A 57,059-nucleotide genomic window follows, 5' to 3' on the forward strand; every position below is an offset into this window, starting at 1 on the left:
CGTCCGCCCGCAGGCCATGTCGCCCCTCCGCCAGCTCGCCCTCCCCCTCGGCCCGCCGACGACCCGTCAGATCGTCTCCCCCCTCTGCCGCCCGCAGGCCATGTCGCCCCTCCGCCAGCTCGCCCTCCCCCTCGGCCCGCCGACGACCCGTCAGATCGTCTCCCCCCTCTGCCGCCCGCAGGGCATGTCGCCCCTCCGCCAGCTCGCCTTCCTCCTCGCCGAGTTGGTGGTCGTCGAGGCACCAGCGGGCGATCTCCAGTGCTCGGGCGGCGGCGTCGCGGGCTACGGCGAGGGCGTGGTCGGCGGTGGCTTGGAGGAGCGCGGCGGCAGCCGTCTCGCGTAGGCCGGCGAGGCCGAGTTCGCGGCCGGTACGGCGGTCGCCGGGGGCGAGGCGTTCGCGGTGGAGGTCGGCGAGCAGGCCGCTGACGGTGGCGAGGATCTCGGTGGGGGCGCCGTGCCGCAGTCGTTCCCGGACGGCCGTCGCGGAGCCGATCGCCTCGGCGCCGTCAGCCCGCCGGTGGGCGTGCCGGTAGCGGGCCCGCAGCAGCGCGGATCGCATCAGCGCGGCGCGGATCCCCTCCATGCTGTCGCGGTCGGCGTCGGCCAGGAACTCGTCGAGGTAGTCGAGGGCGGCCTGGGCGCGGTGCTCGGAGAAGGTGGGCTGCACGGCGAGCATGGAGAGCGCGCCGGCCGCCCGCATGGTGAGCAGCGGCTTGTAGAGGGTGCCGGGCGGTGTGCGGTCGGCGGCCTGCACCATGATGCCGATCGCCCGGACGGCGGGCTCGCCGCGTCCGGTGCTCATGGCGTGGATCAGCATGGCGGCGCCGAAGTCGCCGAGGGCGAGCTCACGGAGCGGGTCGTCGGCCGCCAACTCCTCGGTGAGGGTTTCGAGTTCGGAGACGGCGCGGCCCATCGCCGCGGTGTCCTTCGCGGTCAGCGCCAGTTGGAATCCCAGCATCAGCCGGTAGCGGCGGATCGCGGGCAGTTCGGCCCGCAGCAGTTGGGCGGTGCCCTCGGCGGGCTGCGCGGCGGCGTGTGCGAGTACTTCGTCGTAGTAGCGCAGCGCGGCGTCCAGGTCCTGCTTGTCGCCGCCGACCTGGTAGCGCTGGTGCAGGCTGGTGGCGAGGTTCTGCAGGTAGACGGCGCGGTTGAGGTCGTCGGGGGCGGTGGCGCGGAACGCCTCGGTCTGGTGGCGGATGGCCGCGTCGAGGTCCTGGGGCGAGTTGCTCAGCGTGAAGCGCTGTCCGAAGGCGGTGCCGAGCGACGCGTGCACGTGCTGGCTGAACCCGGCGGTCTCGGTGGGGCTGTGCCGGAGTTCGTGCAGCAGCTCGATGGTGCGGGTCACCTGGGACTGGTCGGTGCCGTACTGGCCCGCGACCAGGGTGGCGTGGGCGAGCTGGTTGGCGATGTCGGCGCGGCGGATGCCGTGGTCGACCTCGGCCATGGTCCCCACTGCGGTCTCCAGGTGGTGGACGCCGTCCTCGATCGGGTAGCCGGCCGGGTCGCGCTGGTTGAGGACGGTGAGCAGCGAGCCGAGCACGGCGTGGCAGGGCGGGCGCAGCGGGTCGTCGGCGGGCAGCGCGGCGAGGTTCTCGCGCAGCGCCGCCTCGGCCTCGACGACCAGCGCCCTGATGGTCGCCCCCTCCAGCCCGGCGCGCGGCGTCAGGAGGTTGGCGAGCAGCCAGCGGGCGGACGCGCCGTACGGGTCCTCGGCGGGCAGCAGGCGACGCAGGTCGCGCAGCCGGTCGATCTGGCGGTCGGTGTCGGCGGGGCGGGCGCGTCCGTCGGCGGCGCGCTCGCGGTAGAGGTCGGCCAGCCGCAGGGCCGCGCGCAGCCGCAGCGGGTCGTCGGGTGCGCTGTCGGCGGCGACGTGTTCGAGCTGCTCGACGGCCCGGTCGTGCTGCTCCGGGGAGTCGGGGTCGGCGAGCAGCAGGACGGCGAGGCGTTCGCGCACCTCCAGCGTGAGCTCGCCCCGCGGGTCCGTCAGGAGGTCCAGCGCGTAATCGAGTTGGGCGCTCGCGGCGCGCAGTTCGGCGGCGCCGGGGGTGCGGTCGTAGCGGTCGGCGAGGGCGCAGCCGAGGGTGGCGACCAGCAGGACGTGCGTGTCGGGGTCGAGGTGGTCGGGTTCGGCCTGGTGGGCGGGGCGGTGGCCGAGTGCGGTGTACAGCGCGCTGATCGCCCGGTCGAGGTCGTCGGGCCGGGCGGCGGGGTCGGCGCGGTCCGCCCGGGCGTCCTCGTGCCGGGCGTGCAGCAGCAGGCCGAGGTGGGCGGCGGCGGTGTCGCGGTCCGCGGCGCCGGGTTCGAGCAGCGCGACGGCCGGGCCCAACAGGTCGGTCGCCTCGGCCCGTTCGGCCAGCGCGGCGGCCTGGACGGCGGGGTCGGCCGGGTACTCGGGGTGCTCGCGCACCTGCCAGTGCCGCGCCGCGCGGGCGAACCCGAGCAGCGCCCGCGCCTCCGCGAGCTCCGCCGGAGAGGCGGGCCCGCCGACGGCGGCCAGCCGCACGGTGGCGTCCGTCAGCACCCGGAGCGCGGCGTCGAGTTCAGCTGGTTCGCCGTCGTACTCGTGCGCTTCGAGGTGCGCGCGCCCCTGGTCGAGCAGCATCCGCACGGTGGCGTCGGCCATCACCTGCCTCCCCCGTCGCCGGACCGGCCCCCCGCCGCCGTCATGCGCAGGTCCGGCGCAGGGCGAAGCGGCCCGCGTAGCAGGCGAAGGGCAGGGCGAGCAGGAGGGCCGCCCAGAAGGTCTGGTGGCCCCAGTTGGCGGCGAGGGCGCGGAACCAGGGGGCGAGGACGGGGATGCGGACGGCTTCCAGCGGGCCCAGAGGCGGCGGCCACGCGCCGAGCAGCAGGGTGCCGGCGGCGAGCCAGCCGAAGGCGCGGCGGGCGGCGGGAGCCCCGGCGAGGGCGGCCAGGGCGCAGCAGGCGGCGAGCAGCAGCAGGAATCCGGCCTGGTAGGAGGCGCCGTCCAACGGGGTGCCGGGCGCGGGGTGGTGGACGGCGAGGCGGATCTCGACCGCGGCCCACAGCAGGGCGGTCAGGGCGAGCGTGGCGGCCAGCGCGAACGCGACCTGGTCGCGGCGGCCGTGGCGCCAGCGGGCGGGGGCGCCGGCGGTGGGGACGGCGCGGCCGCCGTTCGCGGTGCGGTGGGCGTGGGCGAGTTGCCGGATGACGACCCGTCGGTTGAGCGAGACGGTGGCCGGGACGGCGGCGACCGCCACCCACCCCGACCAGTGGCCGGCGCCGGTGCCGAGGACGTGGACCCGCTCGGCGAGCCAGGCCGGGCTGCGCAGCACGGTCATCGGCGGGCCCCAGCCGCCGGCCCCGACGACGGCCGCGCCGGCGTGGGCGAGCAGCAGGGAGCGCCGGCCGACCTGGCCGGGGAACAGGGCCACGGCGAGTGCGGCGACGAGGGCGGCGCCCAGCACCAGCGGGAGTTGACGGGACGCCAACTCCGCTGCGGTGGCCATCCGTTCGCCGACCAGCTTGCCGTCGGAGGTGGTGGCCAGCAGGTCCTTGGCGATCCGCAGCAGCGCGCCGTTCCACAGCCACAGCGCCAGGGTGAAGGTGAGCACGGCGGCGGTCGGCAGGCGGCGGGGCAGGGCCCGCAGGACGCCGTTCACCCCGGTTTCGGCGCCGCCCGGCCAGGCGTCGCGCAGGATGTCCCGCCAGGCGCCATTGGCACGGCCCCGGCCGGCGCCGCGTCGGCGGGCGGCGTGGACGCCCAGCAGGTCGGCGGCGACCAGGGCGGCGCGGCCCTCGACGGTGGCGGGGTCGGCGGTGAGGGCGGCGCGGCGCAGGGCGGGCCAGCGGCGGCGGAAGGTGTCGCGGTCGGCGCGGCGGGCCAGGTCGGCGAGCGGGCGGGCGGTGTCGGCGACGGTGGCCGCGGCGAGGTGGGCGGCGCGGGGCAGCGGGGCGAGGGCGGCGGGCAGCGGGGTGATCCGGCGGATCGTCGCGGTCCGGGCCTCGGGCCGGGCGGTGAGCAGGACGGCGAGCCGCAGCGCGCGCTCCCGGTCGGCGGCGGTGAACGGCCGTCCGGCCTGGGCGGCCAGCCGGCTCGCCTCGTCGAGGACCGCGGGCAGCGAGTCGAAGGCCAGCAGCCGGGCGCAGCGGTCCTCGGGGCAGCGGCGGTGGTCGCAGTGGTAGCGGGCGGCGAGGTTGGGCACGGCGTGGTCGATCAGCTCGCGGACCGTCACCGGCGCGTCGTCCTCGGCGGCGAGCCCGGCCAGCCCGTCGGCGTCGACCGGGCGGCCCCGGAACTGCGGGCGGACGTGCGGGGCGAAGGCCGCGCCGAGGGCGAGCAGCGCGATCGAGGCGGTGCGGTTCCGGTCGACGGGGCGGGCGTCGGCCACCGCCTGCAGGTGGTGCAGGTCGATGGCGTTGTCGCCGACCTCGCCCAGCCAGCGCGCCAGGCGGGCGGCGGCGCCGCCGGCCAGCCAGTCGGCGGCTTCCGCGGAGCGGGCGAGCAGGGCTTCGGCGAGTTCCGCGGGCGTGCGGTAGTCCTCGCCGCGGAAGTTGATCGGCCGGTGCGAGGGGGTCGCCGGGCCGGCCGCGGGCCGCACCACCCGGGGGCTGTCGCCGGCCAGCCACGCGCGCACCTGCGCGGCCCGCCAGCGGTCGGCGGGCTCCTTGGTGAGCAGTCCGGACAGCAGCAGGACCTGCCGGGGGGCGGTGATGCCGGGCAGTTCCACCTCGGTGTCCAGCACCAGGCGTTCGCGCTGCGCGTTCTCGCTGACCCGGCCGCCGTCGGAGCGCTGGTAGCGGGTCCGGCCGGAGTACATCTCGTACAGGATGGTGCCGAGCGCCCACCACGGGCCGGCCTCGTCGTTGCGGCCGGCGACCTGTTCGGGCGCCATGTAGGCGGGGGTGACCTGGAGTTCGGTGGGGAAGGTCTGACTGGCCGTCTGCTTGCGGACGCCGCCGAAGTCGGCGACCACGAACTCGGGGCGGCCGGCCCGGGTGCGGACCAGGATGTTGGCGGGCTTGAAGTCGACGGGGGTGCGCTCGATGGTGTGCTGCCAGAAGTCCAGCAGGTCGGTGAGGCCCTCGACCACCCGCCGGGCCTGCCGCTCGGGGACGTTCCCGCCCTCGGGGCGCAGCGCCGCGAGGTGGGCGGCGAGGGTGGTCGGCAGGTACTCCATCACCAGGTAGGCGCGTACGTCGCCGCGGTGCACCACCTCGCCGTGCTCGACGATCTCCGGGACGTAGCGGCGGTACTCCGCGGCGCTCAGGTGTTCCAGCAGTTCCTGGTCGGCGGGGGCGCCGGCCCAGCCGACCTTGACCGCGACGTCGCCGCCGCCGTCGGTGCGCTCGGCCCGCCAGACGGTGCCCTCGCTGCCGGATCCGGCCTGGGCGCGCGGCAGGTAACGGTCGGTCAGCTCGGCGGGGAAGTCCGACTCGCGCGGGCCGGGGACTCCCCCGGCGCGCTGCACCCTGGTGGCGTCGCCGCCGCTCTGCTGCTTGCGGGTGGGCGGGCTGCCGGGTCGGCCGCCGCCCTGCTTGCGGGTCGGCGGACTGCCCTGGGCGCCGCCCTGCTTGCGGGTGGGCGGGCCGGACGGCTCGGGTGTGGCGGCCATCGCGCGGTGTGGTCCTTTTCGCAGGGCCCCGCTCAGCGCGGGGAGCCGAATTCGTCGATCTCGATCAGCTGGACGTCGAGGTCCAGGGCGAACCGCAGCCGGCAGCCGGGTCCGACCGGAGTGGGGCCCTCGACGGGGCGGCCGTCCAGGAAGGTGCCGTTGGTGGAGGCGAGGTCCTCGACGTGCAGCACGCCGTCGATCCAGCGCAGCCGGGCGTGGTGCCGGGAGAGCTGGTCGAGGCCGGCCAGGCCGGGGACGGCGGCGCAGTCCGGGTCGTCGCGGCCCACGGCGAGGCTGCGCCCGGGGTGCAGGGGCAGCATCGCGCCGGCGAACACCAGGGCGAGCCGGGGCGGCGCGGCGGGCTGCTGCACCACCTTGCGGGTCGGCTGACTGTCCGTCGGCCCGGCGGGGTCGGCGGCGGCCGGGGCGGTACGCGGCTGGTACGCCTCCAGCCGCTCGAACGGGTGCTCGGGGCAGTAGCCGGGCTCGTCGCCGACCGGACAGTCGTCCTCGCCGACCGGGCAGCGGTACCTCAGGGCCGCCATGTGGTCTCCCGTACCGTCACGCCGCGCTCGCGCAGCTCTCGTTCGATCCGCCCGAGGTCGCCGGGGCGGGGCACGCCGATGATCCGCAGTTCGCCGTCGGTGACCCGGACCTGCAGGTCGGGCCGGTCGGTGCGCCGGTCCAGGTGCGGGGCGTAGCGGCGTTCGCCGAGCGCGGTGAGCGGGACGATCCGCTGGTTGGCGGAGCCGCGCCAGACCAGGTCGGTGGGCTGCCCGGCCAGGTAGCGGCCGGTGATCACGGCGTCGGCCCGGGCCAGCGCGGCGGCGCAGGCGGGGTCGGCGCGGACGTCGGCGAGTTCCCGGCCGGTGTACACCAGCAGGTCGGCCTCGGCGCCGGCGGACTGCCGTTCGCGGTCGGCGGCGGCGAGCAGGTCGGCGAGCGCGGCGGGCTGTTCCAGCGGTTCGCCGCCGCTGACGGTCAGTCCGTCGACGCCGTCGGCGAGGGCGTCCCGCCACAGCGTCGTGAACTGCTCGACCGTCAGTTCCCGTCCGGCGCCGTGCTCCCAGGTGTGCCGGGACATGCAGCCGGGGCAGGCCAGGGTGCAGCCCTGGAACCACACGCCGAGCCGCCGGCCCGGGCCGAGCGCGGTGACCGGGGCGGAGACCTGGCTCACCCTTGCCAACGGGACACCTCGACCGTGTAGCCGTCGGCGTCGCCGTCGCCCTCGACGGCGGTCACCTCGATCCGCTCGCCGCGCCGCGGCGGGTTCCGGAACACCTCCCTGGACAGCGGGTTGACCAGGGCGGACTCCACTGCGGTGAGGACGCCGCGCCCGCCGTGGTCGAGGCGGCCGCCGGCCTCCATCCGCAGCACCTCCCAGGCGTCCTCGCCGATGGTCAGCTCGGCGCCGTGCACCTCGCGGATCCGGCCGGCCACCGCGGCGATCGCCTTGTCGAGGATCTGCGGCACCCACTTCTCCTGCATGAAGTCCATCGGGATGAAGTTGTCGCCGAAGCGGTTGCGCAGCTCGGGCCGCTTGATGTGGTCGTTGAAGAACAGGTCGAAGGCGTCCCGCAGGGCGAGGCGCACCGCGGTCGGGTCGTCGTGCCGGCTGAGCCGGCGGCGCGGGCCGGTGCGGTTGTCCGGCGGCTCGGCGCCGTCCGCCGACGGTTCGTCGGCCGGGCCGGGGGCGCCGTCCGGGCGCTGCACGGAGGCGGCGACGCCGAGGTTGGAGGTGAAGATCAGCACGCACTCGGTGAAGTAGACGGTGGCGCCGCGGCCGTCGGTGAGCCGGCCGTCCTCGAGGATCTGCAGGAACAGGTCGAACAGCCGCGGGTTGGCCTTGTCGATCTCGTCGAAGAGCAGCACGCTCATCGGGCTGGCGCGCACCGCGTTGGTGAGTTCGCCGCCCGCGTCGTGGCCGACGTAGCCGGGCGGGGCGCCGATCAGCCGGTCGCGGGCGTGCTCCTCGGCGAACTCGCTCATGTCGAAGCGGATCGGCCTGGCGTCCTTGCCGAGGATCATCTCGGCGATGCCCTTGGCGAGTTCGGTCTTGCCGACGCCGGTCGGGCCGGACAGGAACAGCGTGCCGCGCGGCCGGTTCGGCGAGCTGGAGGACTGCGCGCCGCTCAGGCCGGACGCGGAGCGCATGAAGATCTCCAGGGTGCGGCGCACCGCGTGCGGCTGGCCGATCACCCGGGCGTTGAGGAACTCCTCGCCGTCCCGGATGCGTTCGCGCAGCGCGTCGGTGGCCCACGGGTTGTCGGTGACGCCGACCCGGTACAGCCGGGCGGCCTCCTCCAGGCGGTGCGCCGGCAGGCCGCGGTCGACGGCCATCCGGCCGATCGCCATCACCTCGGAACTGCCCATGCCGTGCGAGGAGTCGGCGAGCGCCCGGGCCGCGGTCTCGCGTTCGGCGGCGTCCGGCCGCTGCTCGGCGCTCTGCCGGGAGGCCACCACCTCGACCACGTGCCGGGCGGCGGCCAGCCGCTGGTCGTGCGGCGGCGCGGGGACGCTGATCACCCGGACGGCGCGGCTGCCGACCGGGAACTCCATCGGCAGTTCCTCCTGCCGCTCGACCACCCAGAACACCGTGTTGTACACGCCGAGGGCGCCGCCGCGGCGCACCGGCCGGGCGGTGTGGCCGAGTTCTTCGACCGCGGCGAACAGCCGGGCCACCTCCCCGGCCGCCGGGGCGCGGGCCGAGCCGAGCCGAGCGGCGTACGGCACCAGCAGGCCGACCGGCGGGCCGGGGTGGCGGACGGCGGCCACCATGACGTCGCGCAGCCGGTCGGTCAGCGCGGGCTCCTCGTCCTCCTCGCCGGCCTCCCGGGCGCGCGCGGCGCGGGCGTCGTCGGCCACCAACTCGCGGATCACCGGCGGCATCTCGTCCGGGGCGGCGGACAGCAGGCGGACCGCGATGTGGTCGGTGACCTGGTCGACGGCGGCCAGCGCGCCGTAGCCACGGGCCCGGCAGACCGCGTCGACCACCTCGGCCAGGTCGAACGGCGCCAGCCGCGGGCTGCGGCAGTGCGGCAGGTCGGCGGGCAGCAGGTACTGGTCGCGGACGTTGCCGGTGAACAGGATCTGCGGGTGGACGGCGAGGGCGAGTTCGAGCTCGCGGATCCAGCTCGGCAGGGCGGCGCGGCGCTGCTCGGCCTCCTCCGCCCCGGCCGCGTCGGCGGGGTCAGCGCTCACGGCTGCGCTCCTGCGGATACGGGGTCACGGTGTCGGCGGCGGGCTTGTGGGGGCGCTTGACGGGCTTGGGCCTGGCGCGCGGCCAGGACTCCGCGGGCAGCCGGGGCGCGGCCATCAGCCCGGGCAGCATCGCCGAGGTGCGCTCCAGTTGCACGCCGTGCTCGCGGGCGCTGTCCTCGATGGCGGGCAACTGCGCGTCGCAGAACCAGCGCTGCACCTCCTCGTCGCGCTCGCCAGCCGGCGCGCCGCCCGGTCCGCGCACCACGGCGGTGCTCAGCGCGGCCCGGTCCCGGGAGAGCACCACCCGCAGGCCGTAGCCCTCGGCCGGGCCGCCACCGTCGCCGGGCGCGTCGAACGGCACCACGGCCTCGCCACTGTCGGCGAGCAGGTCCGCGAAGTCCTCGCCGACCTGGTAGTCCTGCTCGCGCAGCGCCGCCGCCAGCGCCTCGGCGACCTGCGCCCGGTCGCGCCGGGCGTCGGCCGCGGCCACCGCCCGGGCGACCTGGGCGCGCAGCGGCTCGGGGTCCTCGGTCTCGGTCAGCGCGGCGACCAGCCGGTCGCGTTCCGCGGGCTCCGCGTCCTGCACCAACTGGACGAGCCCGGCGCGCAGTTCGGCGCGTTGGTCGGCGAGGCGGCGGCGTTCCACCGACTCCTGCACCCGGGCCATCAGGTCGGTGTGCGCGGCGCGCACCGACTGGGCGCTCGGCGCGGTGTCCAACTCGCGGCGCAGCAGGGCGAGTTCCGGCAGGTCGGCGGGGTCGCAGCGGGCCGCCTCGCGAGCCAGCAGTGCCTCCGCCTCGGCCACCGCCCGGGCCCGGACGTCCGCCTGGTGCTGCTCGGCGGCGGCGCGCGCCGCGGCGGCCTGTTCGGCGGGCGTCTCGCCGCGGCGGCGGGGTGCGGCCGGGCGGGCGGGCGCGGTGGCGGCGTCGGCCAGCAGCGCCGTCCACGCCCGGTCGACGGCCTGCGCCAACTCCCGTTCGGCGCGGGCGTTCTGCTCGGTGGCGCGCTGCACGGCCCGGGCCAGCTCGGCGGAGTCCGCGCCGGCCGCCACCGTCACCGTGGCGACCTGCACCGCGGCGACCCGGTGGGTGCGCCGCAGGTGACCGGCCTCGCCACGCAACTCGGCGGCCCGCTCGGTCAGTTCGTCCAGCCGGGCGCGCATCTGCGCCCGCCGCAGGTTCTCCGCCCGCTGCGCCTGCTCGGCCAGCTGGGCGCGCAACCGGCGCTGCCGCTCGGCCTCCAGATCCCGGTACGTCCACCCGTATGCCGCGGAACTGCTCACCGTCCCCCTCCCGGACCCGTGGCACCGGCGGCGCGAGGTGACCTGGCGTCACCTCGGGTGCCCTGCCGGGTCGTTCGCTCCCCCTCTGTCACGGAGCACGCTACACCGGGGCGGCCCGCACGATACATTGTCGGAGAACGGAGCCGGGGCGGACGGAGGTGCGGGGGTGCTGACCGAGCTGCTCCGCGCGCTGCACGCAGGCTGGGCCGGGGTGTGGGCGCTGCTGGACGACGCGTCGCGCCGGAAGCTGGTCGAGCTGCTGGCGGATCCGGGCGACGACCCGGTGCGCACCGCGCGCAGCGTCCAGCGGCTGCTCAAGCGCGCGCTGCCGTCCGGACACCCGCTGTGGGAGCCCGCCGCCGACAGCGACTCGGCGCGGTTCGTGGACGGCGCCGAGGACACCCCGGAGGCTCTGCGCGCGGCCCTGCTCCGCCTGGTCGGGTCGCTGCCGATCACGACGGGCGAGCTGTCCGAGCGGGCTCCGGAGAGCGCCGACGAGTGGCTGCTGCGGGCGAGTTGGACGGAGGCGCAGTGCCGTTCGGCGGGCGCCGACCCGTCCGGTCCCGACCTGATCCGACTGACCGACCGTCAGGGTGCCGTGGTGTTGCCGAGGTTCCAGTTCGACCGGGTCTCCGGCGCAGCGCTGTCCGCGGTGCTGGCGGTGAACCGGCTGCTGGACGCGGACGAGGACCCGTGGGGCGTCGCCGACTGGTGGCTGGGCGGGAACGCGTGGCTGGCCGGGGTGCCGGCCGAACTGCTGGGCACCGAACGGGAGTCCAGTCTGCTGTCCGCCGCCCGCGCCGAACTCGCGGACTGGTGACCGGATGCCCGACGTGATGGTCCCCGGCCCGGCGGTACGCGCCACGCCGCACCGCGAACTGCTGCCCGCCGGCACGGCGCTGTGGCGGGTCCACCCGGCCGCGTACCCGGCGGCGTCCTTCAAGGCCCGCCCGGCGGACATGCACTGGGGTGGCGGCCGGTTCTGCTCGTACACCGGTGACGGTGCCGAACTGCCCTACCTGTACGCCGGGTTCACCGAGCGCACCGCGGTGCTGGAGACGCTGGTGCGGGGCCTGGAGTTCGACGACTCGGGCTGGCGGCGGATCGTCCGCAAGGCGGTGGCGGGCCGCTTGCTGTCCCGGCTGGAGACCACCTGCGACATCCCGCTGGTCGGCCTGCGCACGCCCGAGCAGCTGGCGGCCGTCCACCAGGACGAGTGGCTGGTGCACGCCCCGGCCTCGGACTACGGCCACACCCGCCGCTGGGCGGCCTGGATCCGCGGCCAGGCGCCGTGGGCGCAGGGCCTGGCGTGGATGTCCAAGCGCGACCTCACCGCCGCCGCGTGCGTCCTCTACGAGCGCCCCGGGTCGGCGGCGCTGGTGAAGCCGTCCGGTGAGGATCCGGTGGAGTTGGACGGGGCGGACGGCGCGGAACTGCTGAACCGGCTGCTGGCGCCCTGCCGGGTCAGGATCGAGCCGCCGCGCCGCCGCCGGTCCGGGACCTGACCCCCGGACCGGCGGCGGCCCGGTCGTACCCGCGCAGCTAGGTCGCCGATGTGGGCGGTTCGGCCAGTGAGGCGATGCACCTGGTGAGCAGGCGCCGCATCTGATCCTGTTCGTCGGCGTCCAGGTTGGCCAGCATGCCCTGCTCCACGCGGCGAACCGCGGCGCTGGCCGCTTCCAGTTGGCGGCGCCCGCCGGCGGTCAGCTCGGTGGGCAGGGCCCTGCCCACGGGTGCCTTTGCCGGGCGGATGACGAGTCCCTGGCGTTCGAGGGCCTGCAGGAGCACGTTCATCGACTGGCGGGTGACGAAGGCGCCGCGGGCGAGCTCGGAGTTCGACAGGCCCGGCCGCTGGGCGAGCAGCTCCAGGCAGGAGTAGTGGGTGATCGTCATGCCGAGCGGACTCAGCACGGCCTCCAGGGCGGAGTGCAGGGCACTGGTGGTCGCCTTCAGCAGGTACCCCAGCGATGTGTCCAGCTCGATTCCGGGCTCACCTTGACTCATGTCAGTAGTCTGACATACCGTCCTGCATGTCAGAAGACTGACATACATCTGAGAGGCAGGAACCATGGCCGCTACCGGACCCGACTTCATTTCCCTGCAGGTGCGCGACCTGGAGCGCTCTGCCGTCTTCTACGAGCAGTACCTCGGACTGAAGCGCTCCGACGCAGGACCGCCGCACGCCGTCGTGTTCGACACCAAGCCGATCGCGTTCGCCGTCCGCGACGTCGTCGCGGGCGTCGACCTGGACGCGATCGCGCAGCCGGGCCAGGGGATGGCGCTGTGGCTGCACGCCCCCGACGCGCAGGACATCCACGACGCCCTCGCCGCCGCGGGCACGACGATCGTCTCCGCGCCCGTCGACGGGCCGTTCGGCCGCACGTTCACGTTCGCGGACCCCGACGGCTACCACGTGACCCTCCACGACCGCGGCTGAGCTGCTCAGGCGGCGTCAGGTTCGGCCAGCCGCTCCATCAGGACCGAGACGTGGCTGTGCGCGGGCTCCTTCACCGCGGTGAGCAGCACCAGCTCGCCCGCGGCCGCCAGCGCGCGCAGCTCGGCCAGCTCCGGCTCGGCCTCGGGCGCGTCCAGCTCGGCCCGGTAGCGTCGGGCGAACTCCCCGAACTCGCCCTGCGGCCCGTGGAACCAGCGCCGCAGCTCGTTCGAGGGCGCCACCCGTTTCGCCCACCGGTCCAGCCGCGCGTCCTCCTTGCTCAGGCCGCGCGGCCACAGCCGGTCCACCAGCACCCGCACCCCGCCGTCCGGCGGCTCGTACACCCGCTGCGCCCGCATGCCCATGCGCCCACGCTAACCGCCGCCGCCCCGCGAACCCCGCAGCGGCCGGACCGCCCCGTGTCGGTCCGACCGCTGTGGAGCCCAGGGGCGTCAGCCGGTGGGCAGGCCGGCCTGGTAGACCACCATGGACCACTCCACCCGCGGCTCGATCGCCGCCGAGAACGCCCAGACCACCTCGGCGGGGTTGGAGTTGGTCTGCGGCGGGCCCTGCCGGACGCTGGAGTCCTTGCTGATCACCCCGCGGTCCACCAGCTCCGAGTAGTCGTCACCGGGCCGAGGCAGCCAGACGGTGCGCCGGACCGCCGCCTGCGCGGCCGCCGTGTCCAGCAGCGCCAGGCTCCGCTTCAGCAGCCCGTCCCAGTGGCTGCCCGCCACCGGCGGCACCACCCACAGCCCGTCCTCGCGTTCCTCCACGGGCACCACCGACCGCAGGAACTGATCCACCGGCAGCAGCCACTGCAGGGTCTCCCGGCGCGGCTTGCGCAGCGCCCCCAGCAGCTTGCTCCGGTACCAGTCGCGGTTGGCGTCCAGGCGTTGCAGCCGCGGCCGCAGCTGCGGGTTGACGACGCCCAGGCCCTCGCCGTACTCCGCCAGGTGCAGCATCGCCGCCACCGGTCCCAGTAGCTCGGGCGCCCAGGCGAGCAGCTCCAGCAACTCGGAGCCCGGATCGGCGGCCTCCCCTTCGGCGAGCAGCTCCGCGTGGCTCGGCGGGGGCGGCCCGGGCTCCGTGACACCGCCCGGATCGGCCTCGGTGCCCCGCGGCTCCCCCGTGTCCACCTGTTCGGCGTTCTGGTCCTCGTTCTCGTTCTCGTTCTCGACCGCAACCTCGACCTCGACCTCGGCCTCGGCCTCGACCTCGACGGGCGGGTCGGCCAGCCATCGCACCTGGTCGTCCACCGTCCGCAGCCGCTCCAGCAGCTCCGCCAGCAGGGCGCGGTGACGGTCAGTCAGATGCCGGTCGGCGGGGACGGACGAGGTGAGGTCGTAGACGGCGCGGCGCAGGGCGTTCCACGGCGCGGTGAGGTGCGGGGCGGTGGCCGGGTCGGCGAGCAGCCGGGCCAGTGGGTGGAGGTCGTGGTCGGTCATCAGTGGTCTCCGCAGTACGGGTCCCAGGCGTCCAGCCAGCCGGTGCCGCCCGGGTCCATGGCGGCGCGGTGGACGTAGCCGGGGGCGGCGAGCATGCCGTCGAGGCCGGTGGCCACGTACGCCGGGTAGGAGTGGTGGACCCGGAGCCGGCCGTGGCCGTCGAGCAGTGCCCAGGCGGGGACGGCGGCCGGGTCGACGGCGGTCGTGCCGGCGGTGTCGGCGCGCTCCACGGGGAGTTCGCCGAGCGGGATCGGGCCGCCGGGGGTGTCGGCGAAGAACTCGTAGGCCTCGGGCACCTGGTGGTCGCTGCCGACGGTGGGCAGCGCCCGTGGCGAGACGGTGCCGGCGGTGGTCCTGCGGATGTCGGCGTCGTCGGCGAAGTCCACGTCGAGGCGGCCGTCGACCGGGCCGGGGCCGAACACCTCGACCGGGTCGCCGGTGGAGCCGAGCGGGCGGGCGGTGATCCGGGGGATCTGCACCAGCCGGCCCGCACCGTCCAGTGCGCCGGGGACCTTCGTGAGCCTCAGCGGCTCGGACTCCAGGTGGCCGGACTGCACGCTGAGCTGGTGCTTGCTGTTGGCGGTGCTCTGCCGGTGCGAGGGGTGCAGCAGCGGGCGGACCCCGGCGGGGGTGCCGCGGCAGAGCAGGATGGTCGGGGTGAGCTCCTGGTCGAGCTCGATCTGGTACCAGACGTCGTCGGGCACCTCCGCGAAGCCCTCGGGGGCGGTGCGGCCCAGGTAGCGGAAGCCGCCCCAGCGCATGGTCTGGTCGTCGGACAGGAAGCGGTGCAGGTCGATGCTGGGCACCAGGCGGGCCCAGCGGCTGCGCAGGAAGTACCAGCCGAAGCGGTCGCACTGCTCCATCGGGGTGCCGGCCCGGAGCAGCACGGTCGGCAGTTCCTGGTTGGTGGCCAGGCCGAAGGCGGCGGGCAGGGTGAGCAGCAGGTTCTCGGTGTGGACGTCCAGCAGGTCCAGGCCGAGCGCCTGGTAGTCGCGGTTCTGCGCGTGGTAGTCGTGCAGCGAGTTGGCCCAGGCGGCGCCGAGCGCGGCGGCCTGTTTGGCGTGGGCGCCGGCGTCGGTGAGGTGGGCGGGATTCCACGCCAGGGGACGGAAGCTGCCGTCGGCGAGGCCCAGTTCGCCGTCCTCGGCGCGCAGTTCGGCGTCCAGGCGGTCGCGGAGCTGCCGGCGGACCAGGGCGGTGCCGGTGGTGCGGCCGGACAGCGCGACCAGGTCGATCCGGTCGGGGTAGGGGTCCTGGAGCGCGCCGCGGGCCAGGTCGGCGGCGCGCCGGACGGCGGTGTCGACCACCGGCTGGACCAGCTGCTCGAAGTCGGCGGCGACCAGCACGACCTCCTCGGGGAGCGCGGCCAGGTCGGCGGCGAACGGCAGGTTGGCGCTGAGCCGCTCACTGAGCATCAGGCCGAGCCCGACCTCGGGGTCGCCCTCGAAGAACCGGATCTTCGCGGCCTCGGCGCGCTGCCACAGTTCCTTGAAGTCCGGGCCGGGCTCCAGCTCCGCGCCGTCGGCGGTCGGCACGGTGTGGGTGGGCATCAGCCGCCGCAGCACGGGGCGCAGTTCGAGCGGGACGGGTTCCGGCGAGGTGGCGGCGACCAGTTGCGGCACGAGCGGCGTCCAGTCCGGGTCGGCGGCGGCCGCCGCGATCGCCTGGCTGTACGCCTTGCCCTTGGTGTCGGCCGCGGACGCGCCGCGCTGCCGGGCCTGCTCGACCATCGCGTCGACCAGGGCGGCCTTCAGCCAGTGGAACACCCGCAGGGTGATCAGCTCGCCGCCGAGCTGCGGGTGGCCGGTGGAGCCCAGGACCCTTGGGCGCAGCAGGTAGTGACTGCCCGTCATGGCCGGGTACTGCTCCTCGGCCGGCCGTTCCACCTGCTCGAGGTCGACGGCGAGCAGCGCGATGTCGGTGGTGCCGCCGCCGATGTCGACCACCAGCATGATCCGCCGCCAGGTGGGCGGCTGTCCGGGCCGGTCGGGCAGCCGTTCGGCGCGGGCCCGGAACTCGGCGAGGCCGGCCTGCTGGTCGCCGCCGAAGCCGCGCATCAGGAAGTACAGGGCGGCGGCGGTGGCCTCGTCGTAGCGGAGCTTGATGTCGACCGGGTTGATCGCCAGCGCGTCGTGCAGCAGGGTGCGCAGGGCGGCCCGGGCGGCCGGCGGGGTGACCACCGGGTAGGTGGCGACCAGCTGGTCAACGCCGTGGCCGGCGAGGCCGCGCTCGGCGACGGTGGCCCGGTCGTTGGACTGCGCCCGGTCCACGTAGGACTCGGTCTTGCGGACCAGGTCGTGGAAGGCGAGGCCGACCAGGAGCGGGGAGTCGGCCTGCCAGCCGGCGGGGCGCGCGACGGGCTCCAGTGCGGGCAGGGCGACCGGGCGCAGCAGGCCGCGCTTGACGTTGGGCACCACCAGGATGTGCCCGTCGTCGCTGCCCTCGCCCTGGTCGGTGCGGTGGCTGTCGCCGAGTTCCGAGGCGGTCAGGTCGTCGAGGTGGAGCTCCAGGACGCTGCGCACCTCCAGGCCGAAGTTCCGGCCGATCGCCAGCGGCACCAGTCGCATGCTGAGCAGGGCGTCCTCGCGGAACGCCGCGTCGTGCAGCTCGTGCAGGGAGCGGGCCTGCTCGGGGGACTCCTCCAGGACCTTCTCCAGCGCCTGGGTGACGGCGATCCGGACCCACACCTCACGGGGGATCAGGCCGGTGTCGCCGATCGCGGTGCCCTGCGGGCGGAGCAGGTCGGCGAGTTCGGCGAGGGTGCCGGGGACGGCGGGGAGCCGGCCGAGCTGCTGGCGGGCCTGCAGGAACTGCAGGGCCTCGCCGAGCAGGAAGTCCTCGTCGAGGTCGACGGCGGGGTCCTTGAGCAGGCGCCGCAGACCCTTCGTCAGCACCGCGTCCTGCTGCGGGTCGATCAGCCAGCCGGTGATCGCCTGGTTGGCGAACAGGACGCCGGTGGAGGCGTAGGAGCCGAGGTCCAGGGTGAGCGGCTGGAGCTTGTCCTTCCGCAGCGGCAGGCCGCGCAGCGGGACCCGGCCGGCGGTCGTCTGGGGGGTGGGGTCGGTCATCACTGGTCCTTGTCCTGGGTGCCGTCGGTGGGCCAGTCCGGGTCGTCCAGCAGCTCCTTGAGCGGGGCCGACGGGTCGGGTCCGGGATCGGTGGCGGGCGGGGTGGGGACGCGGGCGATCTCGCCGTACGAGGGCAGCGCCGACTCGATCTCGGCGAGCCGGGCGCGCAGCCCCGCGGCCACCGCGGTGAGCAGGCCGTGCAGCAGCAGGCACGCCTCGTGGTGGGTGCCGCGGACCAGGTCGCGGCGCAGCCGGTAGAGCCGTTCCACGTCGGTGTGGCTGTACAGGAAGCCGCGGGTGACCCCGGCCAGCTTCCGGTCGGGGTGCCAGGCCAGTGCGTGGCCGTACGGCAGCGGGAACGCGGGGTCGCCTTCCGGTTCGAACTGCGGTGCCGGGGCGGGCTGTTCGGCGGGCAGCTGGGCGGCGACCAGGCCGGTGTCGACCAGCTGGTCGAGCCGCTTCAGCCGGTCCTCGGCGGCGGTCAGCGAGTGCGTCGCGGCGAGCCGGGCGAGCAGTGCCTGCCGGTCGGCCGGGTACCGGTCGAGCAGCCGGCCGAGCGGGTGGGCGGGGGCGTACGCGGCGGCGGTCCACTCGGCGAGGGCCCCGACCAGGGCCTTCCTGGTGTGTTCGCGCAGCACCTGACGGGTCTCCAGGTACGGGGCGTGGAAGTCGTCGGTGGCGATGGCGGGGCGGAGTCCGGCGGCGAGCCGGGCGGCGTCCACCCTGATCCAGCCCTTGTCGGCGGCGGTCAGGGTGTCGCGCCAGGCCCGCCAGCCGTGCACCTCCTGGGCGGCCTGGTCGAGCAGCCGGTCCTCCAGGCTGATGCCGTCGGCCAGCGGCTGCTGGGCGAAGGTGGACAGCTGGTCGACCCGGTGCCGCAGGTCGGAGGCGGCCGAGGCGAGGGCGCTGCGCAGCGCGCGCAGCCGGGCCTGGTCCTGAGGGCTGCTGGGGGGCGGCGGCACGGCCGGCTCGGTCAGCATGACGACCCGTCGGAACGCGGTGCGCAGCTTCGCGGCGGCGGCCTTGCGCTCCTGCCGCCAGACGGCCAGGCCGGGTCCGGTGAGGTGGTCGGCGACCATCCGGCGCAGGTGGGCGACGCCGGCGTCGGTGCGCAGCTGGTCGAGGGCGCGGGTGAGCGGGTGCTGCGGGTCGCCGGCGAGCAGCCCGTCGGCGACCGGGTGCCACGCCGTCAGGGCGCGCAGGGCGGCGGCCTGCTGCTCCGGTCCGACCTCGCTGCCCGCGGGGAAGCCGAGCATCCGGGTGGCGGCCAGCGCGGAGGTCAGCGCCGCCCGGTCGAGCCGGCCGCCGGTGACCTTGCCGATGACGTGGTACAGGGTGCGGAAGGTCTTGTGGACGGTGGAGTCGGCCCACTCCTCGATCGTGCCGGGCAGCGGCTGCGGCACCGGCATCAGGTCGAACATGTTGGCGGCGACCAGCACCGAGTCGGCCAGCCCGGCGGAGTGGTGGCGGCCCTGCTCCAGCAGGGTGCGGAAGGCCAGCAGGTGCTCGCTCTTCGGGTGGTCGGCCTCCACGGTGACCAGCACCGAGGTGGCGCGCGGCAGTTCGAGCTCGCTCAGGTAGGCGTCCCGGCAGGTGCCGGTGTCCAGGCCGGGGAAGTCCAGCAGTTCGACCGTGCGCCCGCCCAGGTCCCAGCGGTCGGTGGGGAGTTCGACGTCCACCGTGACCTCGCGGATCAGCGGGAAGGTGGCGTGCAGGGCCGCCGCGTCCAGCTGCCCGCCGCCGATCGGGATGCCGGTCCAGGCCGGCGGCGGCGCGGGCGGCAGCGCCTGCTCCAGGCCGAGCCGCAGCGCGTCCTTGAGCAGCTCGGGCGCGATCACCACCGCCGGGCTCTGCTCGCTGGCCCGCAGCAGGTGCACGCCCTGCGCCAGGGCGTCCCGCAGCTCCAGCAACTCGGCGGCCCAGGACCGCAGTTCGATGTTCCCGCCGGCCCACAGCCGGGCGCACAGCAGTTCGGTGGGCGCCCAGTCCGGGGCGGCTGGGTTCGCCGGGTCGACGGGCTGGTGCCGGGCCAGCTTCGCCAGGTCGGCGTCGTGGCCGGGCTTGGCGACGACCGTGCCGATCCGGTCCAGGATGTGCCGGGCCAGGCCCGCCACGTCCCGCGGCGACAGGTAGCCGACCCGGATCTCCCCCACCCGGGGCGGGGTGCCGGGCGGCGCCGGGTGCACCCGCAGCGCGGTGATGTTGCCGGTGGTCGGCACCTTGGAGACCGCCAGCAGGTCCGGCAGCCCGGTCAGCACGCACAGCAGCAGGCTCTTGCCCGCCGAGTAGCAGCCGGCGAACGCCAGCGACGGGTTGCGCTGGGCCACCGTGTGGAGTTCGATCGCGGCCTGTCGCGCCTCGGCGACGGCCCTGGCCCGCTCCGGGCCGCCCGGCGGGAGCTTGCCGAGGGCGGTGAGGACGCGGTTGGCCAGGGCGCGCAGTGCGGCCTGCTCCCTGGAGTCCTGGTCCATGGTGGTCCTTCCGGTGTGTCGGTTCCGGGTGTGTCCGTGGGTGTCCGCGCGGTCTGCCGGACCTGACGACGGGTCGGCGGTGCCCGGCGGGCCGGTCCTGACGGCGGGTCAGTGCTTGCCGGCCCGCTGGTGCCGGTCGTCCTCGCCGTCGAGGTGGCGGACCCGGGCGTCGCGGTAGTGGCGCTCGCGGGCGGCGGCCAGGTCGGCGGCCAGCCGGATGCCGTTGCGCCGGTGCTCGTCCGCCAGGTCCTGCGCGTAGCGGGCGAGGGCGAGTTCGGCGCGGTCGGCGTAGCGGATCAGCGCGGCCTGTTCGCGCACCCGGCGGTGGTGGACGGTGTTCGGCGAGCCGAGTTTCAGGGTGAGCGGCAGCAGGTCGATCAGCAGCAGCAGCGCCCGGATCAGCCAGGGCAGCCACTGCACCAGCGGGTCGTCGCGGTGGGCGGCCCGGAAGGTGCGCAGCGCGCGTTCCTGGGCGAGCCAGCCGGCCCGGGCGTACGCCACCTCGTGGGCGGTCCGCAGCACGTCGCCGTCGGCGATCGCCCGGTAGCCGGCGCTGCCGGGGGTGCGCAGGTCGGTGATCTCGCGCTGGATCGCGGTGTTGGCGCCGGTGAGCGCCTTGTCGGCGGCGGTCGTCTCGGTGGTGGTGTCGTCGAGGGCCCGCTGGGCGGCGTCGACCTTGGCCTGCTCGGTGGCGGCGAGGCTGCCGAAGCCGGGCCGGTCCGGGTTGTCGACCTCCTGGTAGTAGTGGTTCTGGGCGTCCGTCAGCGCCTGCTTCCGTGCGGCGACCCGGCTGTTGCCGACCTCGATCTGCGTGTTGTTGTCGGCCACGGTCTTCTCGAGCTGGCGGACGCGCTCGTCCACGGCCGCGGTGACGGCGCCGCGGTAGACGCCCTCCGACTCCTGGGCCAGCACCTGCCGGATCTCCGGCTGGAACAGCACCAGGCAGACCGCCTCGCTGACCAGCAGCGCCACCACCAGCGCCAGTCCGACCCGCAGCGGGTAGGCCAGGGCCGGGCCGATCCGGGCCCGGCGGCGCACCGGCGCGATCGGCTGACGGCCCGTCAGGGTCTCGCCCGCCTCGTCGCCCGCCCACTCGGTGGCGCGCTGGTCCCCGTACGACGGCTCGGCGAGGATCGCCCGGTCGACGGCGTACACGATCGCGCCCCACACCAGTGCGGCGGCCACCGTCCACCAGTGCACCGCGCCGTACACGATGGTGATCAGCGCGGCCATCGACCCCGCGGCGGTGCACGCCACCAGCAGCACCAGCGCGCCGACGCCGGCCGCCCTGGTCCGCTCGGTCCTGGACATCAGGTGCCGCGAGTCCACCGCGGCGCTCCACCGCAGGACCCGCACCCACCGGCTGGGCCGGACCTCCTCCGGCTCGGTCCCCTCCACCTGTCCCCACGGCATCGGCTCCGGTGCCACAGCGCCCAACCCCCTTTCCCGCTACCCCCGTTGCCGCCAGTCTGCGAGGCCTGCGGCCGATCCGTGAGTCACCGTTTCGGGGAGCCCGGACGGGCCTGACGGGCGGTCAACTGCTGTCGCCGGCCAGCACGGCGACCCGGGCCAGCAGCACGGCGAGCCTGGGCGCGGCCGGGTCCGCTCCCGGGGTGTACACCAGCCGGGCGACCACCCGTCCGTGCCGCCGCACCGCGGCCACCGACCCGGCGGGGCAGGCGAGTTCGGCGCTGATCCGGCGGGCCGCGACCCGCGCCTGCCGGTCCCGGCGGAACTGCCAGCGCAGGTCGTCGAAGCGGTGCAGCGGCGCGTCGCCGGGCGCGGCCCACACCGCCGCGCCGCTGCGCAGCACCCCGCGCAGCGGGGGGTCGAGGGCGGGCGGCAGGCGGCCGTCCGGCGGGCAGATCCGCGCCACGGGGCCGGGCAGGTCCGTCGCCGTCAGGAACAGCGCCAGGAACGGCCCGTCGTCCGCCGGAGGTTGTCGGGATCGCCGACCCCACCACCCCACCCGCCCCCACCGCCTTCCGGACCCCGCACCCGATGGCCGATGGTCGCGCCCCGCGGCCCCTCCCCGGCAGTCCCCATTCCGGGGATGCCCGCCACCGGGCCGCCGGGCTCAGAAGTGCGTGGCGATCCCGAACTCCTCGCGCAGGAGCGCCATGTCGTGCAGGTCGCGTGCGGTGGGCCGGTACCCCTGGTGGAAGTACGCTTGCTGTTCGGCGGAGAGGCAGGGCACGGCGGCGCCGCCGATGCGGCCGGTGACGAAGCACGCCGCGGGGTAGCGGAACGGGGCCGCCGGGTCGAAGGACGCCTGGGTGGCACTGCCGTGGGACGCGAACTCCAGCGGATGCAGGTCGAGTTCACGCCCGGCCGGATCCGCGGCCACGAACCGGACCGGCCGCTGGTCGAGCGTCCCACGGAAGCCCGCTCCGGCCAGCGCCTCGACGCCCCACCCGCCGCCGACCCACACCTCGACGCCGGCCGAGCTGAGCAGCGCAAGGATCGCCGCCGCCCCCCTTCCGCCCGCGGCGGAGCACCGCGGCGTCCGCCGAGGGCCCAGTCTACGAGCGGCGTCCGTCGAACTCCTCGGCCCAGCGGCGGGAGGCGTCGCGCGGGGGGAGGTCGCGGGGCGCGTGCGGGTGGGCCAGGAGGTACTTGTCGCGGATGTTCTCCAGGTGGGACTTGAGGGTGGCCTCGGTGATGAACAGCCGGCGGGCGGCCTCGGCGGAGCGCAGGCCCTGACGGCCGATCAGTTCGACGATCTGGAACTCGCGGACCGAGGGGGTGATCACCCGGTTCCGGCGGCGCTCCGCGTCGAACACCCGGTCCATCAGCGGGATCGAGCCGCCGTCGGGCAGCTTCGCGGCATGCTCGAACTCGGCCTGGGTGTCGCCTTCGGCGAGCGCGGTGAGCAGGGCCCGTTCGGCCGGGCCGATCTCGTCCTTGGCGAGCGGACGGTTGTCGGCGTCCTCGATCAGGTAGCCGGCCAGCCGGGGCCCGATCCAGTAGCCGCCGCGGGCCACCTCGCCGGCCGCCTCGCAGTAGACGGAGGTCTCCTCGGACTTCATCACGAAGCCCCGCGCCCCGCCCGCGAGGACGTCCAGCTGGGCTTCCCGGCGCGCCAGGTGGGAGAAGCCGATGACCAGGCAGCCGCGGGCCACCAGGTACTCGACGGCCTCCCGGCCGGACCGGCAGCCCTCCGGGAACTCCAGGTCGCAGAGCACCACTTCGGGCCGCAGGTCGCCGAGCTCCTCGGTGGATCCGGCCACCGTGAGGGAGCGGAACCCGGCCGCGGTGAGTCCGGCCAGCAGGCCGGCCCGGAACGGCGGGTGGTCGTCGACCACGCCGAGGCTGATCTCCGCCGGACTGCGGAACGCCCTCATGCCGCCACCCCTCCCTGCTCGGCGACCGCCGAACTCCCGTGCTGCGCACCGGAGGCGTCCGGGGTACCCGGCGCGTCCGCGCCGGCCGGACGCCACTCCCAGCGCACCTTGGTGCCGCGCCCGGGCCGGGAGTCGACCGTCACCCGGCCGCCGTAGTGCTCGATCGAGCGCAGGCTGCGCCGCAGGCCGCCGCCGGACGGCACGCCGTCGCGGTCGAAGCCGACGCCGCGGTCCTGCACGGTGACCACCACGCCGTCCTCGTCGGCCTTGGCGAACAGCACCACCGTCTGCCCGCGCTCCCCGGCGTGCCGGACCACGTTGTTCAGCGCCTCGGTGACCGCGCCCTCCAGGGCGTTGATCACGGCGGGCGGCGGCTCGCGGCGGGTGATCAGCGTCTCGGTGATGATCAGGCCACGGTCGGTGAACACCTCGATGACGCCGGCCAGCGCGGCCCGCAGGCCCTGCGCCCGGACGTAGCGCGGGTCCTCCAGCCAGCGGCGGGCGCTGACGGCGGTGCGCAGCGCCCAGCGCTCCTCGGCGGGTCCGACCGCGCCGCCGGAGGCGACGTGGTGGACCACCGGCAGCATCAGGTCGTGGATGGCGCGGTGCAGTTCGTCGCGGTGTCGGGCCTCGGTCTCGGCCTGCCGCTGCTCGGTGATGGTGCGCAGCCGGTCCTCGCTCTCGGCGTTGATGGCGCTGGTCTGCTCGGCGAGGTCGCGCCAGGTGACGGCGATCCGCCGGCCGACCAGGTACCAGAGCGCGAAGCCGAGCAGGTCGGAGGCGAGTTTCAGCCGTACGTCGGGGAACACGGCGGCGTACCAGGCGCCCATCAGCGCGGCGACGGCGAGCAGGCCCAGCGGACGGTTCACCCGGGAGACGCCGACCACGGCTGCGGAGCCGAGGCTGAAGGGGACCAGCTCGGTCATCACCACGTTGCGCAGTTCGGGGACGGCGGCCTGCGAGCCCGCCAGCATCAGCAGCACGCAGAAGCCGGCGTCGACCAGCACCACCGCGGGCTCCAGCGGGCCCTTCGCGCGGGCCGCCCGCCGGTCGAACCAGACCGCCTCGGCGATCGCCGCGGCGGCGGCGACGGCGGCCAGCCACGGATGCCGCAGCTGGGACCAGCCCAGCAGCGGCAGCAGCATGAACGCCGAGGTCGAGACCCGGATCAGGCGCATCATCCGCTTGATCCGGGTCTCGGTCGCCTCGGCCACCGTGGTTCCGCGCCCGGCGCCGGCCGCGGCCATAGCTGTCCCGTGCAAGCCCGCCCCCAGCGTCCCGGCCTGTTGGAGCATCAGGATGTCATAGGACGGCACTCCGGATGTGGCCGAAATATGTCTCAACTTCGGCACTTCGTAAGCGAGTTGACCTGTCCTCGCCGACCGGGGGCGGGGTGCGGCTCAGACCGTGACGCTGCTGCGCGGCTCGGCGGCGGCCGCCGGCTCGCCGTCGTGCTCCAGGCGCAGCTGCGGCAGCAGCCGGTCCAGCCAGCCCGGCAGCCACCAGTTGAACCGTCCGAGCAGCGTCATGGTGGCGGGCACCAGCACCAGCCGGACCACGGTGGCGTCCACCAGCACCGCGACCGCCATGCCGACGCCGATCATCTTCACCGTCACGTCGGGGTCGATCGCGAAGCCGGTGAAGACCGCCACCATGATCGCCGCGGCGCTGCTGATCACCCGTCCGGTGGCGGACAGGCCGCGCACCACGCTGCCGCGCGGGTCGCCGGTCGCCAGCCAGTCCTCGCGGACCCGGGCGAGCAGGAACACCTCGTAGTCCATGGAGAGCCCGAACAGCACGGTGAACATCAGGATCGGCACCCAGCTGGAGACCGGCACCGCGTGCGGCAGCCCGAGCAGCCGGGCGCCCGCGTCGTGCTGGAAGACCGCGGTCATCACGCCGTACGCGGCGGCCACCGAGAGCAGGTTCATCGCCGCCGCCTTGACGGCGATCACCGGGGCCCGGAACAGCACGGTCAGCAGGATCAGCGACAGCGCCACCACGAACGGCACCACCACCCACAGCCTGGCCGACAGCCGGTCGGAGATGTCCGAGAACGAGGCCACCACGCCGGTGACCTCGGCCCCGGCGGGCAGTTCGGTGTCCCGCATGCGCTGCAGCAGTCGCGGGGTCTCCCGGTCCTGCGGCCCGGTCCTCGGCTGGACGGTGATCACCGCGGCGTCCCCGGCCTGGTTGACCAGCGGCGGCTGCACCGCGACGACGCCCGGGTCCCGGCCCAGGGTCTGCGCCAGGGCGGGCAGTTCGGCCTTGTCGACCCGCTTCAGGTCGACCGCGACCAGCAGCGGCCCGTTGGCGCCCGGCCCGTACGCCTCGGCGATCAGGTCGTACGCCTTGCGGGTGGTGTTGCCGGACGACTGGCTGCCGGCGTCCTGCGGCCAGGTGCGCATGCCCAGCATCGGCGCGGCCAGGCCGAGCAGCACCACCAGCGAGAGCACCGCGGCGGCGACCGGGCGACGGCCGATCAGCTGCGCCCACCGCTCGGTCCTGGTCGGGCCCTTGGCGGAACGTTCCGCCGCGCCCGCGCGCCGCTCGGCGCGCTTCAGCAGCCGGTTCCCGGCCAGCGAGGTCAGTGCGGGCACCAGGGTGAGCGCGGCCAGCATCACCGCGCCGACCACCGCGAAGGTCGCGTAGCCGAACGAGGAGTACACCGAGAGGCCGGAGAGCTTCAGGCCGAACAGCGAGACCAGCACGGTCGAGCCGGCCACCACCACGGACGAGCCGGCGGTGGCGTTGGCCTCGGCGGCGGCCGCCCGCTTGTCCAGGCCCTTGCGCAGGCCCTCCACCTGACGGCTCACCAGCAGCAGTGCGTAGTCGATGCCGACGCCCAGGCCGACCATCGAGGCGACCGTCGGCGCGGTGGGGCTGATGTCGGTGACGGCGGCCATCAGCGTGGTCAGGCCGGTGCCGACGCCGACGCCGGCCAGCGCGACGACCAGCGGCAGGCCGGCCGAGACCACCGTGCCGAGCGCCACCACCAGGATCACCAGGGCGGCGAGCATGCCGATCGCCTCGGCGGTGCCGTCCGGGGCGGAGAAGTTCTCCGGCAGCTGGCCGCCGAACTCCACCTGGTACCCGGCGTCGGTGGTGGGCCGGGCGGCGGCGCGCAGCGCGTCCAGGCCCTCGGAGCCCTTGAACTCGGTCACCTTCACCCGGTAGCTGACCGTCAGCAGCGCGGTGTCGCCGTGCTGCGAGGGCACCGGCGGGGTCACCGACTGGGCCCTGGGCACCGCCGCGAGCCGCTCCCGCAGCTCCGCCAGCGGGGCGGCGGGCAGCGGGTTGCCGCCCCGGTCGTGCACCACGACCCGGGCCGTGGTGCCGGAGGTCTCCGGGAACCGCTCGCTGAGCAGGTCGGCACCGACGGTCGAACGGGTGCCCGGCACCCGGTAGTTGTCGCGCGGCTGGCCGCCGAACGCGGCGGCCAGGCCCAGGACGGCGGCGATCAGCAGCAGCCAGGCCACGATGGTGCGCCACGGCCGGGCCGCCGCCGCACCGCCGAGGCGGCCGAGAAGGGAGGACATGCGAGAGCCTTCCACACGTGGGACGTTGAGCATGCAGGGTCGAACCCCAGTGTGAACGGACCCGCTTGGAGCCCACTTGGCGGCTCCGCCCCGGCTCAGCGCTCCAGGGCCGGACGCTGCCCGATCGCGGTCAGCGCCTGCCGCGCCTCGGCCTCCCAGTGCGGAGCCTCCCAGCGGCGGGCCACCTCCAGCGCCAGCCGGAAGTACCCGGCGGCCTCAGCGGTGCGGCCCAGCTGCGCGGCGAGCTCGCCGAGCGCCAGGGCGACCGGCCGGACCGCGATGGACGTGGAGCCGGCGCCCGCCACCAGGTCGGCCAACGGCCGCAGCTCCTCGATCAGTTCGGCCGCCTCGGCGCGCTCGTCCAGGGCCACCACGGCGGCGGCGCGCAGCACCAGGAAGAGCGAACGGTAGTAGTCGGGCTGCACCCGGTGGCGTTCGCGCCGCGCCTCCCGGGCCTCCGCCGTCCGCCCGGCGGCGGCCAGCGCGAGCGCGGCGACGTCGGCCACCAGGCTGCCGTACTGCGGCTGGTGGCGCTCGATCAGCGGGAGCGTCTCGGCGATCCGGCCCTGCCGGAAGGCGATGACGATCCACACGAGCGCGCCGAACGCGTCGGCGTGCACCGAGCCGCGCGAGGCCAGTCCGGTCAGCGCCTGCTGGTACAGCTCGACGGCGGCCTGCGGGCGGTCGGCGGTCAGCTCCAGCATGCCGAGCTGGCACAGGCCGATGTCGGCGAGTTCGGCCAGGCCGTAGCGGCGGGCGATCTCCAGGCCCTCGGACAGGTGGCGGCGCAGCGCGGGCAGGTCGCCGTGCACGGCCGCGACCGAGGCGGCCAGGTTGGCGGCGTGCCAGCGGTAGGCGGGCAGGTCGTGGGCGGCGGCCAGCTCGGCCAGCTCGGTGGCCAGCGCCAGCCGGTCGTCGGCCTGCAACTCGTAGTCGTGCGCCCGGGCCTGGGAGGCGAGCGCGAGGCAGAGCAGCCGCGGGTCGCCCTCCGCGCGGGCGATCGCGACCGCCTCGGTCGCGGCGTTGACGGCGGCCGCCGAGCCGGTGCAGTCGAGTTCGTAGGTGAGCGCGTCCAGCAGCCGGCAGCGGACCGCCGGGGCGAGGTCGGTACGGCGCAGCAGGCCGGTCAGGGTGTCGATCGCCTCCTGGTCGAAGGTGCCGTACGCGTGCGTGACCCACGGGGTGGGCTCGGTCCAGGCCGTCCACGCCGCGATCAGCAGGTCCTCCCGCCCGCTCTCCCGGGCCGCCCGGACGGCGGCCGCCTTGGTCTCGCCCGCCGCCGTCACCTCGCCGGCCCGCACCTGGGCCCGCAGCAGCGCCCCGAGCAGCTCGATCCGGCGGGCCGCCCGGTCCCCGGCCGACCGGTCCGGCGACCGGTCCAGGTTCTCCACCGCCTGCCGCAGCAGCCCGGCGCAGCTCTCGTGCGCGTACCGCCGCTCCGCCGTCTCGGCGGCCCGCACGCAGTACTCGACCGCGAGTTCGGCGCTCGCCGCGCTGGCCGCCTGGGTGAAGTGGTGCGCCAGCGCGGTGAGCCGGTCCGGACGCAGCTCCCGCAGCGCCTGCCCGATCCGGCCGTGCAGCCGGGCCCGGCGCAGCCCGCCGAGGTCCGCGTACAGCGTCTCCCGGACCAGCACGTGCGCGAACCGCAGTACGCCCGGCCGGGGTTCGGTCAGCAGGCCGCCGGCCACCGCCGCCTCGACCGCCTCCACCGCCGCGTCCTCCGTCAGGTCGCCGGCGCGCAGCAGGAGTTCGGCCTCCACCTCGCGACCGGCGACGGCCGCCAGCCGGAGCAGGTCGACCGCCGGGCCGCTGAGCCGCTCGACCCGCCGCCGCAGCACCTCCCGGACGCCTTGCGGCACCTCCCGCAGCGCCGACGACTCGCCCTCCACGGCGAGCAGTTGGGCGCTCTCGGTGAGGTAGAACGGGTTCCCGCCGGTCCGCTCGGACAGCGCCCGCACCGTCTCCTCACCGACCGCCCGCGCGCACACCGCCTCGATCAGCCGCCCGGCCTCAGCCGGCGGCAGCCCGGCCAGTGCGACCCGGACCGGCGAGCGCCGCGCCACCGGGGCCAGCACCTCCGCCAACTCGCCCTCCCCCGGCCGCAGCGACAGCACCACCAGCAGGCCCGCCACCCCGCCGACCGCCTGATCGGCCGCCAACTCGGCCAGCAGCGACCGGGTTTCGGGATCCGCCGCGTGCAGGTCGTCCAGCAGCACCGCCAGCGGGGCCCGGGCGGCGGCCTCCCGCAGCCGGGCGATCACCGCGCGGTGCAGCCGGAACCGCCCGGACAGCGCGTCCTGACGCACCGTCAGCCCGGACTCGGCCAGCAGCGGGGCGAGTTCACCGGCCACCTGCGGGCTCGGCGCCTGCTCGCCGACCTCCCGCAGCACCTCCGTCCACGCCCACGCCGCCGGGGCGCCCGCGCTCTCCGGGCACCGCCCGGTCGCCACCAGCCAGCCGTCCCCGGCCAGTTCCTCGCGCAGCCGGCCCAGCAACGTCGACTTCCCCGCGCCGGCCTCCCCGCTCACCACCGCGAACCCGACCCGGCCCCGCGACAGCTCCGCGGCCCCCCGCAACGCCGCCAGCTCCGCCTCCCGCCCCACGAACAACGGCCCCCGCGCCCGCCCGTGCGACCACGCCACCCCGGCCCCGCGCACCGCCCCCACGGCCACCGCGACCGGGCTCGCGCCACGCTCCGCCCCGACCCACGCGTCCACCAGCCCCCGCACCGGCGCGACACCGCCCGACTCCCCCGTCGCACCATTCGACACGACCGGGCCCGCGGCACGCTGCGTCCCGGCCGTCGTATCGGCCAGCCCCCGCGACGGCGTTATCGCCCCCACGCGCGCGGCGCCGCCCGGCTCCCCCGGCACGCCTGCGGCAGCAGCCAGCCCCCGCAACGGCGTTATCGCCCCCACGGACACCGAGCCGCCAGGCTCCCCCGGCACGCCGCCCACCGCGACCACCGCCGCAACACGCTGCGCCCCGCCCGTCGCATCAGCCAGCCCCCGCACCGACGCGACACCGCCCGGCTCCCCCGTCGCACCATCCGACACGACCGGGCCCGCGGCACGCTGCGTCCCGGCCGTCAACGGCCCGGTGCCGGTGTCCGCCAGCGTCAGCTCCTCCACCCGCTGGTGCAGGATCGCGGACTCCACCGCGCCGAGCACCGGTCCCGGGTCGAGGCCCAGTTCCTCCGCGAAGTGCGTCCGGGCGCGCCGGACGGCGGCCAACGCGTCGGCCTGCCGGCCGGAGTGCCACAGGCCGAGGGCCAGCAGCCGCCAGCCCTCCTCGCGCAGCGGATGCTCCTCCGTCAGCGCGGCGGCCTCCTGCACGGCCTCCGCGAGCCGTCCCTCGCCCAGCTCCCGCCGGACCGCCAACTCCCGGGCCGCGACCCGGAGATCGGCCAGCCGACCGGCCTCCACCGCGGCCCACGACTGGTCCGCGAACTCGCTGTACGCGGGGCCCCGCCACAGTGCCAGCGCCTGCCGCAGCAGCAGCGAGCCGCCGCTCCCGCCGCCGGCCCGCCGGACCAGCGCCTCGAACTCCGCGGCGTCCGTCCCGACATCCCGCAGCGCGTACCCGCGGGCCTCGCTGACCAGCAGCCGGGCCTCCTGCCGCGGACCGCGCCCGGGCTCCAGCAGCCGCCGCAGGTTCGACACGTACGCCTGCAGGGAGACCGCGGCCTTGGCCGGCGGACGCCCCTCCCACAGGTTCTCGATCAGCCGGTCCGCCGGGACGGCCTCGCCCCGGGCCGCCAACAGCTGTGCGAGCACACCGCGTTGACGCGGGCCGCCCAACCGGGCAGCGACCCCCGCCACCTGCGCCGTGAGCGCCCCGAGCACCGTGATCCGCACCATCGCCGTCGAGCCTATGCGATGCCGGCCAGCCCCCGCCGCGAGCTGCCCTCCAAGTCGTCTCCAAGTCGTACCCGCACCACGCCACACCCCATCCGCCGGGGCCGCCGCCGGGCCACGCACCCCGACAACGCCCGCTGATCCGACGTGATCCGAAAGACCCGCCCTACCGACGTAGTCCGAAAGACCCGCCCCACCCCCGCCCGGCGGGTCAGTGGCGGTTGCCGAGGGCGAAGAGCAGGACCACGAAGCCGGCGAAGAGGTGGGTGCCCGCGATGTAGATCAGGGCGCGGACGAGCATCGCCCTGCGCCTGGTCCGCTCGTCCCGGACGGCGTCGCTCATGACTGCTCCAGCAGGGTCGGGGTGATCGGGTCGGGCTGCGGGGTATCGGCCAACCGGCGCCGCGCGTAGGCGATCGCGGCCGGAGTGGCGGCGAACACCCGGCCCTCCGCGCGGAGCCGGTCCAGCACGCCGAGCGCGTCCAGCGGCCGCCGGTGCTCGGCGCGCAGGCCCGAGACCAGCACCAGGGTGCCGCGCCGCTCCAGTTTCGTGATCGCGTCGCCCAGCACCACCGCGCCGCTGGCGTCGATCGCGCTGACCCGTGACATCCGCAGGATCGCGACCCGCACCTGCGCGGACTCGGTCAGCTCCAGCAGGAACCGGTGCGCGGCGGCGAACAGCAGTGGCCCGTCGATCCGGTAGGCGACGATGTGCTCCGCCAGCAGCGCCTGCTCCTCGGCGTGGTGGTCGGCCGGCGGCAGCTCGTCGTGCAGCGGCACCTGCTCCACCCGGGCGGCCCGCGCCACCTTGGCCAGCGCCTGCACCCCCGACAGCAGCAGGCCCGCCACCACCGCCGTGACCAGGTCGAACGCCAGCGTGGCGGCCGCCGTCAGGACCAGCACCGCCGCCTCGCCGCGCCCGCTGCGCGCCAGCGCCCGCACCGAGCCGACCTCCACCATCCGCACAGCCGTGGCGATCAGCACCCCGGCCAGCGCCGCGAGCGGGATGCCGGACACCAGCGGCGCGGCGGCGAACACGATCACCGCGAGGACCGCCGCGTGCACCAGCGCCGCGAGCCGGGAGGCCGCGCCGGAGCGGACGTTGACGGCGGTCCGGGCGATGGCGCCGGTCGCGGCCACTCCGCCGAACAGCGGAGCCGCCAGGTTGGCCACGCCCTGGCCGAACAACTCCCGGTCGCCGTCGTGCCGTTCGCTCACGCTCAGGGCGTCCGCGGCGGTCGCCGACATCAGCGACTCCAGCGCGGCGAGCGCCGCCACCGCGAGCGCGGACGGCAGCAGCGCGGGCACGGCGGACAGGTCGAGGAAGCCCAGCGAGGGCGCCGGGAGGCCGGCCGGCAGCCGGCCGATGGTCGCCACCGGCAGGCCCAACGCCCTGACCGCCACCGTCGCCGCGACCACCGCGAGCAGCGAGAACGGGACGGCGGGCCGCAGCCGCCCGCCGACCAGCAGCACGGCGGCCACCCCCAGCGCGAGGCCGAGCGCAGCCCAGTGCGGCGCGCCGAGGAACCGGCCGACCGCCTTCGCGGCGACCACCGCCGGGTTGTCGCCCGCGGGCGCGGCCACCCCGAGCGCACCGGGCACCTGCTGCAGGGCGATCACCCCGGCGATCCCGACCGTGAACCCCTCCACCACCGGCACCGGCACGTACGCCATCCAGCGTCCGGCCCGGGCCAGCGCGAGCGCCACCAGCACCACGCCGGCGAGCAGACCGACCGTCAGCACCCCGTCCGCGCCGTACCGGTGGACGATCGGCAGCAGCACCACGGTCATCGCTCCGGTCGGTCCGGAGACCTGGAGGTTCGAGCCGCCGAACACCGCCGCCAGCGCCCCCGCCACCACGGCGGTGGCCAGTCCGGCCGCCGCCCCGGCGCCCGAGGAGATGCCGAAGCCGAGGGCGAGCGGCAGCGCGACGATCGCGACGGTGAGCCCGGCCACCAGGTCCTTGCGCGGCGAGCGGCCCATGGTGGCGAGGATCCGGCGGTTCGGCAGCACGGCCGCCACCCGGCCCAGCACGGCGTTCACGCGCGGGCCTCCCCGTCCGGCAGGCGGACTTCGACCGCCGAGCGGAGTCCGGTGAGCAACCGGAGTCCGACCCACGGCCGGCCCCCGCGGGTGGCGGTCACCAGGGCTCCGCGGCGGACCGCGGGACGTCGATCCCGTGTCGCTCGGCGATCCGCAGCAGCTCGGACACCCGCCCGGCGTACGCCTGTTCGCCGTCCTCGTCGCCGGCCGACCGGGCGTCCCGGAGCGCCTGGCGGGCCCGGGCGAGCTGCTCGCGCAGCTCCTCGTCGAAGATCTCGGTCACCGTCGCCCTCCCTCGGCCGTCCCGGGCCGGACCCGATCGGACACGCCGGATGCCGTTCCCACTAGCAGGCATCATGTATGGACTTGCTTAATTTCGCAAATCACTGTTTCTGCATGTCATCAATTCCAAAGCTTGTGATCTTTCCCGGTCGCTACCGGTCAACGCCGCGAGCCGCTCCGACCGGCTGCCTACGCTCGGCCCGTTCACGAACCCTGACCGGAGGCACCACGGATGACGGACATCGGCACTGTTCTCAAGGGCGCACTGGCGATCGACGGCGCGCTCGGCGCGGCCCTGGTCGACGCCACCAGCGGCATGGCACTGGACACCCGCGGCCCCGACGGCAGCCTGGACCTCGCACTCGCCGCGGCCGCGGCGACCGACATCGTCCGGGCGCAGGTGCAGATGCTCGACCTGCTGGGCCTGTACGGCGAAGCGCTGGAGGACATCCTGCTGACCCTGACCAGCCAGTACCACCTGATCCGGCCGCTCACCTCACGCGACGGGCGCGGCCTCTTCCTGTACCTGGTGCTCGACCGCTCCCGCGCCAACCTCGCCATGGCGCGCCACCGGGCCCGGGCCATCGAGGCCGACCTGGTGGTGTGAGTGCGGGCAGGCGGACCTCAGGCCCGGGTCGAGCCGGTCGGAGCGCGCAGGCTGTCCAGGAGTTCGGCCTGGCCGGTGATCACTCCGCCGAGGATCTCGCGGGCCACCTTGAGGAGTTCGGCGACCTGCGGACTGGTCAGGCTGTAGTGGACGGTGCTGCCCTCCCGGCGGGCGACCACCAGGTTGGCCCGGCGCAGCACCGCGAGCTGCTGGGACAGGTGGGCGGCCTCGACGCCGGTCTCGGGCAGCAGCTCGGCGACGGCGTGCTCGCGCTCGCTGAGCAGCTCCAGCACCCGGATCCGGACGGGGTGGCCGAGCGTCTTGAAGAACTCGGCCTTCACCTGGTACAGCGGCGTGCTGACCACGGGAGACACGCGCGGGGTTTCGGCGCTCACATCGTCACCCCATCTCGGTCGAGTCCTGGACGTTGCCGCCACCCCCGACCTTAGCAACCGGGCGACGGCGTCGAACACGAGCCGAAGCCGCCTCCGGCCCGGGCACACCCGCCCCTCGAACCCCGTCCCCGCCCGCCCTCACCCGCCGGAGGCGAGCCGCACCGCCGCCAGCGGCACGAACCCGCCGCTGCCGCCGCCGGTGTCGCCGTCCCCGAGCCGGCGCAGCATCGCCACGGCCATCCGTTGGGCCTGCGCCTTCGCGCGTTCGGTGACCGGGCCGGCGTGCCCGCCGTCGAGCGTGGCGCGCCAGAGCTGGACCCAGCGGCCGAAGTGGGCGGCGGTGAGCGGCTCCCGGGCGTGCAGCGCGGCGTGCGGGGCGAGGGCGTTGCCCTGGTAGCGGGCGGTGCGCAACAGGGCGCTCTCCCAGAAGTCGGTGATCCGGGGCAGGTGGTGGGCCAGGTCCATCCGCGCCACGTCGACGAAGAGCGGCCCGATCAGCGGGTCGTCGAAGGCCGCCGCGTAGAAGCGCCGCAGCAGCGCCTCCAGGTCGGCCCTGCTCGCGATGTCCGGGCGACCCGCACCGCCCTGCCGTCCCGCACTCGCCGACGCTGTCACGCGGACCACCTCCGGCCGTCCAGGCTACGGCCGCCGCGGTCGGCGCACCCAGGGCCCTTGGTCCCGCTCGCCCGCCCCCGCCTGGCAGGATGCTGCCATGAGCTACCTCGCCGCGGACGACCGCTACGCCTCGATGACCTTCCGCCGCGCCGGACGCAGCGGCGTGCAGCTGCCCGCCGTCTCGCTCGGCCTGTGGCACAACTTCGGCGACACCCAGCCGCTGGACGTGCAGCGCGCGGTGCTGCGCCGTGCGTTCGACCGCGGGGTGACCCACTTCGACCTGGCGAACAACTACGGCCCGCCGTACGGCAGCGCGGAGCGCAACTTCGGCTACCTGTTCGCGCAGGACTTCCGCCCGTACCGCGACGAGCTGTTCATCGCCAGCAAGGCCGGCTGGGACATGTGGCCGGGCCCGTACGGCGACGGCGGCTCGCGCAAGTACCTGCTGGCGAGCCTGGACCAGTCGCTGGAGCGGATGGGCCTGGACTACGTCGACGTCTACTACTCGCACCGCTGGGACCCGTCGACCCCGCTCGAGGAGACCATGGGCGCGCTCGACACGGCGGTCCGCTCGGGCCGGGCGCTGTACGCGGCGATCTCCAACTACCCGGCGGAGCAGCACCGTGAGGCGGTGGCGATCCTGCGCGAGCTGGGCACCCCGGTGCTGCTGAACCAGGCCAGCTACTCGATCCTGAACCGCGAGCCGGAGCAGGGCCTGCTGGACGCGGTGGGCGAGACCCAGACCGCGCTGATCGCCTACTCCCCGCTCGCGCAGGGCCTGCTGACCGACCGTTACCTGGGCGGCGACGTCCCGGCGGGCTCGCGCATGTCGGTCGGCCACTTCCTCAAGGAGGAGGCCCTCACCGGCGCCAAGCTGGACCAGCTCCGGGCGCTCGCCAAGGTCGCCGAGGGCCGCGGCCAGACCCTCGCCCAGCTGGCACTCTCCTGGGTGCTGCGGGACGAGCGGGTGGTCTCCGTGATCATCGGCGCCAGCAGCGTGCAGCAGCTCGACCAGAACCTCGACGCGCTCGCCGCGGGCCCGCTGACCGCCACGGAGATCGCCGAGATCGACCGCCTCAGCCGCTGACCCGCGACCGGCCGGGCCCGTACCTGCGGGCCCGGCCGGCCCGGCTCACAGGTGGGGCAGCACCGTCTCGGCGACCCGGTAGGCCTCCTCCAGCAGCGGGTTGCCGGAGAGGATGAAGGTGTCGACGCCGAGGTCCTGGTACTCGCGCAGCCGCTCGACCACCTGCGCGCTGCTGCCGACCACGGCGGTGCCGGGGCCGGGGCGGAACAGGCTCATCCCGGGCCACAGGTTGGGGTGGGTCTCCAACTCCCGTGCGTGGGCCGGGACCCGACCGCCGTGCTGGCGGAACTGCCGCTGCCAGCCGACCCCGTCCTCGCCCCGGACGCCGCCGAGCTGCCGGGCGTAGGTGGCCTCGCTGGTGACGGCGAGCAGCTTGTCGGCGGCGGCCCAGGCCTGTTCCTCGGTGTCCCGGACGATCAGGTGCAGCCGCAGGCCCAGGCGCAGGGTCCGGCCGTGCGCGGCGGCCCGCTCCCGGACCCGTTCCAGCTTCTCCTTGAGCAGGTGCGGCGGCTCGCCCCAGGTGAGGTAGACGTCGACGTGCTCGGCGGCCATCTCGATCCCGGCGGGCGAGGAGCCGCCGAACCACAGCGGGATGTGGCCCTCGCGCAGCGGCGGCAGGTCGCGCAGCGAGGCGCCGGCCTGCGTCAGGCGGTAGAACTCGCCGTCGTGGTCGACGACCTCACCGCGGGTCAGCCGCTTGACCAGGCCCCAGTACTCGGCCGACAGCCGGTAGCGGTCGTCGTGCTCGACGTGCAGCCCGTACTCGCGCAGCTGCGGGGTGGAGCCGTTGACCACGTTGAACCGCAGCCGGCCGGCGCCGTGCAGGTGCTCGAAGCTGAGCGCCATCTTGGCGAGCAGGGTCGGCGAGACCAGGCCGGGGTGGACGGCGAGCAGCGGCCGGAAGCCGGGGCCGGTGGCGGCGGCGACCGCGGAGCCGAGGGTCCACACGTCGTACTGGTCGGTGGCCAGCAGCGCGCCGGTGTAGCCGAGCCGTTCGACGGTGGCGGCGAGCTGCTGGAGGTAGCCGAGGTCGACCGGGCGGCGGCCTTCCGGCTCCCACGGGTAGTGGCCCTCGCGGGGGATCAGGTACCAGAGGACTTCGGCGGCCACGGCGTCAGTTCCCCTTTCCGGCGCGGGCGACGGCGTCGGCCACGGGCTGCTCCAGGCCGGGCAGGTGGGCGTCGGCCACGGTGACCGGGCGGTCGATGAAGCCGACGCCGTGGAAGATGTCGGCGGCCTCCTGCTGCTCGGCGACGAACGCGGCGCCGGCGGGCTCCAGCCGCCACGGCAGCCCGGCGAACGCGCTGCGCCAGTCGGCGGCCGCGCCGCCCTGCTCCTCGGCGGCCTGCGCGGCGGCCTGGTCGAGGTGGGCGGCGGCCCAGTCGTCGGCGCGCTGCAGCGCGGTGACGACGGCGGCCACCACCTCGGGCCGCTGGACGGCGAGTTCGCGGCGGGTGAAGAACACCGAGCGGTCGGTGATCACCTCGCCGGTGCGGACCAGGACGCGCGCCTCGCCGCCGCGCAGCGCCTCGGCGAGCTCCGCGCCCTGGGCGATCCAGCCGGCGATGTCGCCCTCGCGCAGCCGCCGCGCCTCGTCGCCGGACGGGCGGACCGCCCGGACGTCGTCGCGGTAGGACAGCCCGGCCTGGTGCAGCGCCTTGGCCAGCAGGTGGGTCTGCCAGGAGCCGATGCCCAGCGCCACCGTGCCGCCCTTCAGGTCGGCGACGGTGCGCACCGGGCCGTCGGCGCGCACCAGCAGCGCGCCGTGGTCCGGCCTGGGGGCGGAGACCGCGGCGTACACCAGGTCGTGTCCGGCGGCCTGCGCGGTGATCGGCGGGGTGGAGCCGGTGCCGCCGAAGTCGATGGTGCCGTCGGCGAGGTGGGCGCCGGTGCGGGTGCCGTCGGTGTAGTGGTGGAAGTCGGCGCTCTCGCCGAGCGGGGCCAACTCCTCTTGCAGGTAGTCGAGTCGGGCCAGGTGGGTGAGGGTCGGGTTGGAGCGGTGCACGCCGACGGTGATGGTCATGCTCGGGGTCTCCTTGCTGGTCCGCCGTCAGGTGACGGGCAGTCGGCTGGGTTCGGGGTGCACGCCGAGGTCGGCGAGCAGGGTGCGGCGCAGGGCCGCGAAGGCGGGGTCGGCCGGGTCGCGGGGGTGCTCGACGGCGACCGGCTGGTCGCGGACCAGCACGCCGTCGCGGAGCACGGCCACCCGGTCGGCGAGCCGGATCGCCTCGTCGACGTCGTGGGTGACCAGCAGGACCGCGGGGCGGTGGCGCCGGCACAGCTCGCCGACCAGGTCCTGCATGCGCAGCCGGGTGAGGGCGTCCAGGGCGGCGAACGGCTCGTCCAGCAGCAGCAGTTCGGGCTCCCGGACGAGGGCCCGGGCGAGCGCGGCGCGCTGCGCCTCGCCGCCGGAGAGGGTGCTCGGCCAGGCGTCGGCGTGGTCGGCGAGCCCGACCTCGGCCAGCGCCCGCCGTCCGGTGGCCCGGGTGGCCGCGCCGCGCGGCAGGCCGAGGGTGACGTTGCCGAGCACCCGCTTGGACGGGACCAGCCGGGGCTCCTGGAAGACCACGGTCCGGGCGGCCGGCACCAGCACGGTGCCGGCGTCGGCGCGGTCCAGGCCGGCCAGGATGCGCAGCAGCGTGGTCTTCCCGGTGCCGCTGGCGCCGAGCAGGGCCAGGAACTCGCCGCGGGCCAGGTCCAGGTCGACGCCGTCCAGCACCGCCCGGGTGCCGAAGCTGCGGCGCAGGCCGCGCAGGTGGACCGCGGGGCCGCCGGTCGGCGGGGTGGGGGCGCTCATCGTCCGCCTCCGGTCCGCGTGTTGACGGTCCGCCAGGGCATCAGCAGGCGCTCCAGCACCCGGGCCGCGCCGTCCGCGGCCAGGCCCAGCAGGCCGTAGATCAGGATGCAGACCGCCAGCACGTCGGTGCGGGAGAAGTTCTGCGCCTGGGCCATCAGGTAGCCGATGCCCTCGGTGGAGTTGATCTCCTCGGCGGCGATCAGCGCGATCACGCTGAGCGTCATCGACAGCCGCAGCCCGGAGAGCAGCGCGGGCAGCGCACCGGGCAGCACCACCTCGCGCACCACCGCCCAGCGGGAGAGTCCGAAGCTGCGCACCGCCTCGACCAGTTTGCGGTCGGTGCTGCGCACGCCGCCGGAGGCCGAGACGTACATCGGGAAGGAGGTGGCCACCGCGATCAGCGCGATCTTGGCGGTCTCGGTGATGCCGAACCAGACCATGAACAGCGGTACCAGCGCCAGGAACGGCACGGTGCGCAGCACCTGGACGGCGGAGTCGAGCAGTTCGTCGCCGAGCCGGAAGAACCCGGTCAGCACGCCGAGCAGCAGGCCGGTGCTGGCCCCGATCAGCAGGCCGAGTCCGGCCCGGGTGAGCGAGGTGGCGAGTGCGGCGCCGAGCTGGCCGTTGCCCCACAGCTCGCCCACCGCCGTGACCACCTGCCGGGGCGAGGCGAGCACGTCGGGGGTGAGCACCCCGGTGGCGGACGAGACCTGCCAGGCGGCGAGCAGGGCGAGCGGGCCGAGGGTGCGCAGCGCGGCCGAGACGCCGCGCGGCCGGGCGGCGGGCAGCTGGGCGCGCGGGGCGACCAGTCCGGCCGCCCGGGCGGTCTCCGTCGCGGTGCTCACCGGGCGCGCCCGGGCAGCGCGTCGACGTCGATCAGGTACGGCTTGACGTCCACCAGGGACTTGGTGACGCCCTGGTCGGCGTAGAACCGGGCGACCACGCCGAACCGTTCGACGTCGGCGGCGGCGATCGGCTGGTCGAAGGCCCGTTGCTTGCCGAAGTCGACCGCGACCTGCTTCTCCGCCGGGGTGACGGCGGTCGGGCCGGCGTCGGTGAAGACGTTCAGGTAGGCGGCGGGGTCGGCCTGTTCCTTCTGCCCGTTGTCGTGCAGGTAGCCGTAGAACGCCTTGAGCACCTCGGGGTGCTGCTCGGCGAAGGCCGAACGCACCGCCCACACCGCGTAGTTGTCCGAGCCGACGGCCTTCCCGTCGACCAGGAGGTGCGCGCCGGTGTTGGCGATCGCCGGGATCGAGAAGGTGCTCCAGGTCGCCCAGGCGTCCACCTGGCCGGAGTTGAAGACGCCGGCGGTCTGGTCGGCTCGCAGGTAGACCCGCTGCACCTGGTCCGCGGGGATGCCGTTCTTCGCCAGCGCCTTGAGCAGCAGGTACTCGCTGGTGCCGCCCTGGGAGACCGCGACCTTCCGGCCGACCAGGTCCTTGACCTCCTTGATCGGCGAGTCGTTCTTCACCAGGATGCCCTCGCCCGCGCCGTCCGGTGCGGTCTGCGAGAACAGCTTGAAGCCGGGCTTCTGCGCCAGCGCGGCCACCGCGGAGGTGATCGAGCCCTGCGCCACGTCGAGCTGGTCGGCGTTGAGCGCCTGCGCGGCGGGCGCGAACGGGCCCGCGCTGCCGGTCCACGCCACCTTGGCGTGCACCGCCGCCAGCGCCTTGGCCAGCGAGCCGTCCTGCTTCCCCTTCGCCAGGAACCCGGAGTTGCCGGGGTCGGGGACTCTCAGCACCACCTCGGCGCCCTTGCCGTCCGCGGAGCCGGCGGCGTCCTGCGCGGACGAGCCGCAGGCGGTCAGCGCGAGCGCGGCGGCGGCCAGCACGGCGGCGGGGGCGAGTCGGCGGGCGGGGATGGTCGACATGTCGTCACTCCAGTTCTCGGGAGGTGCTCGGGAAGACGGGGGATCGGGTGGGTAGGGGGGCGATGCAGGGCAGGCGCAGGCTGCTGACGGCAGGTCAGGTGGCGGCCAGCACGGCGGCGGGGGCGAGTCGGCGGGCGGGGATGGTCGACATGTCGTCACTCCAGTTCTCGGGAGGTGCTCGGGAAGACAGGGGATCGGGTGGGTGCGGGGGCGGTGCAGGGCGGGCGCGGGCTGCTGACGGCAGGTCAGGTGGTGGCGAGCAGGGCGCGGGCGGCGGCCAGCGGGGCCGGGTCCGCCCAGGCCCGGACGTCGACCCGGGCGGCCAGGAAGCCCTGGTCGGCGAGGAACCGCTCCTGCTGCGCCAGCAGGTCGAGCCGTTCGGCCGACAGGTCGAGGTGCAGCGTGCGGTGCCCGCCGGCGGCGTACGCGCCCGCGACGCCGGCGGCGCCCGCCCCGGTCTCGGCCGACAGGATCCGGGCCACCTCGGCCGGCCGGTCGGCCGCCCAGTCGGCGGCCCGCAGCAGCACCGCGAGGAACCGGGCGACCAGCTCGGGATGGTCGTCCAACAGCTGCTGGTGGACGGTGATCGGGCGCGGGGTGCCGTTGTTGACCCGGGTGCGGCGGTCGGCCGCGGCGTCGAGTTCCACCGCCACCTCGGCCCCGTACCTCCGGGCCGCCTCGACCGCCAGCGCGCCCTTCACGTAGACGGCGTCGACCCGCCCGTCGCGCAGCGCCGCCAGCTCGGCGGCCCACTGGCCGCCGCCGGGCTCGGCCGGTACCTCCACGAAGTGGACGTCCGCGGGGGCGAGTCCGCCGAGCGCGAGGGCGCCGCGGTGGCCGGCCAGCGCCATGGCGCGCCAGAAGTCGATGGCGATCGGGTGGCGGGGCACCGCGAGCCGGGCACCGCGCAGCTGCTCCGCGGTGTGGATGCCGCTGCCCGCCCGGACCAGGACCGCCTGCCGCTCCTCGATCCAGGTCAGGCCGATCAGCCGGGTCCGCTCGCCGCGCGAACGGGCCCACAGCGCGGGCACGTTGCCGCCCTCGCGGAAGAGTCCGGGCAGCGCGTGGGTGTAGTGGTGGTCGGCGGCCACCTCGGGCGGCACGTCCTGCAGGGAGCGGACGGCGATCCGCTCGGCGGCGAACTCCTCGGCCAGCCAGCCCTGGTCGGCGGCGATCCCGGTGGCGGTGGGCACGGGGCAGCGGGTGAACCACAGGGTGTCGGGGTAGGGCGCGGCGAGGGCCTGGGACATGACGGGGCTCCGGAGGTCGGCAGGGGGTGCACGGCGGCGGCTCCCACATGGTGGGAGCGCGAGCGGCTCGGGCAGAGGCGGTCGGGGCGGTCAGCGACGACAGGAGGGGCGGCACCGGCGCGTGTTCACGGTGGACTCCCTCCTGGGCTGAGCTGCGGACTGACGTGAGCGTTCCACGAGCTCAGGGAGCGAATCAAGGGTTTGCCAGATGATGGGATCACCTGTTCACAATCCCTACCGCTGCCGCAACACGGCCGTCACGTTGCGGTCGTACGTGCTGTCATATCCTGGGAACCGCACGGAAGTTGCGCGCTGCCCGACGACGAACGAGGTCCGATGCCCGCCACCGTCCCATCCCCGCCGGCCGGCGCCCAGGCGGTGCACCGCGCACTCGGGCTGCTGCACTGCTTCCACGACGACGGCCCGGACCAGAGCGCCTCCGACCTGGCCCGCCGCACCGGCCTGAGCGTCTCCACCGCGCACCGGCTGGCCCGCACCCTGGTCGCCACCGGCTTCCTCGAACAGGACGACCGCACCGCCCGCTACCGGCTCGGCCCGGCCGTCGCCGAACTCGGCCGGCTCACCTTCCACCGCCGCGGCCTCCACCTGGCCGGCCCCGAACTCGACCTGCTGGCACGCCGCACCGGCGCCACCGCCGACCTCGCCATCCGCTCCGGCCCGCACGCCGTCGTCCTGGTCGGCGGCTCCGTGCACGCCACCGGCGGCCTGGGGCTGCGCCGCCCGCTGCACTCCACCGCCCTGGGGAAGGTGCTGCTCGCCTGGCCCTCCCCCACCGAGGCCCCGCCGAGCGGCCCGCTGCCCGCCTTCACCGACCGCACCCTCACCGCGCCCGCGGAGCTGGCCGCCGAACTCGCCGTCACCCGCGAGCGCGGCTACGCGCTGAACGAGGGCGAGTCCGCCCCCGGGGTCCGCACCCTCGCCGTCCCCGTCCTCGACCACACCGCGCAGGCCCGCTACGCGCTCGCCGTCCGCTCCACCCCCGACCTGCTCACCGACACCGACCTGCCGCGCACCCTGGCCCACGCCACCGCCTGCGCCGCGGCCCTGACGGTCCTGCTGCTGCCGCCCGACGAACGGCCGTGACCCGGGGCGGCCGGGACCCGGGGCGGCCGGGAACGGCGGCGGACCCGGGCGCACGCAGGGTGCACCCGGGTCCGCGGCGGACGTCCGGCGGTTCAGTTCACCGGCGGCGCGTACTTGTAGCCCACCCGGCGGACGGTCACGATCGAGTCCCGGTAGTCCGCGCCCAACTTGCGTCGCAGGCGCGCCACGTGGACGTCCACGGTGCGGCCGTCGCCGACGTGGCCGTAGCCCCAGACGGTGTGGACCAGGTGGTCGCGGGTGTGCACCCGGTGCGGGTGGCCGGTGAGGTGGGCGAGGAGTTCGAACTCCAGGTAGGTCAGGTCGAGCAACTCGCCGTCCACGTAGGCGTTGCGGCGCTCCACGTCGATCGCGATGCCGCGGCCGGGCACCTCGGTGCGGGCGGCGGGAGCGGGCGGGGCGGGCTCGGAGGCGGCGGGCTCGGCGGGCACCACCACCACGTAGCCGACCAGCGGGGCCTTCCCGACCGCGCCGAACTGGGCCAGCAGGCCCTGCGGGAGAGCGGCCACCACGGTGGCGCCCTCGGGGAGACCGGCCAGCAGCTGCTCGGGGGCGAAGCGCCCGGCGGGCTGCGGGTCGCGGCGGGCGTGGTCCGCCGGCAGGTTGGGCACGGCCCGCAGGTGCGGGGCGTGCGACGGGGCGACGGGGGTGGCGGCAGTGGCGACGTACGACATCTGGGGGTCTCTTCTCGCGCGGCGGGCGGTCGGCTGGAGTCGTCTTCGCATCCGCGGCCACCGGGTACCGCAGCCGTCCTGACACCGGGTCAGGCTCGGCGGGACTGGGCGGGGAGGGGGCCGGACGCGACGGCGCGTCAGCGACAGCAGGCGCTGTAGATGAGACCGTGGTCGATGTACCGCCGGACGGTCAGCACCGGCATCACGGGAGCGGACGGCACCGCGGTGGATCGGACCACCACCATCTCGCCACCCCCCGGAGCACGTAGGAAGCCCGCGGCAATCCACCGGCGGGCACGACTACGAGACTTCCACGCCGAGTGCCCGGAAGGCAACCCACAGCACTAAGCCGTCCGCCCCGCAAGACACTTGACGTCCACTATCCGGACATCACTGCCATGGCCTGCGGAAACGCCCTACAGCCGGAGCCCCAGCCGCACGGCGGCGTGCTCCACCAGCCGGATCAGCAGCTCCTTGCCGTCCTCCTTGCGCCGCGCGTCGCACAGCAGCACCGGCACGGCGGCCGGCAGGTCGAGCGCGGCCCGCACGTCGTCCGGCGCGTAGACCTCGGTGCCCTCGAAGCAGTTGACGGCGACCACGAAGGGGATGCCGCGCTGCTCGAAGTAGTCGACCGAGGGGAAGGAGTCGGCCAGTCGGCGGGTGTCCGCGAGCACCACCGCGCCGAGCGCGCCGCGGGCCAGCTCGTCCCAGACGAACCAGAACCGGTCCTGCCCGGGGGTGCCGAACAGGTAGAGGGCGAGCGCGGGTTGGAGGTCGATCCGGCCGAAGTCCATGGCGACCGTGGTGGTCCGCTTGGTCTCCACGCCGACGGTGTCGTCGACCGGGCGGCCGCGCTCGCTGAGCACCTCCTCGGTGCGCAGCGGCCGGATCTCGGAGACCGCCCCGACCAGGGTGGTCTTGCCCGCGCCGAACCCTCCGGCGACCAGGATCTTCACGGCCCGGGTGCCCCACGGACCGCTGCGCGGCCCGCCGTCTGAGGTCGGGGCGGGGGCAGCGGTGTCAGAGTGCACGGAGGCCATTGATCACGTCTCGCAGCAGGCGCTCGTCGGGTTGGTGGGCGAGCTGGACGGGTCGGGTGACGCTGATCAGCTCGGCGTCGTGGAGGTCGCCGAGCAGGACCCGCACGACGCTCACCGGCAGGTCGGTGTAGGAGCCCAACTCGGCGACGCTGAGCGGCTCTTCGCGGCAGAGCGCGAGGATGGCGTGGTGCTCGGGGTCGAGCGCCAGGTTGCCGGGCACGCCGCCCGGGCCGACCACGGCCGGCCCGGCGGCGGTGACGAGCGAGATGAGGTCGAACAGGCCGTCGTCGACCGGGCGGGCCGCCCGGCCCCTGGTCATCGCGAACAGCCGGACCACCGGCCCGGCGTCGTCGTCGAACCAGCGGTCGTCGACCGGGGTGCGGGGCGTGAACAGGTCGATCGACGGTTCGTCGGCCGACTCCTGCCCGCCCCCGCCACCCGGGAGGTTCACGATCACGGCGTCCGCACCGTCACCGGTCACGGCGTCGGCGCTCACGGCGTCGACCGCGCCGGCGCTCGCCTCGGTCGGCTCGGACGCGGTCTCGCCGCTCAGGTCGGCCGGGGCGTCCGCGGGGGTCGCCTCGGTCGGCTCGGGCTCGCTCATCGGCAGGTCATCTCCCGGGCGGTGCGGTCTCGGTCCGCGGCTCGGCGGCCAGGTGCTCGCCGACCCGCTTCACCAACAGTGCCATCTCGTAGGCGATCTGGCCCACGTCGGACTCGGCGTCGCTGAGCACCGCGAGGCAGCTGCCGTCGCCGGCGGCGGTGATGAAGAGGAAGGCCTCGTCCAGCTCGACCATGGTCTGCCGGACGCCGCCCACCTGGAAGTGCCGGCCGGCACCCTTGGCGAGGCTGTGGAAGCCGGCGGCGACGGCCGCGAGGTGTTCGGCGTCCTCCCGGCCGAGGCCGCTGGAGACACCGGTGGCCAGCCCGTCACTGGACAGGATCACCGCATGCCGAAGTGTCGCCACCCGGCCGACCAGGTCGTTGAGGAGCCAGTCGAGGCCCCCGGACGGCGGTGTTGTTGCGGTCATGATTCGGTTCCTTCTGCTGGTGCGGGCGGTGCGGCCGGCGGCTGGTGCGCCGGGGGAACGGAGCGGACGGGGGCGGCCGGCAGCGCCGGCGGCACCGGCGCGGACGGCAGCGCGATCCGCAGACGCGGCTGACCCGGCAGCGCGGGCGGACGGACGGCGGGCGGTTCGGCCAACGGGCCGGCGGGCGACGGCTCGGAGCGGACCACGGTCAGCGAGGCCGGCTGCAGCCGGTCTCCGCGGCCGCGGGCGAAGCCGCGCTGGAAGGAGGCGAAGGCGGAGCGGGCCTCCTCGGGGCTGCGCTCGCGCGACTGCTCGCCGGGCTCCTCCGCGCCCTGGTCGGCGCGCCCGCCCCGCAGTTGCGGCGCCAGGTTGGCCTGCCGGACCCGGCGGGGCAGCAGCCCGGCGGCGACCGGCGCGGCCTGTTCCGGCGCGCTGCCGGGCGTCGGGTCGCCGGGCTCGGTGCGGCGGTGCCGCCCGGTGCCCGTGCCGTTCGTCCCGCTGCCGTCCGTCCCGGCACCGGCGGGCCCGAAGCCGCCTGACGCACCGTCGGCGACCGCGGCGGCGTCGCCGGCCGGCGTGCCTGCGGCCCGGCGGCGGGGCAGGCCGCCGGGGGTGGTGGCGGGCTCGGCGAGCGACGGGCGGGGGCCGCCGAGCGCCGGGGCGGGCGGGATCGGGGTGCCGTGCGCCGGGCCGGAGCGGACCGGCTCGTCGCCGCCGCCACGGGCCCGCCGGTGGGTGGCGTCCTCGACGGGCTGCCGGGGGGCCGCCTCGGGGGCGATCTCCGAGGAGTCGGCGAGCAGTTCACGCGGGATCAGCACCACGGCGGAGCTGCCGCCGTACGGGGACGGCCGCAGGTGGACCCGGATGCCGTGACGGCGGGCCAGCCGGGAGACCACGAACAGGCCCAGCCGGTCGGTGTCGGCGAGGTCGAACTCCTGCTCGATGGCGAGGCGCTGGTTGATCTCGCCGAGGTGCTGCTCGCTCAGGCCGAGGCCGCGGTCGTCGATCTCCAGGCAGAAGCCGTGCGCCACCACCTCGCCCTGCACCGTGACCTGGGTCTGCGGCGGGGAGAACACCGTGGCGTTCTCGACCAGTTCGGCGACCAGGTGGGTGACGTCGGCGACGGCGCTGCCGAGCAGGCCGGTGCCGGGGAACGGCCGGACGATCACCCGCGCGTAGTCCTCGACCTCGCCGACCGCGGCGCGCACCACGTCGACCATCCGCACCGGCTTGCGCCAGGCGCGGCCGGGCGAGCCGCCGGAGAGGATGATCAGGCCCTCGGCGTGGCGGCGCATGCGGGTGGTGAGGTGGTCGAGCCGGAACAGGTCCTCGAGTTCCCGCGGGTCCTCGGTGCGGCGCTCCATGGTGTCCAGCAAGGTGAGCTGGCGGTGCAGCAGCACCTGGGAGCGGCGGGCCAGGTTGACGAAGACCGCGGAGACGCCGCGGCGCAGTTCGGCCTGTTCGACGGCGGCCTCGACGGCGACCCGCTGGACCTCGTTGAAGGCCCGGCCGACCTGGCCGATCTCGGCGGCGCCGAACTCCAGTTGGGGCACCTCGGCGATCACGTCGACCGGCTCGCCGCGGCGCAGCCGGAGCATCACCGAGGGCAGCCGGCTGCCGGACAGGTCGGTGGCGGCGTTGCGCAGGCCGACCAGCTCGCGGACCAGGCGGCGGCCGATCCGGTAGGAGATGATCACCGAGAGGACGACGGCGGCGAGACCGGCGAGACCGGCGATGCCGCCGCGCAGCAGCGAGTTGACGGCGTAGGAGCGGGCCTGGTCGCCGATCGAGGCGGCGAGCCGGCCGTTGAGGTCGCTGATGTCGGCGAGCACCTTGTCGGCGTTCTCGCCCCACGGGTCGACCGGGCCGCTGCGGGCCTCCCGGGCGCGGTCGGGGGCGTCCTCGAAGCCGCGCTCGGCGGTGGTGAGGTTGCTCCACGCCTCGTTGGTGCGCAGGGTGTTGTAGTCGTACTGGTCCTGCGGCTTGAGCTCGCCGACGTAGATCCGGAACAGCGCCTGCTGGCTGTGCATGGCGTCGAGCGCGACCTGCTGCTTGCGGGTGTCGTTGGCGGTGCCGACCCGCAGGGCGCGCATCGCGGCGGTCTCCTGGGCGAGGTACTCGCGGGCCCGGGTGAGCTCGACCAGGATGGTGCCCTGCCGGGGCAGGGTGCCGGTCTGCTTGGCGATGAACGAGGACCGGAAGGCGAAGACCGGCTGGACCAGGTCGCTGTAGTCCCTGAGCGTGCCGTCCCAGCTCTGCCGCTGCTGGCCGACCTGGCTGCGGATCGCGGGCAGCTGCTCGGCGACCGAGAGCATGTCCTCGAAGCGGGCCTTCTGGTCGGCGTCGAGCTTGCCCGCGTCGCCGCTGCCGCCCTGGTAGCGCAGCAGCTGCAGCGAGCGGTCGGTGGTGGCCTGGGCCTGCTGGTACGCGTCGACGGTGGCCTTGTTGCCGGGGTCGGCGAGCCGCTGCACGGCGGCGGCGCGTTCGGCCTGCAGGTCGCCGACGTACTGGTCGGCGGGCCCGCCGAAGGCCTTGTAGGTGGCGCTGAGGTCGAGTTGACCCCAGACGTCGCCGGTGGTGATCAGTGTCGCGTAGATCCACAGCGCGCTGAGTGCCGCAATGGGCACCAGGAGCAGCGCGATGATCCTCGCGCGGATCGAGCTGCGGCGCAGACGCATACGGTCCTCTGTGGTCCAGGTTCAGGAAGGTCGCCGGGCGCGGACGGGCGTGTGGTACGAGCTGCGCGAGCCTACTACTTCCTGACCATCCGTTCGAAGGGTGAATTTGCATCGTGATCCACCGTTGTCCGGATCGTCCTCGAATATCCGCGGGCGGACCGCTTGCGCCCCCGACCTGCGGCACTGTCACCGGTGCGGGGTGTCGTCGGCCGGTGACTCTGGGCAGCGCCGTGACGATCCGGTAGCTTCGCTGCCACCGCCCGGGCAGTGCGGACCCGGCGGGGGTTCGGCGGCGTTCGGCGGGGTTGGGGGTGGACCGTGCGCGAGTTCAGCAGCCCCGCGCTCTCCGGCGCGGTGACCGGCGGCCTGGCCGACTCGCTCTTCGACCGGGCGGAGCGGGAGCCGCGGCTGGTCCAGCTGTCCCGTCAGGAGGACGGCGAGTGGCAGCCGGTGACGGCGCTTCGGTTCCGCGACGAGGTGCTGGCGCTGGCCAAGGGCCTGCTGACCCGCGGGGTGCGGTACGGCGACCGGGTGGCGGTGATGTCCTCCACCCGCTACGAGTGGACGCTCTTCGACTACGCGCTCTGGTCGATCGGGGCGATCCCGGTGCCGGTGTACCCGACCGCGGCGGCCGAGCAGGTGCGCTGGATCCTCGCGGAGACCGGCGCGGTGGCCTGCGTGGTGGAGGACGAGGACCAGGCGATGACGGTCGGCGCGGTCTGCGACGCGCTGCCCGAGCTGACCGGCATCTGGCAGCTGGACCGGGACTGCGTGGCGCAGCTGGTCGCGGACGGGCTGGGCGTGCCGGACGCGCTGGTGCACCGTCAGCGGATCGGGGTGACGCCGGACGCGGTGGCCAGCGTCATCTACACCTCGGGCACCACCGGCCGCCCGAAGGGCTGCGTGCTGACCCACGGCAACTTCGCCGCGGTGGCGGACGCCCTGCTGGAGGGCTGGGCGGAGGTGTTCCACGACACCGGCGGCGGGCAGGCGGCGACGCTGCTGTTCCTGCCGCTGGCGCACGTGTACGGGCGGATGACGCAGGTCGCGGCGGTGCGCGGCGGGATCCGGATCGGGCACCACGCGAAGCTGTCGACCGAGAGTCTGCTGCCGGCCCTGGCGGCGTTCCGGCCGACCTTCCTGCACGCGGTGCCGTACATCTTCGAGAAGATCCACCGCCGGGCCCGGGAGGCCGCCGAGGCCGCCGGCAAGCTCGAACTCTTCGACCAGGCCGAGCGGGTGGCCGTCGAGTGGGCGGCGGCCTCGGAGCGCCGGGCGCACCGCCAGGGCCCGGGTCCGAGCCCGGCGCTGCGGGTGCGGCACGCGGCGTACGAGCGGCTGGTGTACCAGCGGATCCGGGCGGTGCTGGGCGGCCGGGTGCGGGCGGTGATGTCGGGCGGTTCGATGCTCGGCCGGGACCTGGGCCTGTTCTTCGCAGGGGCGGGCATGACGGTGTACGAGGGGTACGGGCTGACCGAGTCGGCGGCGGCGATCACCGCGAACCCGCCCGGGCGGGCGAAGTTCGGCACGGTGGGCCGTCCGCTGCCGGGCGCCTCGGTGGCGATCGCCGAGGACGGCGAGGTGTGGGTGCGCGGCGGCGGCGTCTTCTCCGGCTACCTGGGCCATCCGCGCTGCTCGGACGAGGCGCTGTTCCGGGGCTGGCTGGCCACCGGCGACCTGGGCTCGCTGGACGAGGACGGCTACCTGACCCTGACCGGCCGCAAGAAGGAGCTGATCGTCACCTCCAGCGGCAAGAACCTGGCCCCGGCGATCCTCGAGGAGCGGGTCCGGGCCCACCCGCTGATCGCCCAGTGCCTGGTGGTCGGCGACAACCGGCCGTACGTGGCGGCGCTGATCACACTGGACGCGGTGGCCCTGGCGCACTGGCTGAAGGCCCGCGGCCGCGAGCAGTTGGACATGGGGGCGGCGCTGACCGACCAGGAGCTGCACGCCGAGGTGCAGCGCGCGGTGGCGGCGGCGAACACCACCGTCTCGCGCGCCGAGTCGGTCCGGGCGTTCCGGCTGCTTCCGCGCGAGTTCTCCTTGGAGGACGGGCTGTTGACGCCCTCGCTGAAGATCCGGCGGGCCGCGGTGGCGGAGCGCTACGCGGCCGACATCGAGGAGCTCTACGCCGGTTGACCGATCTCCGACGAATCCGCTTGACCGCCGGGATTGGTCCAGTCCATTGTGTGCAGCGGCCTGGTGCGGCAGGGCCGGTCCGGACCCCCGCCCCCTCCGGGAGTCACGTCTTCTCTCCACCCCCACACTGGAGTTGACTCGTGCTCAAGTCTGCCCGCCGCCGTCTCGCGGCCGTCGCCGCGGCCACCGTGCTGGCCGCCCTCGCCACCGCGCCCGCCGCCCACGCGGACGCCGCCCCGGCGGTCAACCTGGCCACCAACCCGGGCTTCGAGATCCCCACCCTGCCGCTCGCCGACTGGGGCTCCGTCCCCGGCTGGCACTGCGCCCCGGGCGAGGCCGCCGTCTCCGCCGCCGCCCGCACCGGCGGCTCCGCACTGGCCGTCACCCCGGCCGCCGCCGACTCCACCGGCCAGTGCACGCAGACCCTGGCGGTGCGCCCCGGCACCACCTACACCTACAGCGCCTGGGTGCGCGGCGCGTACGTCTTCCTCGGCGCCACCGGCACCGGCCACGACGTCGCCCCGTCCTGGACCCCCGGCACCGGCGACGGCTGGCAGCGGCTCACCACCTCGTTCACCACCGGCCCGAGCACCACCTCGGTCCAGCTGTACGTGCACGGCTGGTACGAGCAGGGCCCGTTCGCGGTCGACGACGTCTCGGTCACCGGCGACACCCCGGCCCCCGCGTACGCCACCTGGAACGCGCCGACCGGCGACAAGGTCGTCTTCCTCACCATCGACGACGGCTGGACCCGCACCCCGGAGGCGGCCGGCCTGATCGCCTCCGCCGCGCTGCCGGTCACCGCCTTCCCGCTGCCCATGCCGCAGGGCTTCGAGCCGGACTACTTCAGCCGGGTGACGGCCGCCGCGGGCTCCTCGATCCAGGACCACAGCGTCTCGCACCGCGACCTGACCACGCTCAGCCCCGCCGAGCAGCAGGCCGAGATCTGCGACGCCCGCGACGCGGTCACCGCACACTACGGCACCACCCCGACGATCTTCCGCCCGCCGTACTTCGCCTGGAACGCCGACACCCTGCAGGCCGCCGCCAACTGCGGCATGACGTACGTGCTCACCGCCACCGCGGACTTCAGCTGGGGCGCCTCCAACGTCTACCACGGCGGTCCGCTGCAGCCCGGCGACGTGATCCTGCTGCACTTCACCGACACCCTGGCCACCGACCTCCAGCGCGCCCTGGACGCGGCCCGGGCGGCCGACCTGAAGCCGGCGGGCCTGGTCGACTACCTGCACTGACCCTCCGTCACCGCCGACGCGTCCCGACGGCACCGAGGACACCGGTGGCCGGGCCCCTCCCACGGGCCCGGCCACCGGTCGTCACACCGTCAGGCTCACGCCGCGGCGGTGAAGGTCGGCAGGTAACCGCCGGAGTGGCCCGAGGCGTTGGGGTGGTAGCTCTCGTCGACCGGCAGCGTGGTGCTGTTCAGCCACCGGGTGGAGGACCCGCAGATCTCGTGGTTGGCGAAGATCGACCGGACGTCCGCGTAGGTGAAGCCGGCGTTCGCGACCTGCTTGGCGATCACCGAGTCGATGGTGTCCGCCGCGCCGTTGATCGCGTTCCGCTTGGTGTCCGAGATGCCGAAGATGCAGGAGCCCGGCACCTTGTACAGGTGCGGGTAACCCAGCACCACCACATGGGCGTTGGGCGCCTTGGCGTGGATCTGGTTGTAGACGTTGGTGAGCTTGCCGGGCAGCGTGTTGGTGGCGTAGCTCTTCGCCGCGTTCACCGCGGACAGGCAGGCGCTGTCGCTGTCCAGCACGCAGGTCTGCATGGTGGAGGCGAACCCGGCGTCGTTGCCGCCGATGGTGAGCGACACCAGGGTGGTCGAACTGTCCAGCACGCCGAGCTGGTTGGCCAGCACGTCGTCGGTCTTCGCACCGGAGCAGGCGACGAACGAGAACGCCGACGGCGCGTGCGCGTTCTTCCAGAGGTACGGGTAGGAGTTGGTGCTCCGCTTGCAGCTGCCGCTCTCGCTGGTGTAGCTGCCGGCCCCCACGCCGGACGAGTACGAGTCGCCGAGCGCCGCGTACCGCTCGCCGGCGGCGTGGGCGGTGCCGGCGGCGAACAGGGTGGTCAGGGAGAGCGTCAGTGCGGTGAACGCGACCGACAGGACTCTGGTGCGAGACATCGAACCTCCAATGAAGTGACGCAGGCCACACATTGGATACCAGCCGGTAGCCTCCGGCGGAAGCGGTCATGCCAAAGAAATTGACGAACACTCACCGAACGCGACCCCAACGTCAGCTACGCGCGCAGACCCCACCCTGACCTGGGCCTGCGGAAACGTCCGCCTGACACGCCGTCGGCCCGCCGTGCTCACCCGACCGGCGCCCGGGGGTCGATCGCCCGGCGCTCGCCACTCAGTCGAGCGAACAGCCGCCGGACGGGAGTTCCTCGATGGTCTCGTCGGCGAGCGACGGAACGCCCAGCAGCGCCACCGCGGTGGCCACCGCCGCACGCGCCTGCCGCAGCCCCGGCAGACCCCAACCGAGGAGTTCGACGGCCAGCCCCGGGGCCACCAGCAGCCGACGGTAGTGCCGGCCGGACGCGGGGTCGGGGGCGGTCGGGCCGACGCCGTACAGCGCCGCGGCCATCCGGACCCGGGCGCACTCGTGGCCGCCGTTCGCGGAGCCGACCCGGTCGTACAGGTAGCCGAGGTAGACCGGCGTCCCGATCAGCGCCTGCGCCTCCTCGCCCGCCTCGCGGGCCAGCGCGCAGCCGGGGTCGCCGTCGTCCTCGGGCTCCAGCGAGCCGCCCGGCAGGCTCACCACCCCGTCCCGCGGGTTGACCAGCGTGAGCACCCGCCCGTCCGGCGCGAACAGCCACCCCCAGGACTGCTTCACCGGCAGCCCCTCGGGCACCCGCTCCCCCGGCCGCCACGGCCACCCGGCCGTGGGCCGGCGCCGCACCCGCCCGAGCAGTTCGGAGATCTCAGGGCTGTACTCGATGCCCATGTCACTCCCTCCGCTCTTCCGGGCAGCCAGCCTCGCCACCTGTTGATCTTCCCCGAACACCCGACCGATGAACAGCCCCGACCGCCACCCGGGTCACCACGCCCCCCACACCTCTCCTTCGGCAGTTCCCCCCACTTCCTGTGCTCCATACACCCCCACCCCCGACCCCGCCCCACCGGTCCCTCCCCTCTCCCTCAGCTCCCCCCAGCCGCCCCTCCCCTCCCGTTCCGCCCGTTCTGTCACCCCCACCCCCGACCCCCGCCCCACCGGTCCCTCCCCCTTCTCCCCAACCACCCCTCCCTCCCGTTCCGCCCGTTCTGTCACCCCTACCTGTGATACTCGGTACCGGTCCGGACGACGACGGCAACGACAACGAGGAGTGGCGCACATGCGGCGGGGAGCTTCGGCATGAGGCTGCTGCACACCTCGGACTGGCACCTGGGCCGATCCTTCCACCGGGAGAACCTGCACGACGCCCAGCGCGCCTTCCTCGACCACCTGGTCGCCACCGTCGAGGCCGAGCAGGTCGACGCGGTGCTGGTCGCCGGCGACGTCTACGACCGCGCCCTCCCCGGCCTGGAGGCGGTGGCGCTCTTCGACGACGTGCTGTGGCGCCTCGCCGAACTCGGCACCCCGACCGTCTTCATCAGCGGCAACCACGACTCGGCCCGCCGCCTCGGCGTCGCCTCCCGCCTGATCGACCGCGCCGGCATCCACCTGCGCACCGACCCCGGCGCCCTCGCCGACCCGGTCGTGCTGCACGACGCGCACGGCCCGGTCGCCGTCTACGGCCTCCCGTACCTGGAGCCGGCGCTGGTCCGGGACCGTCTCGGCCTGGCCCGCGGCGGCCACGAGCAGGTGCTGGCGGCCGCCATGGACGCCGTCCGCACGGACCTCGCCGCGCGCCCGGCCGGCACCCGCGCCGTCGTCCTGGCCCACGCGTTCGTCACCGGCGGCGAGCCCAGCGACAGCGAGCGCGACATCGCGGTCGGCGGCGTGCAGTCCGTCCCGGCGGGGGTGTTCGACGGCGTGCACTACGTCGCCCTCGGCCACCTGCACGGCTGCCAGACGCTGGCCCCGCACCTGCGCTACAGCGGCTCCCCGCTCGCGTACTCCTTCTCCGAGACCCGGCACCACAAGTCGATGTGGCTGGTCGACCTGGACGCCGACGGCACGGTCGAGGCGTCCCGCATCTCCTGCCCGGTGCCGCGCCGGCTCGCGCAGCTCCGCGGCGGCCTCGACGAGCTGCTCGGCGCCGAGGAACACGAGTGGGCGCGCGAGTGCTGGGTGCAGGCCACCCTCACCGACCCGGTCCGCCCGGCCGACCCGATGGAGCGGCTGCGGGCCCGCTTCCCGCACACCCTGCAGCTGCTGTTCGAACCGGAGGGCGGCGAGCAGCAGGAGCAGCAGTCGTACGCCCAGCGGGTGCGCGGCCGCAGCGACCGCGAGGTGGTGGAGGGCTTCGTCACGCACGTGCGCCCGGGCCGGGAGCTGGACGGCGACGAGCACGCCTGGCTGCTGGAGGGTCTGGAGGCGGTCCGCCGCACCGCCGCCGAACGCGCCGAGGAGAACGCCCGGTGACCCGCCGTCAGATCCGCCCTCGGGTCCGCCGCCGGGTCTGCACTCAGGAGGCCGCCCGATGAGGCTGCACCAGCTCACCGTCACCGCGTTCGGGCCGTTCGCCTCCACCGAGCGGATCGACTTCGACAAGCTCACCGCCGCCGGGCTGTTCCTGCTGCGCGGGGCCACCGGCGCGGGCAAGAGCAGCGTGCTGGACGCGGTCTGCTACGCGCTCTACGGCGAGCTGCCGGGCTCCCGCAAGGGCAACCCGCTGCGCAGCGACCACGCCGACGCGGACCGGCGCACCGAGGTGGTGCTGGAGGCGACCCTCGGCGGGCGGCGGCTGGAGATCACCCGCAGCCCGGAACAGCTGCGGCCGAAGAAGCGCGGGTCGGGGTTCACCCCGGAGAAGGCGCAGACCCTGCTGCGCGAGTGGGCGCCGGACGCGGGGGACGGCACACCCGGCTGGGTGGCGCTCAGCCGCTCGCACCAGGAGGCCGGGGAGGAGCTGACCCGGCTGCTCGGGATGAGCCGGGACCAGTTCTGCCAGGTGGTGCTGCTGCCGCAGGGCGACTTCGCCCGGTTCCTGCGCGCCGATTCCAAGCAGCGCGCCGACCTGCTCGGTCGGCTCTTCGACACCGGCCGGTTCGAGCAGTTGGAGCGCTGGACGGCGGACCGCAAGCTCCGTCAGGAGAAGGAGGTGCAGGCCGGCCGGCAGCGGCTGCGCGACCTGGCCGCACGGGCCGAGGAGGCCGCCGGCCCGCTGGCCGCCGACGCGGCGGACCACCGTCCCGGCGAGGACGCCTCGGCCACCGAGGCACTGGCCTGGGCGGCGATGCTGCGCGGCACGGCCGCCGAACGCGCCCTCGCCGCCCGGCTGGCGCTCGCCGCGGCCGAGGCCCGGCACACCGAGGCCGGCCGGGCGCTGGCGGCGGCCACCGCGCTCGCCGACCGCCAGCAGCGCCACGCCGCCGCCGTGGCGGACCGGGTCCGCCTGAGCGCCGCCGACGACGCCCTCGCCCCGGAGCGCACCCGGCTGACCGCGGCCCTCGCCGCCGAGTCCCTCGCCCCGCTGCGCACTCTGCACCGCACCGCGAGCGCCTCCCACGCCGCCGCCACCGCCCAGGAGGCCGCCCGCCGCTCGGCGTTGGCCGCGCTGACGGCCGACGCGCCCGTCCTGACGGCGGTCCACGCCGCCGCACCCACCGCACTCGCGGTTACCCAGGGCCAGCTCGCCACCGACCCGGCGAGTCCGATGCCTCCGCAGGCCGGCCCGGACCCGGCGACCGTCAGTGCGGCCCCCGCGACCGACAGCCCGGACTCGGCGGCCGTCGACATCCCCCGGGCCCGCACCGCGCCGCCGCCCGCGGTCCTCCCCCCGCTGTCGGCGCTCCCGTCCGCCGCTCCCGCCGAACTCGCCGCCGCCGAACGGCACTTGCGCGCCGAGTCGGGCCGGCTGGAAGCCGCCCGCGCCGACGAGGACCGGCACCGCCGGCTGACCCGGGAGCGCGCGGACCTGATCGCGGAGCGCGACCGCGCCGAGGAGCTGGCCGAGGAGTCCGAGGACTGGCTGGTCGACTACGAGGACCGGCTGAAGCAGCTTCACACGGAACTCGACGAGGCCCGCTCTGCCCACGCCCTGCTCACCCAACTGGACGCGCAACGAGCCGACTTGACGCTCCGCCACGAAGCCGCGCAGCAGCACCGCCGACTGCACGCCGCCCGCACCGCCGCCGAGGCCCGCACCACCGATCTGCACAAGGCCTTCCTGGACGCCCGCGCCCACACCCTGGACCTCCAGGAGCGCCGCCTGGCCGGGATGGCGGCCGAGTTGGCGGAGGAGCTGGCCGACGGTGCGCCCTGCCGGGTGTGCGGCTCCGCCGAGCACCCGGCCCCCGCCCGCCCGTCCGCCAGCCCGGTCACGGCCGCGGACGAGCAGCGCGCCCGGGACGCCCAGCACGCCGCCGAGCAGCGGTTCAATGCGGCCCAGGCCGAACTGACGGCCCTGCAGGTGGACGAGGCGGCTGCGGCGGCCGCCTCCGGCGGCCGTGCGGTCGCCGAACTCGCGGCCGAGATCGCCGAGTTGGCGGAGCGGTGGCAGGCCGCCCGGCAGACCGCGGAGCGGCTCGTCCCGCTCGGCCAGCAGGTGGAGCGGCTGGAGCGCGAGCGGGCGGCGCGGGCCGATCGGCTGCGCCAGGCGGGCGAGCGCAGTGCCGGGCTGGCGGGGCGGCTGGGCACCGTGGTGGTCGAACTGGCCGAGCTGGCCGCGCGGCTCGCCGAGGCGCGCGGTGACGCCCCGTCGGTCGCGGCCCGCGCCGCGGCCCTGGACCGGCTGACCGGAGCGGTCGCCGACACCCTCGCCGCCGCCCGAGCCGCCGCCGAGGCCGCGACCCGGCTGTCGGAGGCCACCGAGGCCTTCGCCGAGGCCGCCCGGTCGGCCGGCTTCGCCGACCCGGCCGCCGTCGAGGCCGCCCACCTGCCCGCCGCCGAACGGGAGTTGCTCCGCCAGCGGTTGCAGGCCCTGGACACCGCGCTGGAGCAGAACCGGGCCCGGCTGGCCGATCCGGACCTGCTGGCGGCGAGCCGACTCCCGCCTGCGGCACCGGCGGTGGCCCGGGCCGCCGAGGAGGACGCCACCGCGGCACTGCGCCGGGCCGCCGCGGAGCACCGGTCCGCCGCC

46 protein-coding genes (1 of these 46 cut by a window edge) are annotated in these 57,059 nt (G+C 75.4%); 10 read left to right on the forward strand and 36 right to left on the reverse strand.

Annotated features, from left to right (window positions below; all coding sequences use genetic code 11):
• The 6 genes from ACWD4U_RS13735 to ACWD4U_RS13760 form a co-directional block, all read right to left on the reverse strand.
• Window positions 1-2,623: hypothetical protein (locus ACWD4U_RS13735; RefSeq protein WP_449787188.1), on the reverse strand; the 2,623-nt coding region annotated here is incomplete at its 3' end.
• A gap of 40 nt (window positions 2,624-2,663) precedes the next feature.
• Window positions 2,664-5,573 (reverse strand): protein kinase domain-containing protein, encoded by a 2,910-nt coding sequence (locus ACWD4U_RS13740; protein WP_363455505.1) that lies wholly within the window; start codon window positions 5,571-5,573, stop codon window positions 2,664-2,666.
• Window positions 5,574-5,605: 32 nt separating this feature from the next.
• A complete protein-coding gene (locus ACWD4U_RS13745; protein WP_363455502.1) occupies window positions 5,606-6,118 on the reverse strand; it encodes an FHA domain-containing protein in 513 nt (170 codons plus the stop codon).
• Entirely contained in the window at window positions 6,106-6,750 is a 645-nt protein-coding gene (locus tag ACWD4U_RS13750; protein WP_363455654.1) for a 4Fe-4S cluster-binding domain-containing protein, read from the reverse strand. Before ACWD4U_RS13750 ends, ACWD4U_RS13745 begins: the two co-directional genes overlap by 13 nt.
• On the reverse strand, window positions 6,747-8,774 hold the full coding sequence (locus ACWD4U_RS13755) for an AAA family ATPase (protein WP_363455499.1): 2,028 nt from the start codon (window positions 8,772-8,774) through the stop codon (window positions 6,747-6,749). Before ACWD4U_RS13755 ends, ACWD4U_RS13750 begins: the two co-directional genes overlap by 4 nt.
• Window positions 8,764-10,056, reverse strand: a complete 1,293-nt coding sequence (locus tag ACWD4U_RS13760; RefSeq protein WP_363455496.1) for a hypothetical protein — start codon at window positions 10,054-10,056, stop codon at window positions 8,764-8,766. Before ACWD4U_RS13760 ends, ACWD4U_RS13755 begins: the two co-directional genes overlap by 11 nt.
• A 166-nt stretch (window positions 10,057-10,222) precedes the next feature.
• Between ACWD4U_RS13760 and ACWD4U_RS13765 the strand changes: the two genes are divergently transcribed.
• Together ACWD4U_RS13765 and ACWD4U_RS13770 are read left to right on the forward strand one after the other, a co-directional pair.
• A complete protein-coding gene (locus tag ACWD4U_RS13765; protein ID WP_363455493.1) occupies window positions 10,223-10,876 on the forward strand; it encodes a hypothetical protein in 654 nt (217 codons plus the stop codon).
• A 4-nt stretch (window positions 10,877-10,880) separates the two neighbouring features.
• On the forward strand, window positions 10,881-11,561 hold the full coding sequence (locus ACWD4U_RS13770) for an RES family NAD+ phosphorylase (RefSeq protein WP_363455490.1): 681 nt from the start codon (window positions 10,881-10,883) through the stop codon (window positions 11,559-11,561).
• A 37-nt stretch (window positions 11,562-11,598) separates the two neighbouring features.
• Here ACWD4U_RS13770 and ACWD4U_RS13775 read toward each other — a convergent pair whose 3' ends face one another.
• Window positions 11,599-12,060 (reverse strand): MarR family winged helix-turn-helix transcriptional regulator, encoded by a 462-nt coding sequence (locus tag ACWD4U_RS13775; RefSeq protein ID WP_363455487.1) that lies wholly within the window; start codon window positions 12,058-12,060, stop codon window positions 11,599-11,601.
• 64 nt (window positions 12,061-12,124) lie between these two features.
• On the opposite strand from ACWD4U_RS13775, the gene ACWD4U_RS13780 reads away from it, so the two are divergent.
• A complete protein-coding gene (locus ACWD4U_RS13780; RefSeq protein ID WP_363455484.1) occupies window positions 12,125-12,493 on the forward strand; it encodes a VOC family protein in 369 nt (122 codons plus the stop codon).
• A 5-nt stretch (window positions 12,494-12,498) separates the two neighbouring features.
• Here the strand turns inward: ACWD4U_RS13780 and ACWD4U_RS13785 are convergent, their stop codons facing one another.
• From ACWD4U_RS13785 to ACWD4U_RS13850, 14 genes are all read right to left on the reverse strand, one after another.
• Window positions 12,499-12,855 (reverse strand): DUF488 domain-containing protein, encoded by a 357-nt coding sequence (locus tag ACWD4U_RS13785; protein WP_363455481.1) that lies wholly within the window; start codon window positions 12,853-12,855, stop codon window positions 12,499-12,501.
• Window positions 12,856-12,942: 87 nt separating this feature from the next.
• On the reverse strand, window positions 12,943-13,938 hold the full coding sequence (locus tag ACWD4U_RS13790) for a hypothetical protein (RefSeq protein WP_363455478.1): 996 nt from the start codon (window positions 13,936-13,938) through the stop codon (window positions 12,943-12,945).
• Window positions 13,938-17,006 (reverse strand): hypothetical protein, encoded by a 3,069-nt coding sequence (locus ACWD4U_RS13795; protein ID WP_363455475.1) that lies wholly within the window; start codon window positions 17,004-17,006, stop codon window positions 13,938-13,940. The genes ACWD4U_RS13790 and ACWD4U_RS13795 overlap by 1 nt, the downstream gene beginning before the upstream one ends.
• A complete protein-coding gene (locus ACWD4U_RS13800) occupies window positions 17,006-19,477 on the reverse strand; it encodes a hypothetical protein (protein ID WP_363455472.1) in 2,472 nt (823 codons plus the stop codon). The genes ACWD4U_RS13795 and ACWD4U_RS13800 overlap by 1 nt, the downstream gene beginning before the upstream one ends.
• A gap of 108 nt (window positions 19,478-19,585) precedes the next feature.
• A complete protein-coding gene (locus ACWD4U_RS13805; RefSeq protein WP_363455469.1) occupies window positions 19,586-20,875 on the reverse strand; it encodes a DUF4407 domain-containing protein in 1,290 nt (429 codons plus the stop codon).
• A gap of 136 nt (window positions 20,876-21,011) precedes the next feature.
• On the reverse strand, window positions 21,012-21,446 hold the full coding sequence (locus ACWD4U_RS13810; protein WP_363455467.1) for a hypothetical protein: 435 nt from the start codon (window positions 21,444-21,446) through the stop codon (window positions 21,012-21,014).
• Window positions 21,447-21,554: 108 nt separating this feature from the next.
• Window positions 21,555-21,998: a nucleotidyltransferase domain-containing protein gene (locus ACWD4U_RS13815; protein WP_449787194.1), complete on the reverse strand. Its 444-nt coding sequence runs from the start codon at window positions 21,996-21,998 to the stop codon at window positions 21,555-21,557.
• Window position 21,999: 1 nt separating this feature from the next.
• Window positions 22,000-22,821: a response regulator transcription factor gene (locus ACWD4U_RS13820; RefSeq protein ID WP_363455462.1), complete on the reverse strand. Its 822-nt coding sequence runs from the start codon at window positions 22,819-22,821 to the stop codon at window positions 22,000-22,002.
• Window positions 22,818-24,116 (reverse strand): sensor histidine kinase, encoded by a 1,299-nt coding sequence (locus ACWD4U_RS13825; protein ID WP_449787189.1) that lies wholly within the window; start codon window positions 24,114-24,116, stop codon window positions 22,818-22,820. The genes ACWD4U_RS13820 and ACWD4U_RS13825 overlap by 4 nt, the downstream gene beginning before the upstream one ends.
• A gap of 105 nt (window positions 24,117-24,221) precedes the next feature.
• Window positions 24,222-26,360 (reverse strand): MMPL family transporter, encoded by a 2,139-nt coding sequence (locus tag ACWD4U_RS13830; RefSeq protein ID WP_363455457.1) that lies wholly within the window; start codon window positions 26,358-26,360, stop codon window positions 24,222-24,224.
• A gap of 95 nt (window positions 26,361-26,455) precedes the next feature.
• The gene (locus ACWD4U_RS13835; RefSeq protein ID WP_363455454.1) at window positions 26,456-30,220 is read right to left on the reverse strand and encodes a BTAD domain-containing putative transcriptional regulator; all 3,765 of its coding nucleotides are present in this window, start codon (window positions 30,218-30,220) and stop codon (window positions 26,456-26,458) included.
• A 208-nt stretch (window positions 30,221-30,428) separates the two neighbouring features.
• Window positions 30,429-30,560, reverse strand: coding sequence for a DUF6126 family protein (locus ACWD4U_RS13840; protein ID WP_363455451.1), 132 nt, complete (start codon window positions 30,558-30,560; stop codon window positions 30,429-30,431).
• Window positions 30,557-32,200 carry a SulP family inorganic anion transporter gene (locus ACWD4U_RS13845; protein ID WP_363455651.1) on the reverse strand — a complete coding sequence of 548 codons (1,644 nt, stop codon included), beginning with the start codon at window positions 32,198-32,200 and terminating at the stop codon, window positions 30,557-30,559. Before ACWD4U_RS13845 ends, ACWD4U_RS13840 begins: the two co-directional genes overlap by 4 nt.
• A 157-nt stretch (window positions 32,201-32,357) precedes the next feature.
• Window positions 32,358-32,543, reverse strand: coding sequence for a hypothetical protein (locus ACWD4U_RS13850; protein ID WP_363455448.1), 186 nt, complete (start codon window positions 32,541-32,543; stop codon window positions 32,358-32,360).
• Window positions 32,544-32,774: 231 nt separating this feature from the next.
• Between ACWD4U_RS13850 and ACWD4U_RS13855 the strand changes: the two genes are divergently transcribed.
• The gene (locus tag ACWD4U_RS13855) at window positions 32,775-33,149 is read left to right on the forward strand and encodes a hypothetical protein (protein WP_363455446.1); all 375 of its coding nucleotides are present in this window, start codon (window positions 32,775-32,777) and stop codon (window positions 33,147-33,149) included.
• A gap of 17 nt (window positions 33,150-33,166) precedes the next feature.
• Here ACWD4U_RS13855 and ACWD4U_RS13860 read toward each other — a convergent pair whose 3' ends face one another.
• Together ACWD4U_RS13860 and ACWD4U_RS13865 are read right to left on the reverse strand one after the other, a co-directional pair.
• A complete protein-coding gene (locus ACWD4U_RS13860) occupies window positions 33,167-33,514 on the reverse strand; it encodes an ArsR/SmtB family transcription factor (RefSeq protein ID WP_363455648.1) in 348 nt (115 codons plus the stop codon).
• Between the two features lie 168 nt (window positions 33,515-33,682).
• Window positions 33,683-34,159 carry a group III truncated hemoglobin gene (locus ACWD4U_RS13865; protein ID WP_363455443.1) on the reverse strand — a complete coding sequence of 159 codons (477 nt, stop codon included), beginning with the start codon at window positions 34,157-34,159 and terminating at the stop codon, window positions 33,683-33,685.
• A gap of 97 nt (window positions 34,160-34,256) precedes the next feature.
• On the opposite strand from ACWD4U_RS13865, the gene ACWD4U_RS13870 reads away from it, so the two are divergent.
• Window positions 34,257-35,246, forward strand: a complete 990-nt coding sequence (locus ACWD4U_RS13870; protein WP_363455441.1) for an aldo/keto reductase — start codon at window positions 34,257-34,259, stop codon at window positions 35,244-35,246.
• Window positions 35,247-35,291: 45 nt separating this feature from the next.
• Here ACWD4U_RS13870 and ACWD4U_RS13875 read toward each other — a convergent pair whose 3' ends face one another.
• From ACWD4U_RS13875 to ACWD4U_RS13900, 6 genes are all read right to left on the reverse strand, one after another.
• Window positions 35,292-36,356, reverse strand: coding sequence for an LLM class flavin-dependent oxidoreductase (locus ACWD4U_RS13875; protein ID WP_363455438.1), 1,065 nt, complete (start codon window positions 36,354-36,356; stop codon window positions 35,292-35,294).
• Between the two features lie 4 nt (window positions 36,357-36,360).
• Window positions 36,361-37,269: an ABC transporter substrate-binding protein gene (locus ACWD4U_RS13880; RefSeq protein WP_363455435.1), complete on the reverse strand. Its 909-nt coding sequence runs from the start codon at window positions 37,267-37,269 to the stop codon at window positions 36,361-36,363.
• 27 nt (window positions 37,270-37,296) lie between these two features.
• A complete protein-coding gene (locus tag ACWD4U_RS13885; RefSeq protein WP_363455433.1) occupies window positions 37,297-38,043 on the reverse strand; it encodes an ABC transporter ATP-binding protein in 747 nt (248 codons plus the stop codon).
• On the reverse strand, window positions 38,040-38,888 hold the full coding sequence (locus ACWD4U_RS13890) for an ABC transporter permease (RefSeq protein ID WP_363455430.1): 849 nt from the start codon (window positions 38,886-38,888) through the stop codon (window positions 38,040-38,042). The genes ACWD4U_RS13885 and ACWD4U_RS13890 overlap by 4 nt, the downstream gene beginning before the upstream one ends.
• Complete coding sequence (locus ACWD4U_RS13895; RefSeq protein WP_363455427.1) at window positions 38,885-39,913, reverse strand: NrtA/SsuA/CpmA family ABC transporter substrate-binding protein; 1,029 nt, start codon at window positions 39,911-39,913, stop codon at window positions 38,885-38,887. The genes ACWD4U_RS13890 and ACWD4U_RS13895 overlap by 4 nt, the downstream gene beginning before the upstream one ends.
• A 245-nt stretch (window positions 39,914-40,158) precedes the next feature.
• A complete protein-coding gene (locus ACWD4U_RS13900; RefSeq protein ID WP_363455424.1) occupies window positions 40,159-41,163 on the reverse strand; it encodes an ABC transporter substrate-binding protein in 1,005 nt (334 codons plus the stop codon).
• A gap of 336 nt (window positions 41,164-41,499) precedes the next feature.
• On the opposite strand from ACWD4U_RS13900, the gene ACWD4U_RS13905 reads away from it, so the two are divergent.
• A complete protein-coding gene (locus tag ACWD4U_RS13905) occupies window positions 41,500-42,267 on the forward strand; it encodes an IclR family transcriptional regulator (RefSeq protein WP_363455421.1) in 768 nt (255 codons plus the stop codon).
• Between the two features lie 92 nt (window positions 42,268-42,359).
• Here ACWD4U_RS13905 and ACWD4U_RS13910 read toward each other — a convergent pair whose 3' ends face one another.
• From ACWD4U_RS13910 to ACWD4U_RS13930, 5 genes are all read right to left on the reverse strand, one after another.
• Window positions 42,360-42,959: a winged helix-turn-helix domain-containing protein gene (locus ACWD4U_RS13910; RefSeq protein ID WP_363455419.1), complete on the reverse strand. Its 600-nt coding sequence runs from the start codon at window positions 42,957-42,959 to the stop codon at window positions 42,360-42,362.
• Window positions 42,960-43,375: 416 nt separating this feature from the next.
• On the reverse strand, window positions 43,376-43,999 hold the full coding sequence (locus ACWD4U_RS13915) for a GTP-binding protein (RefSeq protein WP_363455416.1): 624 nt from the start codon (window positions 43,997-43,999) through the stop codon (window positions 43,376-43,378).
• Window positions 43,980-44,603: a DUF742 domain-containing protein gene (locus tag ACWD4U_RS13920; protein ID WP_363455414.1), complete on the reverse strand. Its 624-nt coding sequence runs from the start codon at window positions 44,601-44,603 to the stop codon at window positions 43,980-43,982. The genes ACWD4U_RS13915 and ACWD4U_RS13920 overlap by 20 nt, the downstream gene beginning before the upstream one ends.
• Before the next feature lie 7 nt (window positions 44,604-44,610).
• Window positions 44,611-45,030: a roadblock/LC7 domain-containing protein gene (locus tag ACWD4U_RS13925; protein WP_363455411.1), complete on the reverse strand. Its 420-nt coding sequence runs from the start codon at window positions 45,028-45,030 to the stop codon at window positions 44,611-44,613.
• Window positions 45,027-47,708, reverse strand: coding sequence for a sensor histidine kinase (locus tag ACWD4U_RS13930; protein WP_363455409.1), 2,682 nt, complete (start codon window positions 47,706-47,708; stop codon window positions 45,027-45,029). The genes ACWD4U_RS13925 and ACWD4U_RS13930 overlap by 4 nt, the downstream gene beginning before the upstream one ends.
• Window positions 47,709-48,026: 318 nt before the next feature.
• Between ACWD4U_RS13930 and ACWD4U_RS13935 the strand changes: the two genes are divergently transcribed.
• Window positions 48,027-49,847 (forward strand): AMP-dependent synthetase/ligase, encoded by a 1,821-nt coding sequence (locus ACWD4U_RS13935; RefSeq protein ID WP_363455406.1) that lies wholly within the window; start codon window positions 48,027-48,029, stop codon window positions 49,845-49,847.
• 140 nt (window positions 49,848-49,987) lie between these two features.
• Window positions 49,988-51,100 carry a polysaccharide deacetylase family protein gene (locus ACWD4U_RS13940; RefSeq protein WP_363455403.1) on the forward strand — a complete coding sequence of 371 codons (1,113 nt, stop codon included), beginning with the start codon at window positions 49,988-49,990 and terminating at the stop codon, window positions 51,098-51,100.
• Window positions 51,101-51,195: 95 nt separating this feature from the next.
• On the opposite strand, the gene ACWD4U_RS13945 is transcribed toward ACWD4U_RS13940, so the two are convergent.
• Window positions 51,196-51,993, reverse strand: a complete 798-nt coding sequence (locus tag ACWD4U_RS13945) for an SGNH/GDSL hydrolase family protein (RefSeq protein ID WP_363455400.1) — start codon at window positions 51,991-51,993, stop codon at window positions 51,196-51,198.
• Window positions 51,994-52,225: 232 nt separating this feature from the next.
• Entirely contained in the window at window positions 52,226-52,819 is a 594-nt protein-coding gene (locus ACWD4U_RS13950; protein WP_363455397.1) for a hypothetical protein, read from the reverse strand.
• A 408-nt stretch (window positions 52,820-53,227) separates the two neighbouring features.
• Here ACWD4U_RS13950 and ACWD4U_RS13955 point away from each other — a divergent pair, with 408 nt between their 5' ends.
• Complete coding sequence (locus ACWD4U_RS13955) at window positions 53,228-54,400, forward strand: exonuclease SbcCD subunit D (protein WP_363455394.1); 1,173 nt, start codon at window positions 53,228-53,230, stop codon at window positions 54,398-54,400.
• Between the two features lie 58 nt (window positions 54,401-54,458).
• A protein-coding gene (locus tag ACWD4U_RS13960; RefSeq protein ID WP_449787190.1) for an AAA family ATPase crosses the window boundary here: on the forward strand, window positions 54,459-57,059 show its 5' portion. 639 nt of this gene lie beyond the right edge of the window; only the first 2,601 of its 3,240 coding nucleotides appear in the window; it begins with the start codon at window positions 54,459-54,461; its stop codon lies beyond the right edge, outside the window.

It is taken from the genome of Kitasatospora sp. NPDC002522 (assembly GCF_053595195.1).

What these genes read in the sequence shown, in the direction of transcription:
- ACWD4U_RS13740 (WP_363455505.1), bottom strand. Translation starts at nt 5,573, where the DNA reads ATGGCCGCCACACCCGAGCCGTCCGGCCCGCCCACCCGCAAGCAGGGC.
- ACWD4U_RS13745 (WP_363455502.1), bottom strand. Translation starts at nt 6,118, where the DNA reads ATGGCGGCCCTGAGGTACCGCTGCCCGGTCGGCGAGGACGACTGTCCG.
- ACWD4U_RS13770 (WP_363455490.1), top strand. Translation starts at nt 10,881, where the DNA reads ATGCCCGACGTGATGGTCCCCGGCCCGGCGGTACGCGCCACGCCGCAC.
- ACWD4U_RS13775 (WP_363455487.1), bottom strand. Translation starts at nt 12,060, where the DNA reads ATGAGTCAAGGTGAGCCCGGAATCGAGCTGGACACATCGCTGGGGTAC.
- ACWD4U_RS13780 (WP_363455484.1), top strand. Translation starts at nt 12,125, where the DNA reads ATGGCCGCTACCGGACCCGACTTCATTTCCCTGCAGGTGCGCGACCTG.
- ACWD4U_RS13785 (WP_363455481.1), bottom strand. Translation starts at nt 12,855, where the DNA reads ATGGGCATGCGGGCGCAGCGGGTGTACGAGCCGCCGGACGGCGGGGTG.
- ACWD4U_RS13790 (WP_363455478.1), bottom strand. Translation starts at nt 13,938, where the DNA reads ATGACCGACCACGACCTCCACCCACTGGCCCGGCTGCTCGCCGACCCG.
- ACWD4U_RS13795 (WP_363455475.1), bottom strand. Translation starts at nt 17,006, where the DNA reads ATGACCGACCCCACCCCCCAGACGACCGCCGGCCGGGTCCCGCTGCGC.
- ACWD4U_RS13800 (WP_363455472.1), bottom strand. Translation starts at nt 19,477, where the DNA reads ATGGACCAGGACTCCAGGGAGCAGGCCGCACTGCGCGCCCTGGCCAAC.
- ACWD4U_RS13820 (WP_363455462.1), bottom strand. Translation starts at nt 22,821, where the DNA reads ATGAGGGCGTTCCGCAGTCCGGCGGAGATCAGCCTCGGCGTGGTCGAC.
- ACWD4U_RS13825 (WP_449787189.1), bottom strand. Translation starts at nt 24,116, where the DNA reads ATGCTCCAACAGGCCGGGACGCTGGGGGCGGGCTTGCACGGGACAGCT.
- ACWD4U_RS13830 (WP_363455457.1), bottom strand. Translation starts at nt 26,360, where the DNA reads ATGTCCTCCCTTCTCGGCCGCCTCGGCGGTGCGGCGGCGGCCCGGCCG.
- ACWD4U_RS13835 (WP_363455454.1), bottom strand. Translation starts at nt 30,220, where the DNA reads ATGGTGCGGATCACGGTGCTCGGGGCGCTCACGGCGCAGGTGGCGGGG.
- ACWD4U_RS13840 (WP_363455451.1), bottom strand. Translation starts at nt 30,560, where the DNA reads ATGAGCGACGCCGTCCGGGACGAGCGGACCAGGCGCAGGGCGATGCTC.
- ACWD4U_RS13845 (WP_363455651.1), bottom strand. Translation starts at nt 32,200, where the DNA reads ATGGGCCGCTCGCCGCGCAAGGACCTGGTGGCCGGGCTCACCGTCGCG.
- ACWD4U_RS13855 (WP_363455446.1), top strand. Translation starts at nt 32,775, where the DNA reads ATGACGGACATCGGCACTGTTCTCAAGGGCGCACTGGCGATCGACGGC.
- ACWD4U_RS13870 (WP_363455441.1), top strand. Translation starts at nt 34,257, where the DNA reads ATGAGCTACCTCGCCGCGGACGACCGCTACGCCTCGATGACCTTCCGC.
- ACWD4U_RS13880 (WP_363455435.1), bottom strand. Translation starts at nt 37,269, where the DNA reads ATGACCATCACCGTCGGCGTGCACCGCTCCAACCCGACCCTCACCCAC.
- ACWD4U_RS13885 (WP_363455433.1), bottom strand. Translation starts at nt 38,043, where the DNA reads ATGAGCGCCCCCACCCCGCCGACCGGCGGCCCCGCGGTCCACCTGCGC.
- ACWD4U_RS13895 (WP_363455427.1), bottom strand. Translation starts at nt 39,913, where the DNA reads ATGTCGACCATCCCCGCCCGCCGACTCGCCCCCGCCGCCGTGCTGGCC.
- ACWD4U_RS13900 (WP_363455424.1), bottom strand. Translation starts at nt 41,163, where the DNA reads ATGTCCCAGGCCCTCGCCGCGCCCTACCCCGACACCCTGTGGTTCACC.
- ACWD4U_RS13905 (WP_363455421.1), top strand. Translation starts at nt 41,500, where the DNA reads ATGCCCGCCACCGTCCCATCCCCGCCGGCCGGCGCCCAGGCGGTGCAC.
- ACWD4U_RS13910 (WP_363455419.1), bottom strand. Translation starts at nt 42,959, where the DNA reads ATGTCGTACGTCGCCACTGCCGCCACCCCCGTCGCCCCGTCGCACGCC.
- ACWD4U_RS13915 (WP_363455416.1), bottom strand. Translation starts at nt 43,999, where the DNA reads ATGGCCTCCGTGCACTCTGACACCGCTGCCCCCGCCCCGACCTCAGAC.
- ACWD4U_RS13920 (WP_363455414.1), bottom strand. Translation starts at nt 44,603, where the DNA reads ATGAGCGAGCCCGAGCCGACCGAGGCGACCCCCGCGGACGCCCCGGCC.
- ACWD4U_RS13925 (WP_363455411.1), bottom strand. Translation starts at nt 45,030, where the DNA reads ATGACCGCAACAACACCGCCGTCCGGGGGCCTCGACTGGCTCCTCAAC.
- ACWD4U_RS13930 (WP_363455409.1), bottom strand. Translation starts at nt 47,708, where the DNA reads ATGCGTCTGCGCCGCAGCTCGATCCGCGCGAGGATCATCGCGCTGCTC.
- ACWD4U_RS13945 (WP_363455400.1), bottom strand. Translation starts at nt 51,993, where the DNA reads ATGTCTCGCACCAGAGTCCTGTCGGTCGCGTTCACCGCACTGACGCTC.
- ACWD4U_RS13950 (WP_363455397.1), bottom strand. Translation starts at nt 52,819, where the DNA reads ATGGGCATCGAGTACAGCCCTGAGATCTCCGAACTGCTCGGGCGGGTG.
- ACWD4U_RS13955 (WP_363455394.1), top strand. Translation starts at nt 53,228, where the DNA reads ATGAGGCTGCTGCACACCTCGGACTGGCACCTGGGCCGATCCTTCCAC.